Annotated in this window: 58 protein-coding genes and 5 pseudogenes (1 of these 63 cut by a window edge); 15 read left to right on the top strand and 48 right to left on the bottom strand. The window is 60.5% G+C overall.

What is annotated here, in order from left to right; translation table 11 throughout:
• Positions 1-14 precede the first annotated feature (14 nt).
• A pseudogene (locus WS49_RS26020) lies at positions 15-236 on the top strand (transposase); the annotation flags it as partial.
• Positions 237-518: 282 nt separating this feature from the next.
• Here the strand turns inward: WS49_RS26020 and WS49_RS26015 are convergent.
• The 3 genes from WS49_RS26015 to WS49_RS26005 form a co-directional block, all read right to left on the bottom strand.
• Positions 519-821 carry an H-NS histone family protein gene (locus tag WS49_RS26015; protein WP_059534690.1) on the bottom strand — a complete coding sequence of 101 codons (303 nt, stop codon included), beginning with the start codon at positions 819-821 and terminating at the stop codon, positions 519-521.
• Positions 822-1,143: 322 nt separating this feature from the next.
• Entirely contained in the window at positions 1,144-1,854 is a 711-nt protein-coding gene (locus WS49_RS36565; RefSeq protein ID WP_373557205.1) for a DUF1016 N-terminal domain-containing protein, read from the bottom strand.
• Positions 1,855-2,622: 768 nt separating this feature from the next.
• Positions 2,623-2,865, bottom strand: a complete 243-nt coding sequence (locus WS49_RS26005) for an H-NS histone family protein (RefSeq protein WP_059534785.1) — start codon at positions 2,863-2,865, stop codon at positions 2,623-2,625.
• A gap of 318 nt (positions 2,866-3,183) precedes the next feature.
• Between WS49_RS26005 and WS49_RS26000 the strand changes: the two genes are divergently transcribed.
• Positions 3,184-3,429: a helix-turn-helix domain-containing protein gene (locus WS49_RS26000; RefSeq protein ID WP_059534688.1), complete on the top strand. Its 246-nt coding sequence runs from the start codon at positions 3,184-3,186 to the stop codon at positions 3,427-3,429.
• A 272-nt stretch (positions 3,430-3,701) separates the two neighbouring features.
• Here the strand turns inward: WS49_RS26000 and WS49_RS25995 are convergent, their stop codons facing one another.
• Complete coding sequence (locus WS49_RS25995) at positions 3,702-4,307, bottom strand: recombinase family protein (protein WP_059534686.1); 606 nt, start codon at positions 4,305-4,307, stop codon at positions 3,702-3,704.
• A gap of 324 nt (positions 4,308-4,631) precedes the next feature.
• On the opposite strand from WS49_RS25995, the gene WS49_RS25990 reads away from it, so the two are divergent.
• The gene (locus WS49_RS25990; protein WP_059534684.1) at positions 4,632-6,902 is read left to right on the top strand and encodes an ATP-dependent nuclease; all 2,271 of its coding nucleotides are present in this window, start codon (positions 4,632-4,634) and stop codon (positions 6,900-6,902) included.
• On the top strand, positions 6,899-8,638 hold the full coding sequence (locus WS49_RS25985; RefSeq protein WP_059534682.1) for a UvrD-helicase domain-containing protein: 1,740 nt from the start codon (positions 6,899-6,901) through the stop codon (positions 8,636-8,638). The genes WS49_RS25990 and WS49_RS25985 overlap by 4 nt, the downstream gene beginning before the upstream one ends.
• Before the next feature lie 816 nt (positions 8,639-9,454).
• Here WS49_RS25985 and WS49_RS35330 read toward each other — a convergent pair.
• From WS49_RS35330 to WS49_RS25955, 11 genes are all read right to left on the bottom strand, one after another.
• Positions 9,455-9,745 carry a hypothetical protein gene (locus WS49_RS35330; RefSeq protein ID WP_156441456.1) on the bottom strand — a complete coding sequence of 97 codons (291 nt, stop codon included), beginning with the start codon at positions 9,743-9,745 and terminating at the stop codon, positions 9,455-9,457.
• 12 nt (positions 9,746-9,757) lie between these two features.
• Positions 9,758-10,411 (bottom strand): hypothetical protein, encoded by a 654-nt coding sequence (locus WS49_RS34210; RefSeq protein WP_082725582.1) that lies wholly within the window; start codon positions 10,409-10,411, stop codon positions 9,758-9,760.
• 53 nt (positions 10,412-10,464) lie between these two features.
• Positions 10,465-11,055 carry an H-NS histone family protein gene (locus WS49_RS36445; RefSeq protein ID WP_306453915.1) on the bottom strand — a complete coding sequence of 197 codons (591 nt, stop codon included), beginning with the start codon at positions 11,053-11,055 and terminating at the stop codon, positions 10,465-10,467.
• A 71-nt stretch (positions 11,056-11,126) separates the two neighbouring features.
• Positions 11,127-11,498, bottom strand: a complete 372-nt coding sequence (locus WS49_RS25975) for a hypothetical protein (RefSeq protein ID WP_059534680.1) — start codon at positions 11,496-11,498, stop codon at positions 11,127-11,129.
• A gap of 12 nt (positions 11,499-11,510) precedes the next feature.
• Entirely contained in the window at positions 11,511-11,915 is a 405-nt protein-coding gene (locus tag WS49_RS25970; RefSeq protein ID WP_156441455.1) for a hypothetical protein, read from the bottom strand.
• A gap of 7 nt (positions 11,916-11,922) precedes the next feature.
• Positions 11,923-12,165 (bottom strand): hypothetical protein, encoded by a 243-nt coding sequence (locus tag WS49_RS34205; RefSeq protein ID WP_059689152.1) that lies wholly within the window; start codon positions 12,163-12,165, stop codon positions 11,923-11,925.
• A gap of 41 nt (positions 12,166-12,206) precedes the next feature.
• Positions 12,207-12,458 (bottom strand): hypothetical protein, encoded by a 252-nt coding sequence (locus tag WS49_RS35325; RefSeq protein ID WP_156441454.1) that lies wholly within the window; start codon positions 12,456-12,458, stop codon positions 12,207-12,209.
• A 14-nt stretch (positions 12,459-12,472) separates the two neighbouring features.
• Entirely contained in the window at positions 12,473-12,607 is a 135-nt protein-coding gene (locus WS49_RS36220) for a hypothetical protein (RefSeq protein ID WP_257127705.1), read from the bottom strand.
• Between the two features lie 154 nt (positions 12,608-12,761).
• Complete coding sequence (locus WS49_RS36215) at positions 12,762-12,848, bottom strand: hypothetical protein (RefSeq protein WP_257127712.1); 87 nt, start codon at positions 12,846-12,848, stop codon at positions 12,762-12,764.
• 56 nt (positions 12,849-12,904) lie between these two features.
• Positions 12,905-13,258, bottom strand: a complete 354-nt coding sequence (locus WS49_RS25960) for a nucleotidyltransferase family protein (RefSeq protein WP_244139218.1) — start codon at positions 13,256-13,258, stop codon at positions 12,905-12,907.
• A gap of 288 nt (positions 13,259-13,546) precedes the next feature.
• Positions 13,547-14,332, bottom strand: coding sequence for a site-specific integrase (locus tag WS49_RS25955; protein ID WP_244139217.1), 786 nt, complete (start codon positions 14,330-14,332; stop codon positions 13,547-13,549).
• 232 nt (positions 14,333-14,564) lie between these two features.
• Here WS49_RS25955 and WS49_RS25950 point away from each other — a divergent pair, with 232 nt between their 5' ends.
• The 6 genes and pseudogenes from WS49_RS25950 to WS49_RS25930 all read left to right on the top strand — a co-directional run bounded on the left by WS49_RS25950 (position 14,565) and on the right by WS49_RS25930 (position 18,138).
• Entirely contained in the window at positions 14,565-14,885 is a 321-nt protein-coding gene (locus tag WS49_RS25950; RefSeq protein WP_059534675.1) for an H-NS histone family protein, read from the top strand.
• Between the two features lie 9 nt (positions 14,886-14,894).
• Positions 14,895-15,590 (top strand): annotated as a pseudogene (locus tag WS49_RS36440) (helix-hairpin-helix domain-containing protein); the annotation flags it as partial.
• Positions 15,591-15,673: 83 nt separating this feature from the next.
• Positions 15,674-16,015, top strand: coding sequence for an H-NS histone family protein (locus WS49_RS34190; RefSeq protein WP_244139215.1), 342 nt, complete (start codon positions 15,674-15,676; stop codon positions 16,013-16,015).
• A 100-nt stretch (positions 16,016-16,115) separates the two neighbouring features.
• Entirely contained in the window at positions 16,116-16,508 is a 393-nt protein-coding gene (locus WS49_RS25940) for a DUF2471 family protein (RefSeq protein ID WP_059534672.1), read from the top strand.
• Positions 16,509-16,657: 149 nt separating this feature from the next.
• Complete coding sequence (locus tag WS49_RS25935; protein WP_059534670.1) at positions 16,658-17,587, top strand: tyrosine-type recombinase/integrase; 930 nt, start codon at positions 16,658-16,660, stop codon at positions 17,585-17,587.
• A 71-nt stretch (positions 17,588-17,658) separates the two neighbouring features.
• Positions 17,659-18,138: a hypothetical protein gene (locus WS49_RS25930; RefSeq protein WP_059534668.1), complete on the top strand. Its 480-nt coding sequence runs from the start codon at positions 17,659-17,661 to the stop codon at positions 18,136-18,138.
• A gap of 289 nt (positions 18,139-18,427) precedes the next feature.
• Here WS49_RS25930 and WS49_RS25925 read toward each other — a convergent pair.
• From WS49_RS25925 to WS49_RS25910, 4 genes and pseudogenes are all read right to left on the bottom strand, one after another.
• Positions 18,428-19,228, bottom strand: a pseudogene (locus tag WS49_RS25925) (bile acid:sodium symporter family protein); the annotation flags it as partial.
• A gap of 142 nt (positions 19,229-19,370) precedes the next feature.
• Positions 19,371-20,645, bottom strand: coding sequence for an oxalate/formate MFS antiporter (gene oxlT / locus WS49_RS25920; protein WP_059534666.1), 1,275 nt, complete (start codon positions 20,643-20,645; stop codon positions 19,371-19,373).
• Between the two features lie 113 nt (positions 20,646-20,758).
• Positions 20,759-22,369 carry a gamma-glutamyltransferase family protein gene (locus WS49_RS25915; protein ID WP_059534665.1) on the bottom strand — a complete coding sequence of 537 codons (1,611 nt, stop codon included), beginning with the start codon at positions 22,367-22,369 and terminating at the stop codon, positions 20,759-20,761.
• A 130-nt stretch (positions 22,370-22,499) separates the two neighbouring features.
• Positions 22,500-23,246 carry a GntR family transcriptional regulator gene (locus WS49_RS25910; RefSeq protein WP_059534663.1) on the bottom strand — a complete coding sequence of 249 codons (747 nt, stop codon included), beginning with the start codon at positions 23,244-23,246 and terminating at the stop codon, positions 22,500-22,502.
• A gap of 182 nt (positions 23,247-23,428) precedes the next feature.
• Here WS49_RS25910 and WS49_RS35320 point away from each other — a divergent pair.
• A pseudogene (locus WS49_RS35320) lies at positions 23,429-23,588 on the top strand (IS3 family transposase); the annotation flags it as partial.
• Between the two features lie 450 nt (positions 23,589-24,038).
• On the opposite strand, the gene WS49_RS25905 reads toward WS49_RS35320, so the two are convergent.
• The 10 genes and pseudogenes from WS49_RS25905 to WS49_RS25870 form a co-directional block, all read right to left on the bottom strand.
• Entirely contained in the window at positions 24,039-24,236 is a 198-nt protein-coding gene (locus WS49_RS25905; protein WP_059534661.1) for a hypothetical protein, read from the bottom strand.
• A 21-nt stretch (positions 24,237-24,257) separates the two neighbouring features.
• A complete protein-coding gene (locus WS49_RS35735; protein ID WP_175981574.1) occupies positions 24,258-24,434 on the bottom strand; it encodes a hypothetical protein in 177 nt (58 codons plus the stop codon).
• Positions 24,435-24,513: 79 nt separating this feature from the next.
• The gene (locus tag WS49_RS25900) at positions 24,514-26,835 is read right to left on the bottom strand and encodes a nuclease SbcCD subunit C (protein WP_059534659.1); all 2,322 of its coding nucleotides are present in this window, start codon (positions 26,833-26,835) and stop codon (positions 24,514-24,516) included.
• Positions 26,823-27,344 (bottom strand): hypothetical protein, encoded by a 522-nt coding sequence (locus WS49_RS25895; protein ID WP_059534657.1) that lies wholly within the window; start codon positions 27,342-27,344, stop codon positions 26,823-26,825. Before WS49_RS25895 ends, WS49_RS25900 begins: the two co-directional genes overlap by 13 nt.
• A gap of 194 nt (positions 27,345-27,538) precedes the next feature.
• The gene (locus WS49_RS25890) at positions 27,539-28,216 is read right to left on the bottom strand and encodes a hypothetical protein (protein WP_244139214.1); all 678 of its coding nucleotides are present in this window, start codon (positions 28,214-28,216) and stop codon (positions 27,539-27,541) included.
• Between the two features lie 68 nt (positions 28,217-28,284).
• Positions 28,285-29,991 carry a group II intron reverse transcriptase/maturase gene (gene ltrA, locus WS49_RS34185; RefSeq protein ID WP_082725242.1) on the bottom strand — a complete coding sequence of 569 codons (1,707 nt, stop codon included), beginning with the start codon at positions 29,989-29,991 and terminating at the stop codon, positions 28,285-28,287.
• A gap of 615 nt (positions 29,992-30,606) precedes the next feature.
• Positions 30,607-31,311, bottom strand: a pseudogene (locus tag WS49_RS25885) (metallophosphoesterase family protein); the annotation flags it as partial.
• A gap of 80 nt (positions 31,312-31,391) precedes the next feature.
• On the bottom strand, positions 31,392-31,877 hold the full coding sequence (locus WS49_RS25880) for an NADAR family protein (RefSeq protein ID WP_059534655.1): 486 nt from the start codon (positions 31,875-31,877) through the stop codon (positions 31,392-31,394).
• A 169-nt stretch (positions 31,878-32,046) separates the two neighbouring features.
• Positions 32,047-33,321: a recombination directionality factor gene (locus WS49_RS25875; RefSeq protein WP_059534653.1), complete on the bottom strand. Its 1,275-nt coding sequence runs from the start codon at positions 33,319-33,321 to the stop codon at positions 32,047-32,049.
• Positions 33,318-33,671: a DUF7696 family protein gene (locus WS49_RS25870; RefSeq protein WP_244139213.1), complete on the bottom strand. Its 354-nt coding sequence runs from the start codon at positions 33,669-33,671 to the stop codon at positions 33,318-33,320. Before WS49_RS25870 ends, WS49_RS25875 begins: the two co-directional genes overlap by 4 nt.
• A 530-nt stretch (positions 33,672-34,201) precedes the next feature.
• Between WS49_RS25870 and WS49_RS25865 the strand changes: the two genes are divergently transcribed.
• From WS49_RS25865 to WS49_RS36560, 3 genes are all read left to right on the top strand, one after another.
• Entirely contained in the window at positions 34,202-34,810 is a 609-nt protein-coding gene (locus WS49_RS25865; protein WP_059534649.1) for an AcaB family transcriptional regulator, read from the top strand.
• A gap of 946 nt (positions 34,811-35,756) precedes the next feature.
• Positions 35,757-36,164, top strand: coding sequence for a bactofilin family protein (locus WS49_RS25860; protein WP_059534647.1), 408 nt, complete (start codon positions 35,757-35,759; stop codon positions 36,162-36,164).
• A gap of 43 nt (positions 36,165-36,207) precedes the next feature.
• Complete coding sequence (locus WS49_RS36560) at positions 36,208-36,552, top strand: GNAT family N-acetyltransferase (protein ID WP_347880051.1); 345 nt, start codon at positions 36,208-36,210, stop codon at positions 36,550-36,552.
• Positions 36,553-36,585: 33 nt separating this feature from the next.
• Here WS49_RS36560 and WS49_RS25855 read toward each other — a convergent pair whose 3' ends face one another.
• From WS49_RS25855 to WS49_RS36555, 5 genes are all read right to left on the bottom strand, one after another.
• A complete protein-coding gene (locus WS49_RS25855) occupies positions 36,586-37,542 on the bottom strand; it encodes a nucleotidyl transferase AbiEii/AbiGii toxin family protein (protein ID WP_059534645.1) in 957 nt (318 codons plus the stop codon).
• Positions 37,539-38,270, bottom strand: a complete 732-nt coding sequence (locus WS49_RS25850) for a type IV toxin-antitoxin system AbiEi family antitoxin domain-containing protein (RefSeq protein WP_059534643.1) — start codon at positions 38,268-38,270, stop codon at positions 37,539-37,541. Before WS49_RS25850 ends, WS49_RS25855 begins: the two co-directional genes overlap by 4 nt.
• A gap of 311 nt (positions 38,271-38,581) precedes the next feature.
• Positions 38,582-40,288: an ATP-dependent helicase gene (locus tag WS49_RS25845; RefSeq protein ID WP_059534641.1), complete on the bottom strand. Its 1,707-nt coding sequence runs from the start codon at positions 40,286-40,288 to the stop codon at positions 38,582-38,584.
• Between the two features lie 17 nt (positions 40,289-40,305).
• On the bottom strand, positions 40,306-41,199 hold the full coding sequence (locus tag WS49_RS25840; RefSeq protein WP_059534639.1) for a hypothetical protein: 894 nt from the start codon (positions 41,197-41,199) through the stop codon (positions 40,306-40,308).
• 245 nt (positions 41,200-41,444) lie between these two features.
• A complete protein-coding gene (locus tag WS49_RS36555; protein ID WP_373557204.1) occupies positions 41,445-41,744 on the bottom strand; it encodes a transposase in 300 nt (99 codons plus the stop codon).
• On the opposite strand from WS49_RS36555, the gene WS49_RS25835 reads away from it, so the two are divergent.
• Entirely contained in the window at positions 41,680-42,525 is an 846-nt protein-coding gene (locus WS49_RS25835; protein WP_244139212.1) for an RNA-guided endonuclease InsQ/TnpB family protein, read from the top strand. The genes WS49_RS36555 and WS49_RS25835 overlap by 65 nt on opposite strands.
• Before the next feature lie 205 nt (positions 42,526-42,730).
• Here the strand turns inward: WS49_RS25835 and WS49_RS25830 are convergent, their stop codons facing one another.
• The 14 genes from WS49_RS25830 to WS49_RS25760 all read right to left on the bottom strand — a co-directional run.
• Positions 42,731-43,336, bottom strand: a complete 606-nt coding sequence (locus WS49_RS25830; RefSeq protein WP_059534637.1) for a DUF4400 domain-containing protein — start codon at positions 43,334-43,336, stop codon at positions 42,731-42,733.
• Positions 43,337-43,545: 209 nt separating this feature from the next.
• Positions 43,546-44,061, bottom strand: coding sequence for a hypothetical protein (locus tag WS49_RS25820; protein WP_059534634.1), 516 nt, complete (start codon positions 44,059-44,061; stop codon positions 43,546-43,548).
• Positions 44,062-44,071: 10 nt separating this feature from the next.
• Complete coding sequence (gene traD / locus WS49_RS25815) at positions 44,072-45,940, bottom strand: conjugative transfer system coupling protein TraD (RefSeq protein WP_059534631.1); 1,869 nt, start codon at positions 45,938-45,940, stop codon at positions 44,072-44,074.
• Positions 45,937-47,268 (bottom strand): TraI domain-containing protein, encoded by a 1,332-nt coding sequence (locus tag WS49_RS25810; protein WP_059534779.1) that lies wholly within the window; start codon positions 47,266-47,268, stop codon positions 45,937-45,939. Before WS49_RS25810 ends, traD begins: the two co-directional genes overlap by 4 nt.
• Positions 47,268-48,278, bottom strand: a complete 1,011-nt coding sequence (locus WS49_RS25805) for a type IV secretion system protein (protein WP_059534629.1) — start codon at positions 48,276-48,278, stop codon at positions 47,268-47,270. The genes WS49_RS25810 and WS49_RS25805 overlap by 1 nt, the downstream gene beginning before the upstream one ends.
• Positions 48,275-49,018 carry a type VI secretion protein gene (locus tag WS49_RS25800; RefSeq protein WP_059534627.1) on the bottom strand — a complete coding sequence of 248 codons (744 nt, stop codon included), beginning with the start codon at positions 49,016-49,018 and terminating at the stop codon, positions 48,275-48,277. Before WS49_RS25800 ends, WS49_RS25805 begins: the two co-directional genes overlap by 4 nt.
• Before the next feature lie 11 nt (positions 49,019-49,029).
• Positions 49,030-49,242 (bottom strand): hypothetical protein, encoded by a 213-nt coding sequence (locus WS49_RS25795; protein ID WP_059534625.1) that lies wholly within the window; start codon positions 49,240-49,242, stop codon positions 49,030-49,032.
• A gap of 10 nt (positions 49,243-49,252) precedes the next feature.
• Positions 49,253-51,730, bottom strand: coding sequence for a VirB4 family type IV secretion system protein (locus WS49_RS25790; RefSeq protein WP_059534623.1), 2,478 nt, complete (start codon positions 51,728-51,730; stop codon positions 49,253-49,255).
• Complete coding sequence (locus WS49_RS25785; RefSeq protein WP_082725241.1) at positions 51,727-52,038, bottom strand: VirB3 family type IV secretion system protein; 312 nt, start codon at positions 52,036-52,038, stop codon at positions 51,727-51,729. Before WS49_RS25785 ends, WS49_RS25790 begins: the two co-directional genes overlap by 4 nt.
• Positions 52,031-52,411 (bottom strand): TrbC/VirB2 family protein, encoded by a 381-nt coding sequence (locus tag WS49_RS25780; protein ID WP_059534619.1) that lies wholly within the window; start codon positions 52,409-52,411, stop codon positions 52,031-52,033. Before WS49_RS25780 ends, WS49_RS25785 begins: the two co-directional genes overlap by 8 nt.
• 17 nt (positions 52,412-52,428) lie before the next feature.
• Positions 52,429-53,475, bottom strand: a complete 1,047-nt coding sequence (locus WS49_RS25775) for a CpaF family protein (RefSeq protein WP_059534617.1) — start codon at positions 53,473-53,475, stop codon at positions 52,429-52,431.
• 275 nt (positions 53,476-53,750) lie between these two features.
• Positions 53,751-54,959, bottom strand: a complete 1,209-nt coding sequence (locus tag WS49_RS25770) for a vWA domain-containing protein (RefSeq protein ID WP_059534615.1) — start codon at positions 54,957-54,959, stop codon at positions 53,751-53,753.
• A 7-nt stretch (positions 54,960-54,966) separates the two neighbouring features.
• Positions 54,967-55,896 (bottom strand): hypothetical protein, encoded by a 930-nt coding sequence (locus WS49_RS25765; protein WP_059534613.1) that lies wholly within the window; start codon positions 55,894-55,896, stop codon positions 54,967-54,969.
• A gap of 100 nt (positions 55,897-55,996) precedes the next feature.
• Positions 55,997-56,565, bottom strand: partial view of an ATP-binding protein gene (locus WS49_RS25760; protein WP_059534611.1) — the 3' portion only. It continues 457 nt past the right edge of the window; 569 of the gene's 1,026 nt are visible here — the last part of the coding sequence; its start codon lies off the right edge, out of view — the gene reads right to left on this strand; the stop codon is at positions 55,997-55,999.

Here is a 56,565-nt window from a genome sequence, read left to right as displayed (position 1 = left end):
GAGGCACCGGCTATATCATGCCGGTTACGAACGCCATCGAGAACATCAACTCGCAGCTGCGCAAGATCATCAAGACCCGAGGACACTTCCCGACCGACGAGGCTGCCACCAAGCTCATCTGGCTGGCACTGCGCAACATCACTGCCGATTGGGGGCGCGCAGCTCATGATTGGAAGACGGCGATGAACCAGTTCGCTATCCTCTACGAGGATCGATTCGTTCGACCATCCGTGTGAATCTCAACCCGCCTTGAACACGGAAATTCTGACACCACCCGACAAGCTCATGCCTCGCCCTCACCCGCTAATGCGCCGTCCAAACACCTGGACGATGAATCGTCTCTACTGGGGTGCTCGATAAGGACGCCCGCAGCACATTTCCGCTCAAGCTAAACCTCGAGCTTGACCACTACAGTGTGCGTGGCGTGCCATGTCTCTTCGATTCCCGTTTTCCTCTACGCGGACAGTAGGATTGCTGGTAACACACCCCAAGAAAAAGGGAGCCGCAGCTCCCTTTATTCATGCGATCAGGAAGCGATCGCGATTCTTCGCGTCCTTGATCCATGCAGGGGCACGACCGCGCCCGCTCCACGTCTCGCCAGTCTTGGGGTTCTGATACTTAGCAGCAACCGGTGCAGAAACCACCTTGCCCTTGCTTGAGCGTTGACGACCAAAGATTTGCTCAACCGTGATGCCATACTCAGCCACTTTTACACGAATGTCAGCAACCACCGCATCCAATTCAGCGATACGTGCCGCCTCGGTTTCCTCTTGCAGCTTCGCAAGCTGGTCCTTCAGGTCCTTGTAGTTTTTCGTTGCCATAGATGGATCTCCCTTACTCGTTGACCGCGAAGTGCGGTACGCCGAATTATGCCATCTATTGAGGTGTACAGAATCAATGGGTTTTCCTAGTCCCCGCTCGTGCGGGATGGAGCGGTCGATCCGGTCCCATGGCACGGCTTACACGCGACGAAGCCGGCAAGTTCGGGCCATCCTCCAGCTCCGCCACACAACGAGCATTCGGTGTCGGCTCCTGCAAAGCCCTCGGCTTGCTTCAACCTCGCCTGCCATTCCGCTTCGCTGATCGTTGTCATCGGCCTTTCCCCCTTATGTTTTCCTTGGCACCGGCCGGGCCAGCGTTTTCTTATTGCTGGTCCGCAATTCCACCCGACAAACATCCACGATGAAACAACTTCCCGAACCCATTGAGCCGAATAAACAGGAGTTGGCAGTTGGGAATGCCGCACTTAACCATCCCCGGGGACCGCACCCATTGATGCTCATTCGTATATGAAACCAAGCCCAGGCTGACGAGATGCCCGATGTACGTATGAAGCAGGTCCGGTTGGCCAAACTCCTCCGCTCGCACAAAAGTTGATAGTGTCTGCATCTTCGATTCCGTCGAAAGCTCTGTGTTTTCAAGCCCCTGCTCGATGTCGCGCTCCTGAGCATCTTCGGTCAAGCCTAGGGAGTCGAAAATGTACGGATCTTTTAGCACTTCGCGCGCCAGATCAGATTGATGCGGCGGCAATCGTGCATCAAAATTGGTTACGGCCGCGCCCGCCCACGCATGTGCTTGCGTGTCAATTTGCATCGCGAGAACGTTGCGGGGCCAACCGTGCTCAGGCGCCTTGCTCGCGTACAAATCGCGGACCGCCGGATCCTTTGCTCTGTCGAGCAAGGTGCATAGATGAAACCACGGCAATTGTGCAGCAGGTTGCTGCGCATATTCCGACGATGGCCATGCTTGTGCCAGGGCACGCATGTGTTTCAGGTTACGCGGAGAGAATCCCCACATGTCGGAGAATGCAGCCTTCAAGTCCTGCGCTAGCCGATCGATGACTTTCGCACCCACCCTTGTCATTCCTGACGTTCGAGAATGTCGCTACCGATCTGCCAGTACAGTGTCACCAGCTAGCGATTCACGCTTGCGGCGGCGCGTGCACGGGCAAGCTCGACCCACTGCTTGAGCTCCGTGAGCCAGCGGCGATAGTCTTCGTCACCCTGCAGGGCAAGGGAATTTGTCATCCAGCCTTTTGCTTGCAATGCGTCAGAAAAAAGAGTTTGGACATTATCCTGCTGCACCCGGTATGAGGCAATGCCTTGCCTGACTAGGGGGAGAGTCGATCGAGCCCTATAACTGCCACGTCAATTGCAGAACGCAACGAGCTCGCCAACGACCGTCGATTCCCTTGCCGGTCAGACGCCCGAATCTCAGCAGAGGAAGCCAGTGGCCGATAGTTCGCTCCGGAACGGTCAACTCCTTTGACTAGACGTTGCAACTCCCGAGGGCGATCGGCCACTCCCGACGGAGCCATCTGAGCGCGAAATGCGCGACGCAGCGGACCGCTTGTCTTTCGGAGCAATAAGGCCGGTGGCGGGCGGGTCAACGACCCGGACCTCGTCTTTGAGCGGTGTCATGCACCCCGTTTCAGGTACGGCAAATTTTTTTGTTGGCTTTGTGCTGAACGGTCCAAGAGCGCCGGGATCAGGACCAGTAGGCTGCCCGTGATTGCCCGAGGATGTCGCTGATGCAGCATCCCCCGAACAAACCAAGAGTTGGATCATGGGTTGCTGCACCTACGGTCAGCGCGGCGATACGTCGCGATGGCGGCCAAAAAGACTATTGAGCACCAGTGATGAGGAAGTCGTCGCGGTTGCGGCCCGCGATCCATCGCGGCGCTCTCCCCCGCCCGCTCCATGTCGCCCCCGATAACGGATCGCGGTATTTCTGGGTAGCGGGACTTCTTGGCAAGCGCCGGACTTGCTTGGCGCGTGCGCCGAATATATCGTCGGGCGTAATGCCGAATTCAAGAACAGCGGCGCGTAGCTTGGTAATGACCACGCTTGCTTCTTCCCTCCGCATCGCCTCCGCCTCCTGCTGCAATTGCCGGATCTGGTTTTGTAGCTCTTGCAAAGTCGTCACTGTTGGTCCTCGACAATAGATACCTCGATTGAGAGAGGCACGGCTACGCCGCAAACCGACGTGACCATTCTCGTCTAGGACTGCCGAACCGGCTCCTGCGTCATCGCGAACACCGAACAGAACTAGAAACGAATGGCCAATGGCAGTCGGAAATCAGAGCAACCTTTAGCTCAGCATGGCAGCCAAGCGGCATGACGAACTAAAAATGGGTCGTAAATACCGTGTCCTTGAATGCATCATAGCGCGACGATTCAAGCCATGGCAAGAGTCTCGGGAAAACTTGATAAGGACGGAAACCTTGTGTCGCTCGGCGCGGCAATTCGCGCTCGCCGCAAGGAACTGGAGATGTCACAAGAGGCACTGGCCGATTTTGCAGAAATCGACCGGTCGCACATGGGCAAGATCGAGCGCGGAGAGCGAAACGTCACCTTCATGAACATCGTTCGCATTGCGCGAGCGATACAAGTCCTTCCCTCTGAGCTACTGCGCGACGCCGGTTTGTAGGCGCGGGCAGGCGAGAAGAACTAGTCGTGCTGGCAAGACCATAGCGCCGCGCCGCCGCCTTCGGGCGGCTTTGCATTATCTGGCCAGGGGTAATCTCGATGCCGCAAGGTTCAGTCAATGGGCCGACAGACGGGCCTTGCTAACGCGGAGCCCGTGGTCATTCCAAAGTGGCTGAACGTATCGGCGGTTGCTCGGCCGGCCGCTTTAATAACGTCGGCAGCGGCAGTGCGGTGGCAGCAGCTTGCGCTGCGTTCATGTGGTTCTCTTCTAGATTACTCGTCGGTTGGGTTTGCCGAGTTCAGTGCGCGGGAGACGGTGGCGACCCCCACACCAAAGTGCTCGGCCAGGGCTCGCACGGAGCCCCCGTGTTCTGCGTGATATGCACGAACTTCCGCGTAATCGACGGCGTGCTTACGGCCCCTGTACTTCCCAGCCTCCTTGGCGACGGCGATTCCTCTGGCCTGCATTTCGCGACGGTTCCGGTAATCGGCTTCACCCTGAGTGGCCATGAATGCCAGAATTCCGTCCCGGACGGCCTTGCGGGTTGGGTCAGTCTCTTGCCCGTCGAACACCATGCCGTTGAGCGTGCATTCCACGCGGACGCCCTTCGTTATCAAGCGCTGCATCGTCGCGTGGAGTTCGTCATAGCGGCGAGAGATACGATCAAACCAGCGAACCACTAGGACGCCGCCCTTACGTAGGTCGCGCTCTACGTGTTGCCACTGTTGCCTCTCGGACGGAGGCACGTGATACCCGCTCACGCCCTCATCAATGAACACATCGTCGGGATCAATGCCTTGCTCGGCGGCGTCGGCGTATTGGCTCGCGGCTGTCTGCCCATCAAGGGTTGATACCCGCCCGTAATAGATTCGTCGCATTCGGAGTTCACGTTGTTCCGTTGATATATCGTTCCGAATTATAAATTGTTCCGGAATTCTGTCAACTCTATCGGAACGGAAATTCTGCGGAATTACCTGTTCGCCACAGGTATACCCAAATGGAACAAAGCAATGCTCACCTAGCAAACCGACGCAGCGATTTGTTCTTGGAGTTGCCCCGGCAATATTGGAAACAGCATCGCGCTAAGGATTGTTGAATCCATTGAGCGCGAGGGCTGCTCCGGCCTCTTCCAGTCCGTACTACCGCTAGCCGCATCCTGAGTGTAAATTAGTCACACTGAATCTTTCAGGTGGGACGACTACGTGAATATAAAGACAATAAAAATAAAGAACTTCCGCTTGCTGCATGATATTTCTCTGCAGCTCGAAGACGAGACCACAGTCGTGGTTGGACGCAACAACTGCGGGAAGACCTCGCTCTCAGACATCATCCGCAAATTCCTGTCTGAACGGAGCACGTTCGAGATCGAGGACTTCTCGAGCGCCTGCTACGACAAATTCTGCGCGGCGCACCGAGCATACCTAAAAGGTGCTGGCGTCGAAGAGGTTCGGGCGCTCGTGCCGTCAATCGATTTGCGACTTCATGTGGGCTTCGACCCGACTGTTCCTGAGTTCGGCCCGCTTCGCGAGTTCGTTATAGATACCGACGACAGTTGCACCGAGGCCGTCATCGTGTGCTCGCGGAGCCTCGCCGATGGCCGGATTGCAGACCTATTCGAGGGGCACGAGGAAACCATCCTACACGGGCCCGACGAATCGCACTCTGATGGGGATCGCCTGGCGCTCTTCCGCAGCTTGACCGACCGCGTGCCGACGCTCTTCACGACGCGGATGTGGGCCGAGGACCCGCAGGACCCGACGAATACGCGTGACGTGACGCCCAAGGCTGTCACAAACCTGCTGTCGCTCGGCTTTGTGAACGCCCAGCGTGCACTCGACGGCACGGGTGCCCGTAGCACTGACGTGCTGGCAAAGGTGCTGGAGAGCCTGTTCCAAAGCGCCTCCGTCTCGACGGCGGACGGCTCCCAAAAGAATATCGCGGACGGGCTCAAGAAGGCCGTTGAGGAAATCCAGTCGGGGATGGACACGGATTTCAAGAAAGAGCTCGCGAAACTCATGCCTGCGATTGAGTATTTCGGGTATCCGGGCTTGGACAACGTGCCACTGCAGCCGGAGACGAAGCTCGAAGTCGGCAAGCTTCTGTCCGACTTCACAAAAATTCAGTACGCCAGCTACAGCGGCGTGCAGCTACCAGAGTCCTACAACGGGCTCGGGTATCGCAACCTCCTCTATATCCTGCTCAAGATCGTCGGCTTCTTCCGCGAGTACCGGGCGCATGCGAACGCGCCTGGCGTGCAGCTCATCGTGATCGAAGAACCCGAAGCCCATCTACATCCCCAGATGCAGGAGGTCTTCATTCGGCAGTTGCCGGAGATCGTTAAAAAGCTCTGCGCTTTGGAGGGCGAGAACGTCTCATGGCCGGTGCAATTCATCGTCTCGACGCACTCCCCGCACGTCGCGAATGAAGCCCGCTTCGACACGATCCGCTATTTCGCCGTGACGTCGACGGATCTGCCGGTTGGTGTTCGCTGTACTCAGGTCAAGGACCTCAGCAGCGACCTCGCCGGATTGAAAGGCCCTGCGTCTGACTTCCTGCATCAGTACCTCACGCTGACGCGCTGCGATCTCTTCTTCGCGGATAAGGCAGTGCTGATTGAAGGAACGACGGAGCGGCTAATGTTGCCGCAAGTAATGCGCGCCCTCGATTCTGTCGATCCCTCCCTGAAGCTTGGCAGCCAATACATTACGATCATGGAGGTCGGCGGGGCCTATGCGCAACTCTTCATTCCGCTTCTCAAATTCCTGGGCCTGCGCAGTCTGATCATTACTGATCTCGACGCCGTCAAACGTAACTCGAAGAAGAAGCTCGAAGCTTGTCTCGTCCACGAGGGGGAGACCACGAGCAATTCCTGCATCAAACACTGGTTCAACACGGTCGAAGCTCCGGCCCCGGTGCCCGAAACGCCTGCTGATAAACAGACGACAACACGTGATCCCATGCCGCAAGCGGCTTCGATGGCCGCAGCTTCGGCGACGGCAGAGGTAGCCGTCGCCGAGACTGCTGACGACGACGAGGAAGAAGTAGCGGATGGGGCGACATTGTTCCCTCTGTCAACGGCATTGGCGGCAGACAACGCTGCCAAGACTCGCGGCAGTCTGCGCCTCGCATATCAGGTGCCGGAAGCGTCAAACGGGCCGTGTGGTCGGACGTTCGAAGACGCGTTCATTCTTGCGAACCAGACCCTTTTCGGCATTACTGGCGCGACGAATGACGCACTCGCGAAAGCTGCCCAGGACAAGGCCGCGAAGCAGAAGAAGTCAAAGTTCGCACTGACCTACGCGATTGAGAGAACCGACTGGGTCACGCCGCGATATATTGAAGAGGGCATGCGCTGGCTCGCCGCGAGTAATGTTGCCGTCGCCAATCCTAGCGTGGCACTCGCCGCCGAGGCACAGGCCATCGATGCGATCAATGTACTCACCGACACGCCACTTTCAGGTGAAGCCATATGAGCGGGGTCACTCACCCCAATCCAGCTGAAGCCGCTGCCGCCGCCGCTTGGGAAGCGCTGAAAGACTGCCTCAACGACGGGTCGAGCTTCGTGTTCGAGGCGGGCGCTGGCGCCGGTAAGACCTACTCGCTGATCGCTGCGCTTCGCTACATCCTGAAGGACCAATCGCGGGAGCTTCAACGCACGCACCGGCAAGTCGCGTGCGTCACCTACACCAATGTCGCGCGGGATACGATCATCGCGCAGACTGATGGCGATCCGGCGATCTACTGTGACACGACCCACGCATTTGCGTGGATGCTTGTCAGCCCGTTTCAGAAACGGCTTCGCGAGCTTGTCCGCACGCTGCCGGGCTGGGTGGATCGCGTCGAAGAACTCGACGCCGCGAACATCACGGCAGTTGGGTACGCGCTCGGTCGGCGCTCCATCGAAGATGGCACGGCGAACTTGCACCACGATGACATCTTTCCGGTGTTTATCAAGCTCATGCAGTTCGCGAAGTTCCGCAACGCGATGGCGTCGCGCTTCCCGCTCATCCTCGTGGACGAGTACCAGGACACGAACGTCGAACTCGTTGAATGCATCAAGGACCATTTCATCGGCAAGCCGCACGCGCCGCAATTCGGCTTCTTCGGTGACCATTGGCAGAAGATTTATGGCGATGGCTGCGGTTCGATCGCACACGACGCGCTGAAGCGCATCGACAAGAAGGCGAACTTCCGCAGCGCGAAGCCAATCGTCGACAGCTTGAACTTGATCCGCCCGGAGCTCGCCCAGGCGGTGAAAGACCCGGCTGCGCCGGGCGAAGTTCACGTTTACCACACCAACGGATGGGGCGGGCGACGGCTCACGGCGAACCACTGGCAGGGCAGCCTCCCCGCTGCCGAAGCCACGCGAGCGCTTAGCAATGTCCGCTCCGAGCTGGAGAGCGTTGGCTGGGATTTTGCCGGCGACACGAAGGTCCTTATGCTAACCCACCGGGCGCTCGCGACAGAGATGGGCTACAACTCGATGCGGGCCGTCTTCGCGTTCAACGATTCCTTTACGCGTAAGGCCAACGAGGTCATCGCATACTTCCACGAACATCTTGAACCGGCGGCGCGGGCCTACCGCACCAAGCGGTTCGGCAAGATGTTCGAAGCGATTGACGCTGAGCGTCCGGTGATGAACGGGCCGGCCGACAAGGCTAGGTGGACGGACACCATGAGGCGGCTCTGCGAACTTCGCAACACGGGCACGGTCGGCGACGTGCTCGCATATCTGTCCTCCACCGGACTGCCGATCCTCTCAGACTCGGTCGTGCGCCAGGAGAAGGCGCTTGCGGACGCGCTTGCGGGCGGCGAACCGCTGACGGGACGCATCAAAGAGCTCCATGCGCTTCACGCAGTGTCCTACCAAGAGATCATCGCGCTCTGCAAATATCTCGACGGTCACTCGCCTTTTGAAACCAAGCATGGGGTGAAGGGCGATCAGTTCGAAAATGTCCTCGTCGTGTTCGGGCGCGGCTGGAACGATTACGACTTCAACCTCTATCTTAAGATGGCCGGGAACCCTGGCCTGATCGGTACTCGAACGGCGGACTACGAGCGTTATCGCAACCTGTTCTATGTCGCGGTCTCGCGGCCGAAGAGGCGCTTGGCACTGCTCTTCACGCATCTGCTTGAGCCCGGCGCGATGGCGACTCTGTCGGGATGGTTCGCGGACCACCCGATCCGGGATATCGGCCCGGCACTATAACGACTCCCTCTGGGCAGAGCTGTGTCACCGCGCGGCGAACCTGCGGATCGCGTTTGACCTCAGAGCGCGCCACGGGACGACGCTCAGCGCCGTCGCTGCCGATGAGCCACGTGTCACCAACCGGACAGTCATCGTAAGTGTCGTCAACAGGCTCGTCACTCTTTGCAGGCGCAACCGCGAGCTTGGCCAAATCAATAACACCGGGCCAGCTCCACAGTACGTCCGCGACCTCATGACCATGCGCGTTACGATCGTCCTGAAGCCAGATTGTAGGGCTAGTGCCGTTCATGGCGTGGTTCTTCGACATCCTCCCGAGCAGGCCCTTGGCGATCAAGCCGGCACTTACATCACGCTGGCCTCGCCAAATCGGCGCAAGTTCCTCCCGGGGAATTAGCGTGGCGTAAGCGATGTCCATGCCGTCGCGCTGAACAAAGAGATGATGTGTATTTCCCTCAGCCCGGTCACGCCCGACTACGAAAGCGAGCGTGTCATCCCAGCTATCATTGATCAATCGAGCGCGCAGTTGCACCGCTGCGATTTTTCCCTGGTTCGCACGTTCGTAGGTGCGGCGCCAGCACAATCGAACTCGCATCTGCAGTGTCTGACCATCGGGTGCCTGTACACGCAAAAACTGCTCGATTGCGGTACCGGTCTGCGTACGGCTGTCGCGCAGAACCGAGTAGCCGCGCGCCGTTAGAAACGGCCCAATGGCATCGCGTCACCGCTTCTTCGGCGAGACTTTCTGTGTTGCGAAAGGTGCGTTTGTACTCGGTCAAAAAATTCCTTCACTCCGCAACGGGGCTGTTTTCCGGCCTTTCAATTACGTGTTTCGAACAGCGAAGCAGACCGCGCTGCATACGAAACGCTATCCAGTCTCATGACCAAAGGCGCGAGTGTCTGCGCAACATTTGCTGGCCAGCCAGCGCGAACTACTTCCGCTTCGCTTGCAGCAACGATGAAGTCTTTGATAACGGCCCGATCCGGTAACGTACAAGCAAGCATGAACGCTGCGTGACGCTTTTCGTCAGTCAGGTCCGTGAATGTGAACTTACCGAGTGTGTGCGCTAGATATTCGCTCGCTTCGGCTTCGATTTGGTCCATGTTCATTTGCCTGGTTTCCTAGGTGCCGACCAGGTCGGCATTAGCCTCACAATCGTCCCAGTACCGTAACGGATCCAGATGTTGCGGATAGCGTAAACTGAGCCACCCTGAAAGTCGAGCCCAATCCGGGTGGTTGCTGCCTGTCAGTGACGACCAGATCGAGGAACGTTCGAGAATCCGCCCAGTGGCGCGATCACGTACCAGCAAGCTGCCCATCCCGCTCGAACTGTTCGACTGTGTCTCGACCAGATAGCGTGGCAACAACCGCAGTTCGGCATCCTCCGCCCAGCCATACACTGCTCGCACCACGTTCGACGGATCTCGCAGTTCAATGGGGCCAGTGGCCGGGCGAACGGCTTTCCATCCTTCAGGAAACTCGGCAACAACCTCGTGGCCAGCTTCTCTCACCCATCTCACCCGCAAAATGCGCGATATCGCCTCGCACAAGTGGGACAGCGACGCGTAGCCGGCGGGCAAAGCAATCGCGCTCGGTAGCGTGATCAGATTGTCTTTCCAGAGCCGGGGTTCGTCATCGGCGCGCTGGGCCGTATCGAACGCGCTGGCTTCGAATGGATTCACCGGCCGGCCCGACATGCTCGTGTTCCCGCTTGGTAATCCCGTAAAGAGACGCTCCGCGTCCTGACGGGTAAGTTTTGGTTTCCCGCGTTTCATGAGATCTTTGTACAGTTCCTTTCCTATCAATGGTCGAAGGGCGGCTACCCTACTCAGATGGCGAGCAGGTCGGGCTGAATTAGGAACGCTGCAGGATCGTTACCGAGCCATGCTGGCTGTCGGCCCCTGCCAGACCAGGTTTTACCTGTAGCAGGGTCACGGTACTTCGGAACGGTCGACATGCGCCTCGAGTTGCGCTTATGCCCTTTCTCTTGCAGATCCAGAATGCTGAGATCGAACTCCTTCATCAGGGCCTTGATCTGTCCGATCGCCGCTTCACGTTCGGCTTCGCGAGCGGCGTTGATTTGCGCATCCAGTGCCTCTCGTTGCGCAATTAGAGCTAGGTAGCCCGTCGGTTTCGACTTCATGTTCTCTCTTTTCCTTGCGCCGGCATGGCCGGCGTTTTCCTGGTTGCTGTTACCGAGCATGGAGCCCGCAGTCCCGAGCGCGTCCTTCATGCGCTCCTCGGCCGCGAGTTCCTCCTCCTCGGCGGTTATCGCGACCCACTGGTAACCGCAAGTACGGTCGACATGATAGAAGTCGCCGGACAGCTTGTCGTTGTAGCCCATTGGACGATCGACTGCCGCGCATTCCTTGCAGGTCACTCGATCCCAGCAAAGGTAGCTGCCGGACGGGAGCGTCATGGCTTTTCCTTCCTATAGTTGGCGAACGTTCACCAGAGCGGAGCGATCATTGGTTCGACATCGCTGTATCGTTACGTAACGACGTTTCCATCAGCACCGTACAACTCGCAGTCATCGCCCTGCACCCGAGCCCCGAGCTTCTGGGTTATCGCCCACATTTTGACGAGTATCTCAGCATCCGGATTCTTGACGACAACGTCACCTCTGCCGAAGTCAAACCACGCCATGTTCCCATTGGCTGCATGGCCCGAATACGCTACCCATACGGCCAGCCCTTCGCTTTCCATGCGAGGGACTGCTCCGCTGCCAACCTTGGCTTCGGCGTATCCGTCGAGGCGCATTTCTTCGTCCGACGCTACAAGAACTCGCCACTCGTAAATGTCGATCTGCGGTTCGTCGTCGAACCAATTCGTTTTGCGCGTGATGTGAACGTCGTATCCCATGGGCTCGCTTTCCTACATCAAGACAAGCTTGTGGTCGCTATCTCGCTGAAGATCGCGAATCATTCGAAGGACTCGTTCGCCCCCGGCCTGACGGTCGATCACCTGCCCGCGCAATACGCAGTTCTGGACTCGCGCAAAATAGATCTTTTCTTCGGGTCGGGTCAGGTTGGTTCGATACCCCGAGAGCAGTTCCGCCATTTCGGCTGCGGACACATCGAGCTCTTCCAATTCCGTGAAACGGTTAAAGCGAGTTAATGGCTCGATCAAAGCTACCGTTTCATTAACCGCCCTCAGTTGCAGCAGGAAGTCCCTCTGAGATTGCGGCGTCTCAGCCACACGGTATGCAACGAGCAATCTTCGGATTAAGGCCGATACAGCCGACCGGGCATTGCTCGCAATCTCAATGGTGTTGTCCATAGTTTTCCTAACCGCGTCGGCTTGGCGCACCATACACGAAGTTATTGTCGATCCATCGCTTGGCCCACTCGATACCGCGTTCGTAGGCTTGCGCTCGATACACGCGGTTGCCGAGGTCAGTGAAAATGAAGCGCTCGTCGCCTCGTGAAACGATGACGCCTGAAACGAAGAGCCGCTGATTCGCAAGAATGGTCGGTGATGCCTCGATCTTCCAGCCCCCGTACTCCGAAAACCGCTTCACTCGCTTCATGGCAGCCTCCAGACGCAACTTCGTCAACGTTTTCCTTGGGTTTAGCGCCCGCGCCCATTGGGGCTATCGAACATTTCTACAGCGCGGCCCCGCGGGAAAGTCCCTTGCAGCCAGTCCTGCCAGTCCCATGCATACGCACATTCACCTTCGCCGTCGAGCGCCGGGCAGGCGGAGCCGCGCAATGCAATGAGAAAACGGTCTAGCCACGGCTGCGGAATATCGCTCAAGCGTACGGCGAATGCCCGACCTGCGCGTTCGACGAGTGGCACGGTGGGCACTAACTCGATGCTCATGAAACCGCTCCCGTTCAAATATCGATGCCGGGCGTCGATGGCGGTTCCGGATCTTCCAACTTCTGGGTCAGATCGCGAGCGAGCAGCTGGCGCACCATGCCGATGAAGTCCTCTGCCTGCCCAACCGCCCAGAGGGCCTTGTCGGCCACGATCGATTCGACTCCATAGTCTGCGATTCCGCGCAAGCTCTCAACCTCGCTCAGAGCCCTACCGAACTCCGGTTGAATAAGCCCGCTCCTCACCAACTTCAAACCGAATGCGGCGATTAGCCCGCTATGTGTCTCTGGCGACTTCTCCACACCACTACCCAACAGCGCCGCGTGCGGCATCAAACATCGCGTAGTACGCACGATTACACGCGCCCTCGTAGCCTCCGGCTTTGAGTAGCATACGCGCCTCTTCGAGTACGCGGCCCGCCTTCGCCATGTAGTCCTTGTGCGTCTTGCTCACAGCGGAATACCCTCACGACGAATGTTTTCAATCAGTACCGGATTGCTGAACAGCTCCATCTCATCCTCCCAAAGCGGCAATGCTCCGACTAGAACACCGGTTTCGAGCAGCACGTCGAAGGACGTGCCTGCCATATCGAGTGCAATATCGGTGCTCTCCCCATGCTCGCCACGAAGAATGACGGCGATGTCTGCATCGCTCTCGTCGGTGTTGTCGTGTCGAGCATGACTGCCAAAAAGAATGGCTCGGCTTACCGAATAGCGGACCGCGATGCGCTTCAGAAAAACATCTGCCGCGCGGGCCGTTAACGGGTCAACAGACGAATTCATCAGGGAAATCTCCGGGGTCATGCCTCTCATGTTTGGTGTACATGTACACCATTTCGACTCGCTTTATTCAGTTTCTTCAATGCCTTCTCGAGCGCTTCAACAGCCCAGTCGTGACAGGTCCGTGCGCGCGACGTATCCGGATCGCAAGTCCACGACTTCACGGCATTCACGCTGCACGGGCGGCTGGTTTGCTTCGCAATGAGCCTGGCAGCTTCACCCTGCGATCCAGCGAGCGTGCACAGTTCGCGCATGCGGGCACGGTTGCCCATCGTTATTGGTAGCGATAACGTGTTCATGTACACCAATATATCATTGGATTTCCGGTCCGGCACACGTCCTGTGTTTCCAGTATTCGCCGTCGGTACTTGAGCCAGTACCGCGAAGTTCCTCGTCAGTCCGAAAACGGCCCGCCAAGTTCCGCCATTGCTTCGCGACGCGCCAATCTGGAAACCTCAAGATAGGGCGCGACGTGATCGAGGTGGACATGGCCGAGCAGTAACTGCACCGTTTCAATCGAGTGGCCCTGTACAACACGCCGACTCGCGAAGGTCCGGCGACCTGAGAGGCTTGAAAACCCCGACCGAAACCAGCGGCACAGTACAACCCGGTCACATAGTTCTGAAGGCTGTTTGCCGCGAGATATTCGACCGTTTCGCCGTCGTAGTTGACGCGACGCTTCACGCTCAGTTCGTAGCGTGTGCCCTTGTGCGTCAAGATGAGCAGCACATTAGGCATAAGTCCCTGCCACTTGCTCCGGTCGAGCGCCGTCACCGTACCGCGCTTCCAGCGCCATTCGATGTAACGCCCCAGGGCAGCGACGGTTTTGGGATGACTCAGATAGACGCAACGGGCCTTCGAGCCTTTGGTAATCGCGCCTCGAAGGCTCACTTCCTCGCAGAGACGGCCGGACGGCAACAGCACGTCGGCCACCTCGAGTTGGGCGATCTCGGACACACGCATGCCGCATGTGAATCCGAGCAACAGCACGAGCGTGTCGCGCTCAGAATGCCGGCTCGTCGCGTCAGTGACGCGCAGCAGGTGCCGGATCTGTGAGGGGGAGGGTCTTTGGACGCTTCGGTTCCATCGTTTCTCCATCTCGGAATATGCTCGGTTTCGAGCCTGTTACGAGAGAGACGGTGTGGCGCTCCTTTTCAGTGTAACCCGCGCCGTACCTCGCGTCCTCGGAAAAAGCCGGCAGAACCCCTCGCCAACCTTTTCGACTGAACGCCAAATCCGCAAAGTGCTGTCCTCCTGTCTAGCCAGCGTTTCAGTGATGTAGCTTTCTCGGCTACCATCCTGCGGATTTCCAACAAACTCCAGAACGAATATGTTGACTGATATCGAGGCCCTTCAGGCTCAGTTGCGTGAATTGAACAACCGCCTCGTCGATGCGAAGCGTGAGGAGAAGCGTGCCGCATTGGACGCAATTCGCGACCAGGTTGCACTGTACGGCATCACGGAGGAGGAGCTTTTGTCGGCCACGGGATTCCGCAAGCCACGCAAACGCCGTGCTGCTGCGAAATACTACGACCCATCCTCGGGTAAGGAATGGTCGGGGTTCGGGCCCCGTCCGAAATGGCTGGAGGGCAAGAACCTCGACGACTACCTAGTCAACCGAACGGGGAAGACATGGTGGCCGGGCGAGTAACCTGACGGGGACGCGAAACGTCGCGGCGCCCAGATACTGCCTGTCGACGTAAACGTGAGCACATGGGATTGCGCTATCGAAGGGGGGGCGACGTCGGCGCCGGTGCACCTGGGCTTCTCACGCCTAAACAGCATGGGCGAAGACACGGCCATTCGCGTCGAGCTCGCGCGAATGGCCTTCGTTCGCTCACCAACAGCAATCGACGCGCGGCGCTATAGCTGGCCGCCGCCAGCGTGCCCGGGCGGGGTCTGCTGCACGGCACCGAACGTGACGACGTAGTGCCGGCGGTGCCTCAAACGACCGAGGGTGCGGGAATCGTGACGGACTTTCGACCGATGGGTTTCACTCTTGGCCGGCATCCGCTGGCGCGGCTGCACGATCGCCTGAAGCCGGCCAAACCAACTGGCAACGCTGCGCAGCGGATAGGTTGCGCGCGCGTGCGGCCTGGTCACGGTTCGACAGCGGCCGGGTACCGCCAACGGTGTCCGATTCATGACGCGTGAGGATGAGACGGGTCAGGTGAACGTAATCCTCCGACCTACGCTGCTAGAGACGTATCGAAGGGAAGCACTCGGCGCCATAGTACTCGCCGTCTACGGCGTTTGGCAGACGGACGGCAAGGTGCGGCATCTGATCGCCCGCAAGCTCGTCGACCGGACCGAGCTACGCAGGGCGCTGCTGACGACCGTGAGAGAGTTCTGCTGAATGATTCGGGTACCGGCCGACGCGCTCGCGTGGAAGGTTCAACGTACATCGAGACCGGAACTTGACTTCCTGACTCCCTCGCTATGCTGGTCGATATTGATTCACCAACCACGATCGGAGAGATTATGTCGACCTACCAGGAACTTCTCGCGAAACGGGCCGCGCTCGAAGCAGAAATCGACGCTGCCAAAGACGCGGCACGGACAACACCCCTGTCCGACGTACGCCAACTCGTTAGTGAATTCGGAATCAGTTCGCGCGAGATCTACGGTACACATCGGAAGCACCCGCGTCGCCGTCCCGATGCCAAGTACCGCGATCCCGAAACCAGCGCAACATGGAATGGCCGAGGCCGCCCGCCAGCGTGGATCGATGGCAAAGACCGCGTGCTCTTCAAAATTGATCAGCGCGGCGCCCGGTCTTGAACTTCTACGGAACGCTGGTTACATTCACAGTGCATTCCGGCCGCCTGCGGCGCCAGGCATTCGCGTGGCAGGCCGCTGCACCCTCTCATCGTCGACCGCTATGAATCTTGCCCCAACCGATGGTCGCCCCGGTTCGGAATTCGACCCAGTCTGGTACGAGCACGCGCTCGAACTTGCCTCGGACGATCTGCGACGCATCGCGACCTTGCTCGCGGAACACTACATCAACGCCGGCCTCGCACACGCCTTGAGCTGGACACTATTGCTTGAGCTCGAAGAGCAAGCGTTTTCCGATTTGGCCTTTCTGAGCCGCAATGACTCAGTGGTCGTCGATGCTCTACCGCGCATCGGACCGGCTACGATGCCGGGCGTTGATTTCAATGGCCTCATCGACTGGAGTAAGTCGGATCCGTCGCTGCCGATTGTCTATCGGTGCGTCCGAGAGCTTCTGGTGGGTACGCCCACATCCGGGAACGGGAAGGACGCGGCGTGAACGACGCGTTCTGTGCGCTCAACAGGGTGCGTACCAGCGTCCATGTGCAAGCGCGGGTGGACGGTTGCCCCTCCTTTTTGCAGACAGGTGACGCGAATCGTAGATTCGCGTTATGCTTGAGGTAGGCAATATTCAGTATATAAGATCGCATGGACGAACCGACTCTCTGGCTATCGGGACCAACCGAGGCCTATCGGCAATGGCAACGCACGGAAGCCGCCGGCGCCAATCGCCGCGCGTTCTCGCCGCGGTCGATCGTCCAGCACGAAGCCATGTTCGAACGCTTCATGCGCCACCTCGCCGCCGCGCAGCGGTCGCTGACCACCTTCGGTCCGGACCACCTTGAATCGTTCTTTGCTGACCTCAATCGTCGGTGCAAGCCAGGCACCACGACACGTCTGCGGTACCAGAAGCTCCTCGACAGGCTCGGCCGACATCTTGTCGACGTCGGCGTGCGCGAGACCAATCCAGCGGCCGCCTATACGCTGACGCAGGCCTGGCCAGAGGATGAACCCGTCCCGGTGTACCTTCTCGAGGCCGATGACCATCGACTGCAGGCGTCGGTCCGAGCCGTCGACGGGCTCGACGATCGCGCGTTGCGTAATCGCGCCATCGTTGGTCTATTGCTCTCAACCGGCATAACCGCGCAGGAAATCCGGCAGGCGGCCGCCGTCGACCTCGACCTGTCGCCGGCGCGGCCACACCTCCGTATACCGAAGCGCGGCCCGCGCGAAGCACGCCGGGTCAACGTTGACGAATTCGCGGAACCCGCGCTCGCGCGATGGCAGAACCTGTCCGCCGCCGCCGACAGCCCACTACTGTTCCCGTCACCCCGTGCAGGCGGGCCAATGACCGACGAGATGCTCGGCCGCATCGTTCGAGACGAGCTCCTCACGATCAACGTTCGGCTCCCCGATATGAGCCCGCGCACCCTGCGGAACACGTTCGCCAGGCGCCTGCTGCTCGCCGGCAGAAGCAACGACGACGTCATGCATCTGTTGGGCCTCACGAGCCAGCGGACCGTGATCCGCATTCGGGCGACGATCCCGTGCGGGCCTCAAGCTGCACCCCAGACTTGACTTCCTCTGCGCCTCGATAGCCTGAAAAAGCCAGCACATTCGCTGGCTTTTTCGCTATTGGAGCATTCACTATGGACTACGTAACGCGCTACACTGACCTCGCCTACTTCGCGAGCGGTAGCATCGCCGTCTGCTGCTACCGACTGTTTACACTCTCATCGGATCCGACGCAGGTCATCATTCAGATCGACAATTGCGGCGCCCCAAAGGACGTCCTGATCACCGATCACATCGTCCGCGACGGAATCCTCAACCGGATCGCCGATCGCGACCTGACGGGCATCCCGTGCGACATGCTTTGCGTCGCGTTGACCGAGGCAGGCCAACATCACATCGCCTTCGTCGAAGCCGATCTCGAGGACTACATTCATCGCGGTTATCCGTATGAGCGATCGGCTCAGCCCGCCGCACGTGGCCGACATATTGACCGCATCTCGATCAATTCGCGTGACCTGGTGGTCGGGCGGGCCCGCCTGCAAACCGCGCGTGCAACCCCAACGCCCGCAGCAGACCGTCTCGCGGCCATCCTCGACCGGCCACCGACCGCGTAAGCTCCAAATATGCGGACGGACAGCTCGGTAAGACCATGACGATGGGTTGAATCGTTGAGAACATCGCGCTCGCGTTGGTCCCGCCATGACGTACCCAGTCCGATAGGCAATAGCAAAGGAGGCAGCAGGCAGAAAAAACCCGGCGCAATACGCACCGGGTTTGGTTCCAGAGGGTCTAGGCTTCACGCCGCTTGCGAAACAGGTCAACGGGCGCCAGGTTCAGCATCGTGAGGTGCTTCGTATTCGAGATCGCATGGTGGACCAGATGTCGGTCGAGTTCGACCGGCGTAAGGTTGAGCCGGTCCGCGCGGGTGAATCCCAACCATTTGCCGGCACAGGCCGTGGCAAGGAGTGCGAGAGCGAGCAGCGCGGCATTGGCGACGATCAGTCCACAAAGCGCTTGCCCGGAAACGGTGTGCCAGATGCCTTCGTTGACCGCTTCGCTGAAAGCGACACAAACAACCATCAGGATCGAGCCTTGATCGACAAACTTCAGCATCTCGCGGTGCGTGTCGATCAGTCGGTCTACGAGGGGTCTCGACATCTGTCCGGCGACAAACGGCACGAGCAGTTGCAGCACAATCTTGCCGACCGTATCCCATGCAGAGCCCGCGTGGCCACCGCCATCCGCCACCAGTATGCCGACGAGCGCGAGCGTGATGAAGATGCCGAGCAGGCTCGATACCAAAGCCGCACACACGGCCGCCGGTACATTGCCTTTGGCCATTGAAGTGAATGCAATGGACGACTGCACCGTGGACGACAGCATGCAGAGGAACCGTATGCCTGTATAGAGCGAGGGCGTGACGAACGGTGCGAGGATGGGTTTCAGCGCCAGGCCCAACAACGGAAACAGCGCGAACGTACTGAGCAGGACCGCGGCGTGAAGACGCCAATGCGTCATGCCGGCTACGATTGCTTCGCGCGAGAGCTTGGCGCCATGCAGGAAGAACAGCAGCCCGATCGCGAAGGTCGTCAAGCCATTGAAACCAATCGCGACTATGCCGCGGCATGGCAGCAGACTGGCGATGACCACCGTTCCGATGAGCGCCAAGGTGAAGTTGTCGGGCAGAAAATTGGAGCGGGTCATCGATTTTCACAGGCTTGGAAAAGGACTCGGAGGTGTTGAGTGCTCGCATTCGAGCATCTCGCGGCGTGCGCCCCGAACGCTCGGTAGCCGAAGCTTTCACTCGTGCGGGGTCCGACGCGTTTGGGCGCTAAAAGCACTGATTTCAGGGAGTCAGGAAGTGTGCACGCATCGGCTTAAGAACCGCGATCGCAAGCAGTGCCGTGGCGATGTCGAGTGCGATGGCCGACGCGAATACCGGGACCCAACTGCCGGTGTGCTGGTGCATGAGCGCGGCAAGCGGACCGCCGAAGATCGAACCGATGCCTTGCGAGATATAGAGCCAGCCGTAGTTTTCCGTGGCGTGACGCGGGCCGAAGGTATCCGTCAGCGTCGAAGGAAACAGGGAAAAAATCTCCCCCCAACCAAAGAACACCAAGCCGGAGAACAGCACGAACAGCACCGCGTTGTCGCGCGTGAGCAGCCACAGGGTCATCGCGACACCCTCGAGGCCGAATGCGACGAACATCGTGTTTTCCCGTCCGTAGCGGTCGGAAATCCAGCCGAAGAGTGGTCGGGTCAGGCCGTTCGTCAAGCGGTCGATTGTTAGCGCGAGCGGCAGCGCGGCCATGCCGAGCACGACGGCGGTGGTCATGCCGAAGTCGGTGGCGAAGAAGGCCATTTGCGACGTCACCATCAGGCCGGACGTCGACATCATCGTCATCATTGCGAACATCAGCCAGAAGACGGGCGTCTTGAACATTTGCGATGGGCTCAGATTTCTTGTCGACGATTGGGCCGTCAGTCCGGCCACGCCGTCCGCGGACGGTGCCACGCGCAGCCCTTGCGCCGCGAGGAAGCCGACGACGGCGAACCCGATGCCGAACATCCACAAGGTCGTGTCGACGCCATGTGCCTGCAGCGACGCGGAAATCGGGAACGTGGTGACGATCGCCCCCATCCCGTAGCCCGCGGCCACCGCGCCGGCGGCAAAGCCGCGACGCTCCGGGAACCAGCGGACCATCAGGCCGACGACACCGATATAGACGATTCCGGTGCCGAGGCCGCCCACGATGCCATAGGTGAGATACAGCGTCGACAGGCTGCTCGCGTGAGATGCGAATAACCAGCTGAGACCGGACAGGGCCGTGCCGATCGAAATCAGCGTCCGCGGCCCGAAGCGGTCGATGAGTTTGCCCTGGAATGGCGAAAAGAACGTCTGCAGCACGATCAGCAGCGAGAACGTCACCTGCAGTTCCGGCAACGCAACGCCGAGCTTGGCGGCCAGCGGCTTGGCCATCAGCGTCCAGACGTACTGGGGGCTCGAGATGGTCATCATGCAGACGATGCCGAGGGTGAGTTGAAGCCAGCGGCCGCGTGTCGTGGACGACGACGCGTTCGCAACGCGGGCAGCCGTCGTAGTTGGCAAAGGGGAAGTCATGTTGCTCTCCGTTTGGTGGATGCCTGCAACCGGGCAGGCGCGGACGTACGGCGTCCTCCGGGCCGGCAGGCCGGATACGCAACAACGTCGATTGAAAAAGGGCGTGCTGGCGCCTACCAGCCCGCGGCGGCTCCGTCGCTGCGCGGGTCGTAGCCGGCTTCGATCAGTCCGTTCGCATACCTGACGATTACGCCGGCGTGCCCCATCGCCTCGTCATACGGCTTCAGCACTTCAACCGCATGGCCGAACGCCTCGAGTGCCGCGATCGTCCAGGGCGGGAAACGCGCTTCGAGTTTGAGCGTGTCGGTCGACTGCCCCCACGTGCGGCCCAACAGCCAGCGAGGCGCATCGATCGCAGCCTGCGGGTTCCAGCCGAAATGCGCGATGCGCGAGAACACCGCACTTTGCGACTGCGGTTGCCCGTCGCCGCCCATGTTCCCGTACACCATGGTGCGACCGTCGCTTAGCCGCGCGAGGGCGGGATTGAGCGTATGGAACGGCCGGCGCGCGGGCGCGAGCGAATTGAGTGCGGTCGGGTCGAGCGAGAAACTGCAGCCGCGGTTCTGCCAGTTGATGCCCGTGCCAGGCAGGACCACGCCGCTGCCGAATTCGTGATAGATGCTCTGGATGAAGCTGACCGCGACGCCGTTGTCGTCAATCACACCGAGCCATACCGTGTCGCCTGGGCCGCGACCTGCGCCCCATGGGGCAGCATGGGTCGGGGACACCTGCCGGGCCATCTCGTCGAGGGCGGCCGGTTCGAGCAGCGTCGACGGGTCGATGCGCATGTAATCGGGATCGGTGAGATGGGCGTCGCGTACGCTGAATGCCAGCTTGGTGGCCTCGACGCACGCGTGCACGAACTCGGGGCCGAGTGGGTCCATGTCTGCCGGCGACAGGCGGTCGAGGATGCCGAGAATGAGCAGCGAAACGAGCCCCTGCGTCGGCGGCGGCATGTTGTAGAGCGTGCCGAGCGAGTGCTGGAATGCGAGCGGAACGCGCAGCCGTGCCTCGTGCCGCTCGAGATCGGCAAGCGCGACTGGCGAGCCGAGCGTCTGCAGGTCGGCTGCGATGCTGCGTGCGATGTCGCCACGGTAGAAGTCGTCAAGACCCGCGTTAGCTAGCTGCTCGAGCGTCGCGGCGAGTCGCGGTGCGGTAATCCGGTCGCCCGTGGCGGGACCCCGTCCGTCGCGCAGGAAGGTGTCGGCGAAGCCCGGGATCGGTGTGAGTTCAGCGAGCCGGCTTTCGATGCAGCGTGCGTGGCTCAGGGTCACGGGCATCCCGGCTTTCGCATAATGAATCGCGTCTTCGAGCAGGCGTTTGACGGGCAGCTTGCCGCCGAGTACGTCTCGGGACAATCGGTGCGCCTGATCCCAGCCCGACACGGTGCCGGCAACCGTGTTGGCTGCGAGTGGGCCGCGAGCGGGAATGGCGGCAAGACCGCGCGAGCGGTATGCATCGATGTGCGCGGCCAGCGCGGCCGCGCCGCACGCCTCGATGCCGATTGGCTCGGCCCCTGGTCGGGAAATCAGCCAGAAGCCATCGCCTCCGATGCTGTTCATATGCGGGTAGACCACCGCGATCGTTGCCGCGGCGGCAATCATGGCTTCGACGGCATTGCCGCCCTCACGAAGAATCGCCAATGCGCTTTGCGAGGCGAGTGCGTGCGGGGCGACGGCCATACCGCGCGTGCCGCGCGTCGGGTTCAGATAAGCGGAATACATGTTGGGCTCGATTTGCTTGTATACAAGAATATCAAGCAAACCATGTGCCAGCATGCCGCGATGCGACAAACCCTTGCTGCGCCTGGCGCGCGCTTGAACATTCGGGCGTCGATGCCCGGAGGCGGGGCGGTTACGCCGGTCCTCTTACCCTCGGTGGTGCATACGGCACGCTATCCGGCCTTTTCGCGGTGCGTGCATGTTTCAGGCGTTCGGCCGTCATCGTTCGAACGGCAACACGACTGCCTTCAATGTGTCGCGCGATCAGGGCAATGGCGCGGTCCTTGTCACCAGCGCGGATCGCGTCGAGGATGGCGATGTGTTCGTCGTAGGTTTCGTCGATGCAGTCGCCGCGTACGAGGTCGAGGCGCCGCACGACGCGAATGCGGTCAGTCACACGCTGCATCACGCTGGTGAGTTCCGCATTGTCGGCAGCCCAGACGAGCGCCTGGTGAAAGGCTTCGTCGAGCGCCACCATTTCTCGTCCGTTACGAAGCCGCTGAGCGGGCGGCACCGTCCAGACATGCTCAAGCCGCTCCAGCAAGGGCAAGACGTCAGGTTGTACGGCGCCGTCTTGGTCAAACAGCTTCGACACGGCAAACGTCTCGATCAGCTGACGCATTTCGTACAGATCGTCGAAGCGCTTGAAATCGATCGGCACGACTTCCCATCCGCCCCTGACGTAACCGCGCATGAGCCCGTCGCTCTGCAGGCGAAGCAACGCTTCGCGCGCGGGTGTGCGCGACACGCTGAACCGTTCTGCGATGCTGGCTTCCGTGACGCGATCACCGGGCAGTAGATGCATGTCGAAAATGTCCTCGCGGACGCTGACATAGACGAGGTCGGCGCGCGATGACGGCGTGGAGTCTGGGGCGTTCACGCGTTAGGTATAGACAAATAGGATGAAAGAAACGTGCATATCCGGTCCAGTCAGATTGGAGGATCTGGTGGCATCTTCGGCCGATGCGGAACCGATTTGATTGTCAACTGAGAAATTATGCCTGACTCGTGGCCCAGGCCCCAAGGAAGAGTCGTGGAATTCATCGGTAGCCCCATCCCCATCTGTACGATCCACGCTTCGCCACGCGCGAGCAGGCGCGGCACTCGATTAGCGAATACACAGAGATCTTCCACAACCGGCAACGTTCGCAGGCGAGCCTCAGATTACCAGTCACCGGTCGCATTCACACAGCGCTTCTATCTGAATCAGGTCGCTGCTTAACCCGTTGGCCTCCATTAATTCCGTCCGATCTCACCCGTGTCGACGAACTGCTGCCTTGGAATGTGGTCGACAGACTGACGTTGATCAGCTCGCATGGCACTGCCTGACTGCTTCATGGATCCAGATGGATCGTGCCCACGATCGTGGATCATGGGCACGATCTCACGTGATCCTCACGGAAACTCCCCAAGCTCTCACATCATGCCCCGCGCGCGCGCGAATATGGAACTGGTCGCGCCGAGCCGCTTACCAATCCCCAACGTCTTGAAGCGTTTAAGAATTCCTAGTAGTAATCTTTCGACAGTCTTTATTCCCCCTGCCTTTCGTCCGCGTGATTACTTCGACTCCGATCATGCCAGATCGCACCTTAGGTGCAGGGGAAGCAGAAAGGTTGTCGAAAATAAAAAATGGCCCCACTCTCTTACGAGAGCGGAGCCGTTGGTCAGGGGTTTAGATGCAGGGCTTGGGGTGCCCGGCCGGAAAGGTGTGGACTTGGCCATCCTTGCAGATGACCGCGTCCATTCTCATGGGTGGCCGCTCATTCACGGCGGCCTGCGAAGCCACCGCGTAGCGCAGGGCAGGCACCGACGGCTCCGAACCGCCGTGCATTGCAATCAACAGCATCACCATGTTCGTCATCCCGTTCATCGACCGATCCTCGTCGACGATTCAGAATGCCACGACAGCCGTAGCCGCCACCGTCACCCAGCGCCCGTTGATCAGCACGTCGCACAGCCGCGAGCCGTTCAGCTCGTAGACGTGTTCCGTACCCATGCGAATGGGCTTCGGGCGGATCGAAACCGCGAGGCTTCGAATCAGAGCAGCCGGATTGGACTTCAGTTTCATTGCGTTCCTCGAAAAGAAAAAAGGCGAGGAACGCCCCTGTGGGGAACGTTCCCCACCAGGGTTAAAAATGTGTGCTGCACTACCTCGCGAGTGCGGCCACGTCGATGACCGCATCGGCCTCTGCAATCAGGTCGGGCGTTTGCGAGATGAAAAACTCCCGCGCATACCCGCCCCGACGCAGCACCTCGCGCTTCATACGTATGAACTGCACCTTGCGATCGGGATCAAGCGGTCCATCCGACTCGTCGCTGAACAGCGTCTCGTACGGTTGTCCCGCGTTACCCGCGATATAAAGGGCGACGCCGCGTGTCAGGCATTCGTTGATCCACACCTTCTGACCACCGGACATCACGCCGACCGCTTTGCTGCTGTCGCTTTCGGCGTCGTGCACGAGGATTTCAAATCCCTCGCGCGTTTCACCGTTGGCCAACGTGCGCTGCGTCTGGATCTCGACCGTGAATCGCGTGCCGTAGCACGCGAGCAGCAGGTCGTTCACCGTCTGCGTCAGTGCCGGGCCAGCGTCGTCGATCGTCAGCGCGATCACGCCGTCATTGCCCAGCCCTTTCGCCAACAGGTTCCACTTCGCGATCTCGTCCGAGATGCGCTCTGCGAGTGCCTGCGTCGCCGAAAAACCCTCAAGCTCGCGCTCGAGCGTCACCAGCGTCGCTTCTCCCGTAGCCTGACTCCGGATCAATGCTTCGATCCTGGCGTCCAGCCCCGTACAGGTCTCGCGTCGAGCGGCCAACTGGCGATCGACATCCGCAATCGCTTGCGCAACATCGACCGAAGCCAGGCGCGACACCTCGGCCTCGACCTCCCGCAACAAGCCGTTGAGCCGCACCGTCTCGGTCTCCCGACGTTTCGACGCCTCGCCTCGCTCAACATCGAGCGATTCGAGTTCCGCGTGGCCCTGTCGCATCCCGTTTTCAGCTGCGTCGAGCAGCGGCTTTCGGGCAGCAAGTTCGGTCGCGCGTTGAAGCGCCTGCCGGGCAGCCGTGATTTCCGCATTGACGCGCTGCAGTTCCGCGCGCTTTGCAGACAACGCCGCGACAGCAGGTGCCAGTTGATCCAGTTCCGCCTTGTGGCCGCGGTAGCGGCCCCGAAGGTCATTCAACGAGATGGTCTGGACGTCCACCTGCTGTGCCGCGCTCCTCGCTTGCGCGAGCAACGGGCACGTCACGTGAATATCCATCCCCGCACACGGCACCGATCCGATGACTGCCGATTGCTCGGTCAGGGTCTTGATCAGATCGGCTTTGGTCGTGCCCTCCGATTGCAGGCTGGAGAGCGTCGACCCGACGGTTACTGCCCGCAGTCGCTTCGCGTCGAGCTCGTCGATCGCGCGCTGCAGGGGTTCGATCAGAGCCTCGGCCTTTCCAAGACGAAGCTGCACCTCGTCACGATCTACTGCGGCGCTAAGAATGGGCTCACGCTGCCGAACAACCGCTACGTGGCCGGCGATCGTGTTACGAATCGTCGTCGCACGCTGCAAGAGCCGTTGCTGCTCCGCTTGTCCGTCACGCTCCAATACACGAAGCGAGGTCTGCAGCTCGGTCCGACGCGCACCCAGTTCTCCGAGCCGCGCCGCCGCACCTGCGTTCTCGCCTTGCTTGGCAACCAGCACGGCGTGCTGTTGCATCAGCGTTACGATCTCTGCCTGGGCTGTCGTGCGCTTCTCGCGCGCGGCTGCGATCTCCGAAACGTCCTTCGCGATCGCCTTGCGCGTTTGATCGACCCGCTCACGCTTTCCAGAAAACGCCGCGAGATCCTGCTGCACCACACCGAGTTGCCGGGCCAGCACCTTTGCGACATCTGCCGCCTTCGTCGACAAAGCGCGGAGGTGATCGATTTTCAGCAGTTGAGCGAGCAACGCCTTGATCTCGCTCGCAGCGTACGACGCCAGCGGTCGGCGGTTCTGCGCCGAAAACACGCTCGTGAAGAACGATTCGAGCGAACCGCAGATCGCATCGACACATCGATCGTAGGTTTCACCTTTGCCGTCCGACACGGTTCCGTCCGGCAGCGATACCGGCCGCCACTCACCATCGGTCGAGTGATAGAACAGGAAGTAGTCCGCCTTGCCGGTCTTGCCAGGCTTGCGGAATGCGAAGGTTGATCGATAGCGCAAGCCATCGTGCTCCCATTCGAACTCCTTGCGCGCCTGCACCCCGCAGATGTGATCCCAGTACGAGAACGCATCGACCGAGAGCTTCGACACGCGCGACGGCATGATCCGGTACGGATGGATGTTGTCCATAATCGTCGTCTTGCCGGCGCCGTTCGGCCCCGTCAACGCGATCAATCCGTTGGGCAGTGACGCCAGGTCGAGTTCAACGCTGTCGCGTTTCATCCCGTCCCGCACGCCATGGAACCCTTCGAGCAACAGTTTCAGTGGTCGCATGACTGGATCTCCGCGAGCGTGATGGGCTGCAGATAGTCGTCAGGCAGGAATGGCACATCATCGTCGTCGATCGTCAGCGTCGGCTCGGGCCGGGAAGCGGGCTTGCCCAACGTGCCATCGACGGCGGCCCGCACTGTCCCACAGAGGCGACGGAACGCGTCCGACGTCTGCTTGAGCACCGAGTCCCAATCGGGACAACCCGTGAGGATCTGCAGCTCGCGACCTGACCATTGACTCGAGTACCCCGAGTCGAACGACCAGAGCAGGTTCTGCAGCTCGACGCCCGGCGTGACCACGATTTCGGCCTGGTCGGCTTCGATCACATGGGTCAGGACGAACAGGCCATCGCGTTGCGCGATGACGGCGCCGCGCTGAACACCGAACGGTTGATGAAAGAGGGCTGCAGTGCACCCGCCGTGGTCGACAAGGCGCTTCTGCAACGACTTGGCGTCGTTGGACGCAGTATAGGATTGCGCCCAACGGACGCCAGCAGGATAGAGACCAAACATGAGCACACTCCAGAATTGAGACGGTGTGCGCCCCTGACGGGGAACACGTCCCGTCCGGGTAGAAAGAAAATGGATGCAGCTGCTGCGTTCGATGCGCCAACGGACGCGCGGTGAACCTTGTTTCGATAGCCACACGGGCTATCGGAACACGGCTGTGTTCGAATGGACGGAAGACGCTCCGTCGTTGAGCGGCATTACGCCGCGAACAGATCGTCGTTGAGCCAGGCCGGCTCACCGGCGCCCGTCGCAGCATCCACCCCGTGCGCCACCGTGGTGGCCAGCGACAGATCCGACGCGACGCTTGGCGCGCTGAACTGATCACCGGTGGACTCAGCGGTGTCGGCTAAACGCGCCAGGATCGCTTGCGCGATCGCGTCCGGTTCGCCAGTCTCGAGCAACTGCAGCCGATCAACCAGCGAGACCGCATCGACGTCGGCCAGCTCACACCAACGGGTCAACTTCGCGTCGACCGTCGGCGCCGTGCTGATCCCTTCTGCCCGGCTGCGCATGACAGGCAATACGCGAGGCTCAAGCTTTACGCCGGCGGCCGTCGAGAACATCGCTTCGATCGCCTTGCGGTCGACCAGCTGCTTATGCTCTTCATCGATCTGCCAGCGAATACGCACGAATTTCCCGGCAGATGCGGCTGCGAGTGCTTCCAGCTCGTTCGTGTCAGGCGGCCCGTCAAAAGCAACGGAGACCATTTCGCGGGAAGGCGTCGGGATCAACGTGGCACTTGCTTTGGAAGCCGACACGTCCCACGCCAGATAGCCCTTGTCGCCGAGCTCGCCGTAGTGGAACCGCCCGACCGATCCGGGATAGCCGACGACGCGTCCCTCGCGCTCCCACGTCTGATAGTCGGGTAGAGACAAGACCTCTCGGCCTCATCCCCCCCTAAGAACCGTACGTGCGAGTTTCCCCGCATACGGCTCAAGCCTCATCAAAGCCCTGTTTGACCAGAGCCGGCAGCTTCCCGAGAATTTTGGCTGTGGATTTGCCTGTGGCAATTCGGGTGGAGAAGCGCAAGATTAGAGAAAGCGTCGTTTCCGCCATGAGCTTTCGGAAGGATATGGTGAACATGCCAGCCACTGTCCTTCGTAATTCGCTCATTGCAGTTGGAACACCTACCATCCTGCGCATACCAGAGCATCCGCAGACGATGCCGTCCCTGAAGACTTTCCTTCGTTGACAGACCGAGTCTGTCTTCGATGTACTGTTCCCCGCCAGGATCGTATGGATTCGCTTCTGCCCTGATCTTCACATGCCGTCGAATGGGCGTATCACTGGCTTTCACCAATGAAACGAACCGGTCCACGCCACGGTCATCAGTCACCGATGTGCCAAACACCCAGTCTCGTCCCTTGACACGATGAAAGTAACGACCTTTCACCCAGCCGAGAGATTTGTTGGGGTGCCTGCGGCAAGCCCACTGCCAAAGCTGTTTCCAAATGACGTGGTCCACCTTGTTAAAGGTGTCCTTCGACACTTGATGACGATGATAGTTGGCCCATCCCCGAACTACTGGATTCAGCCGGTTGATCACCTCCATCTGCGTTGCAGGGCGGCTTGATTTGATGATTCCTCGCGCCTTTCGCAGAAAAGCCTGCACGTTCTTGGTCGCTGGTTTAATCAGCAACTTCGTTCCGTACTTACGAAAGTTCCAACCAAGGAAGTCAAAACCCTCTTCGATATGCACAATCTTCGTCTTCTCGTCGGACAGCGTTAACCCTCTCTCCGTCAAGAACCCTTCGATTGAGATTTTTGCTTCTTCGAGCACCTCTTTCGACGCGCCCGTGATCACAAAGTCGTCTGCATACCGTATCAGATTCACCTTTTTGGGATTGTGTTCCCCGTTGACACCTTTGTACTGCTTGATACCAAAGTGTGCCGCGAGAGCTCGCTGCATCCCGTCCAAAGTGAGATTCGCCAATAGCGGAGAGATGATGCCTCCTTGCGGAGTCCCCGCTACCGTCGAAAATTTCTGACCCTGCCATACAACGCCGGATTTCAACCACTTTCTGAGAATGCCTTTGTCCATGGGGACATTGGCCAGTAACCAGTCGTGGTCGATATTGTCAAAGCATCCAGCAATGTCTGCATCCAAGACCCACTGAGGTGAAACGCGTTTGCCGAGCGAAATAAAACATTGCTCAGCAGCGTCTCGACTCGCCCGCCCCCGTCGGAAGCCGTACGAGTTAGGATCCGCAGTGGTTTCCGCGATAGGTTCAAGAGCAAGCGAATGCAACGCTTGCATCGCTCTGTCGGCCATCGTCGGAATACCCAACGGGCGCAACTTGCCATTTGCTTTCGGGATAAATACCCGTCTCAAGGGTTGAGGCTTGTAACCCCTCTGCTTCAGAGACAACACAGCTCTGACTTTCGCTTCAGGCGTATCCCATACCGCGCCGTCTACACCTGAAGTACGTTTTCCATTCTCGGCCACTCGCTTCACAGCTACTGCCCTGCCATAAAACGAGTGAGTCAGGAGCCGTTGCAAGGCTTGCACCTTACCCCAGCGCCCTTCTTTAACTGCCTTCGCAATACGCATTTGCAGCCGTCTTACTGTTTGATGCGCGTCGCTCCACTTTATAGCGTGCCACGCAACCTCGCAGTCGGAGGCTGCACCAACCATTTTCATGGTCGTCATCTGCTTTTCCTCCGTTAAGAAGGTTCGTCAAACTCTCTTGCAAAGAGAGACCAGCCGGAAGTCTGCTCCCTTTCGGGCAGGATGATGTCGAGTTGCCTCTCAATCCCTATTCGTACCATTACAGTCCGACTTTCGCTTTCTCCGGCATCCCATACCCGCAACTCCGACAGCGTTCCTTACGGTTCGCCTGCCCTCTCAGGCAGAGCTACGGGCTTACCGTGTTTCACATAAGTAACACTGGAAGGTTAGGCGTCGGCCTTTTCCCGGTAGATTCACGTCCTCGTCTGGTCACACAAGAAGACCAGAACCATCTACACACCGTTTTGGTTGAAGCCCAGCATCTTTGGCTCCTTCACACATGACGAGATTTATCACCGATTCACTTACGTTCACCATACTCCCAAGCCTAGCGCCCCACCGCGTGATGCTCGCAGTTCCGCATCCCTCTCGCGAGGTTCGCTTCATCCAACCGGAATGGGCTACGTTGTCCAGATGGCTTCACACGCGGCCGTTACCGTCCACGCATGCATCTGTAGGCTACAGCTGGAGGAACAGCTGGTTCTGTCACGCAGGACTGCCGTGCAGAACAATTACTTATGCAACCTCACGTCGCACCTTGTGGATGTGACCGAGCATGAACGCCGAGCACTCCGCACCAAACAGCGCACCGAGGCTGAACTCGTGATCGAATCCTGCCATCGTGACGCCGTGTTCCGTCTGACAACCGTTCACCGTGCCATGCGACACTCCGATCGTCGGGACGCCCGCCGCTCGGAACATTGCATTGATCCGGCCAGCAGCGGCGAGGAACCCCGCGAGGGTGTCCGCGAGATCAGTCGATGCCGCCAGCGACCCGACGCGCAGCGCCAGCTCTGCTTTGTTCATCGTCGGAAGACAGGTAAAGATCGCTTCGGGCTCGCTGTACAGATGGTGTTGCACCTCGTCTTCGTCGAAAACCGGACCACGCGAGAACCAGAAGTTTCCGTCGTAAAGCGCCACCTGACAGACGCGGTCCGCAATGGCCACCGGATACCGCGCGCCCATCAGCGCGAAGTTGTCCAGCGTCCCCGGCGGCTCGTGCGAGAACGTGCCCTGCAGCATCAACACCGGCATCGCTTGTACGAGTCGGTGTACCTGCGTGGCGAGTGCGTTCAGTGCCGGCGCGTGGGCGTCGAGGCGATGGTCTGTTGAGTCACCGCTGATCACCGCCACAACGGCCTCGCTCGCAATAGCGTCACCCACCGCATGCGAGAAGCACCGGTCCGCCTCGTCGAGGTTTTCAGGTGCGTAATGCAGGTCAGAAAAATGCGCGATCTTCATCAACGCCTCCAGAAAAAGAAATGACTACCCGGGGGCAGCCAGATATAGGTTCGCGCCAGCACGCAGCGCAAGAAGGGAAGTCACGATCGAGAAAGCACATCGCGCACACGCATGAGCGTGTTGCCAAGCAGGTTCAGTCCCAGCCAGGCAGACGGATCGGCGATGCGCGGATCGTGTTCGCAGAGCCCCACGCCCCAGATCCGGTCATACGCGCTCGCCTCGACCAGGACTGACGTTCCCGTTGCGCGCAGCGCAGCCGCAAAAGCCTCGTTCTGTCGAAACTTCTCGCGACAGCCGACAAACATGATGGACTCGCGAATCTGCACCCAACGTGCATCGTCGAAGCCGTTCACGAAACGACCGAGGCGCTTCTGCTCGCGCGGTGACGTCGATGCGAGAATCGCTGCGGCAGTTGCGTGATCGTCAAACAGCAACGCCTTCGCGTACATAATGAACTGCTCGCCGCAGTTGAACGTCACCTCGTGATACGTAAAGCGGCACGGGTGCCAATTGCTGAACACGTCGACGGCGCCGAAAAACGCCGTGATATTGCCGATCCGGCGCATGAGATCCTCCAGAGAGATGAGTCAAGAGATGGCCGCTTGCGCGGACGATTTCGATGCGTGAGCCACGCGGTCGAAAGCACTTGAGCAAATCGCTTTGCTGAAGGACTCTCCGATACGCGCCATTGAGAAAAGAACACCGGCCCCGGAGGGCCGGCGAAAGGGGTGTCAGTTACGCGTTGCGGAACAATTCGACCGCCTCATCGATTTCGCGATGCAGTGAGTCCCGATCCTCGAGCGCCGTCGTCAGCCGCGCGAGCATCTTGTCGACGTCAGCGGGCCGCTCCGTCCAGCCGCGTCCGAATCGGAAGTGGCCGTAGATGCGAAACGACTTGCGTTGCTCTTCTTCAACGAAGCGAAGACGTTGCAGCAGGTCCTGCATGCGGTGGCGCTTCTCCTCCATCGCCTCGGGCGGGCCGTCACCGGCTTCGACCTGATCAGTGCGGCCGGCAGTGCTTTCGCCGTCCGCGGGGTGAAGCTGAATCACGGTACCGCCGGGATCGCTCTGCGTGGCCGTTTCCGATTCTTCGATAGCCAACCGCGTGTCCTCAGCGCCGTCGAGCAGTGCACCGATATCGATATCGGCATCGAGCACGGTGAGCATCTGCGGTTGCCGGACCGATTCGCCCTGATCGTTGATCCGTGTGATATCGAATTCGCGCTTCGAGATCCAAAACCGGGTTCCAGTCAGCTTGCCGCGGGCCAGCTGGACCGTCTTCATCGCCGCATACGCTTTCTGCAGCACGTAAATCGAGTTGGTAGGGAGCTCGATCAAGCCCAGACCCTTGATGTCGGGAATCGCGAAGATGAAGTGCGCGCCCAGATTGCACTGCCGGCTCTGGTATTGCGGGCATTGCTCCGGGTTGCAGATTCCGTCGGGAATCGCGTCGTCCTGACGGAAGATCACGTCTCGACCGCCGAAGTGTCGAAATGCTCGTTGCGCGCGCGGGTCGCGCTCGACCTTTGCGTACGTCTTGCAGTATCGGAGCCCATCGTGCCCGTACTCCGAGAAGTACTTGCGACCGCTGGTGCCCCATGCCGCCATCTCGTTGGGGATGTTCTGCATCCAGTCGTTGAAGGCGAACAACACCGGAAAGCGGTAGAGCCTGACACCCTGCCCGCGATCCTCGCCGTAGAGTCGAAGGATTTCGTCAGCGACGTCAGGGTTGTTGAAATCCGACCGGCGGCAGGTAAAGTAATCGGTATTGCGCGGTGCCAGCGTATTCCTGAGCCGGTAACGGGACTCGATCGCCTTGCCGATCGTCTCGAAGGAGTCGCCGGCAGCCACCATCGCGTCGTATAGAGCAACTGCATCAGGATTGCCCCGGGCGGCCGACGTCAGGACCTTGATGCCGGGCCGGATCTTCCCTATCACCGGCGGACGCATGGCCCGCTCTTCGACGACGCTCCGTACGGGGCCGCCGACCAAACTGACAACTGCATTCATGAAAGTTTCCTCGCAATTTTGGAGATCGCCTGGGTGCGCAACGCGTCTGCCGATTGCTCGAGCGCGTTGGCGGCCGCCTCTCCGCGGCGGTGGGCGACACTGGACAGAAAAATCCGGCGGTCGGAGTCGGTGAACATGCCGACTTGCGCCACTTCGCAACGTTCCCACCAGGCGGGTGACGTCGTGTCGGTGGCGGACCTCTTCTCGGCGATCGTTTGACTGATCACGTCGGCAATCCGGGAATCGAGACGATTGGGAAGCACACGTACCTCCAGAACAGAAAAAAGGACGAAAAAAAGCGCGTTCCTCGGCAGAGGAACGCGCTTCGTGGATTCGGTGAAATGACCCAAGCACCACGTCCCTTCCGGGGACGTGGTGCTCAGGGAGCCGGTCGGCTCATAGAGAGAACGTTAGGTCGTCCTCGCACAGCATGGTCACGCTGTGCTACAGCCCATTTTCGGAAGTGCCATTCCGACGCAGGTTCACGGCTCAGTCGACTACAGTCGTTCTACCCAGACAGAGGCATGGAGAGAGACACCCGATGTCCGGGTTCGAAAGACGTCGCGGCGCAAATGAATGCGGCCAGCAACGAGTTTCATGACTGAAATGGGGAGCGCGGGCGAGGCGCTCATCAGAAAGGAATTCCACACTGGTTGCCAACCAGTCGGAGCATGCCCATTGGCACGGCTTGTACAAAAGATGGACTTCGGCCAGCGAAGTCAAGGTCGATGCGTCAGGGACGCGAGAAGTAGAGTCAGTATCGCGAGTATTTGCGCGCGCGTTCCCCGAAAAGCTCACGAAAACAGCCACGCTTTTGCCGGTACACGCATCGGGTACCTCGCTCAGAATCATCGATGAGAGAGACCACCCGAAAAAAATCATGTCTGCCGTTCTCGAACCATCGCACGAAGGGCGCGGGCAACTCGACACGCCCACGCAAAGCACCCCACCCGCCGACGAGCCGCCAGTGCGCCTCGCCACGTCGACTGGATTGAAGCCAATCCAACGACTGACGAGCGACCGCCGTATCGACAAGATCGTGCCGGACTCCGACGCCGTCACGATCCTGCACTACAGCTCTGTCTTCGCTCGCACGTTTATCCGAAGTGACTACAACTTCTGCGCCGCCAAGATCGCCGTCGCCCGTGGCGGCAAGGTTCGGGCGGTCGAGACTGCCCTGCGCGATACCGCCGACTGGATGCGCAAGGCCACCACATGGGTCGAGCGGCACAACGCGCGCTCGCTGACGTTTCCGTACGAGCAGATCGAATTGAAGGTGACGCGGCCGCTCGCAGGCTTGCTGGTCAGGTGCCTGACCCAGTACGACCGCCTGTTCGTCGCGTCGATGGAAGCCCAACTCGCGGAGAAGATCACGCCGCAGGACCGAGCCAACATCCTCAAGAACGCCGAAGGCCGGATCCTGCACGTGAGAACCGTGTGCATCCCGGACAACGACCGATACGACGCCGACGGCACCGCGCGCGACTGACGCGACAGCACCCACAGCACGCCCCCATCGGCTTGACATTGGAATCCGGTGAATAAGCTCGTCTTGAGCCTGCCGCGCCTTCAAACGCTGTCGCGCGGTATGCCGATCATCCACGGAGGAAATCTTGAACATTCGAGAGATCCAGGCGCTACACGCCCAATACTCGTCGCAACCCGTCGTCATCGACATCAAGAGCCACGTGCGGGCACTCCCTGCTCCTGACCGGCAGGAATCGGCGCGCGAGCGCGTCACCGCTCGACTGTCTTCTGCCGGTCGAAAACTCTGCCGGCCGGCCACCATCGTCCTTGCCGTGGTATCGGGGGCCGGACTCACAGGCGTCTGCGCAGCGAAGCTCTGGCACGTGCTCCATACGCCGCATGCCGTTGCACACGTTGAGCGGTCGACCGCACAAACCCCGATCGCTGCGCCGACGGCCGCCGCGGCCTCCACGCCACCCGGGTCCCAACGGCAGCTCACCAGTGCGGCCTTTACCGAGCCAACCGAACGCACACCGGCGGGCTTGTCCCGAGTCGACGCGCAAGCACTGTGGACCGGGGAGGCTGGTGGATCAGCGGCGCAGGCAAGTGCCACTGCGTCCGTGACCGATCCGGAAAAGGCTGCCACGTCACCGATCCGAGCCGCGCGCGCGGCTTCGAACCCAGCCGCTGGCCAGCAACAGGTCGCAGCCGCCCAAAAGGTGCCCCCACCGCCGCCCGCAACGACCGCAGCGCCCGTCGCAGCACAGCCCACCGTGCAGCCGACTGATCAGCCGAAACCCGCACCGCACCGGGTCCACCGCACACCCGCTCGGCAGCGTCAGGAGCCAGCCACCACCGAGGCGACTGCTTCTGCACCGCATAACGAAACTACGAAGACCGAACACACCTCGAAACCCTCGACGGCCGCCAAGACCGGCGACGTTCCACTGTTCTAAGGGAGGCACACCATGAAAGCGAAGCCGAACAACGTGACGGTCCTCATGCCCGGCCTGGTCGTCGAAGGCAACATGATCCTCGACCACGGCCTGAGTGTATTCGCCCTCGCGAACGGGGACATCATTTCCACCGAGGGCCTGCTGCACATCGGGGCCGGCGGCATCGTCAAGGGCAAGGTCCAGGGCGAAATCGTCCGGATCGATGGCCTCGTGGAAGGCGACGTCCACGCGCGCGACACGCTCGAAATCAACGGCCGTGTGCTCGGGAACGTGTTCTATTGCGGCACGATTCGCCTCGGCCAGCACGCCGCGCTCAACGGTCAGCTCAAGCGCGTGCCACGCGAATTGGTGATCGAGGCCGCTCCAACCCCACGCGAAGCGGCGCCCGAGTGCCTCGAAGCGAGTGCGGTGGCGCAATGAAAAACGCGCGTCAACTTCACCGCGTCACCTCATTCGCGGTTGCATGTTGCTGGACGATTCCGGTGCTCGTATTCGCCGGCTGCATCCTGTGGATGTCTGGTGCCATTCGTCCAAGACGATGTGGGCTCTCGAATCGTCGGGCGGTCGACGGCAAGGCATCGCCAAGATACTCTTGGCTCTTCTCGAGTCGAAGGCCACAGGTTTGGTTTGTAAGTTGCTCAAGCTCGAAACCGGACCGTACCAACATGGTGCGCTAGCTTTGTATGCGTCTGCCGGCTACGAGCACCGCGGACCGTCATCCCTGACCTCCCATGTTGGGTGTGTCCGTGCTACAGGCGCGCGGGCGCAATTGCCGCGGCGTTCGCTGCATTCCCCACCCACTTTTTGATCGGGTGTGCTCCCACACCCTAAAAAATCTCGGTCAGGTCTGCGCTGTCCCAATGTCCAGCTTGGCGAAGTGCTCGCGCAGCAAGGATTCCTGTTGCTCGAATAGCGCTGAATTCTTCTTTTTAAGCACCTCGAGATTCTGCAGCTTCCACCGAATGGCGGGCAATTCGCGCAGATGTTCATAGGTCATCAGGGACCAGTCGGGGTCGGCGCGGACCAACGATAGCAAAAACTGGCGGTGGTTCTCGGTGAGAGCAGCAGGCAGTTCCCGGTGCAGACGGTCTTGCGTTGCCTCGAGTTCTTCAAGGTCGACTCTCTCAAGAGTCATCCCAACGAAGTCGGTCTCATAGACTTCGACCATTGAATGTTTCGGGCCAAAGAGCACTTCGTGGATGGGCCTGTTGTGACCGGAGAGGTAGCCGACGAACGCGTCCACGATATCTTCGCGCAAGCCGAAAACATCGTACATGTGCTTCACATCGAACAGGTCGCGAGGATGCTGCCGGTCCAGGGCCGCTACGAGCTTGCTTCCATACAGCTCCGATTCATGAAGCGTGGGCACGACGATGCGAGTGCTGAACATTTCTTCTGCCGCACCGACGAGTGGGCGCTGGACCGGTTCGAGCAAGGTGCCCCTGAACACGTAGTTGACTTCCACCTTGACCGAGGTTTCGCCCGAGATCACGGTGAGTTTCACTTCATCGCCCTTGGCTCTCCCGGATGAGGTGGCTTTCGAGAACTTCGTCGCATGCCCTTCAGCCTCGATTTGTTCTCTCGCGCGCTCCAGTTCTGCGCTGATAACGGCGATTGCTTCATCGCGGGACAGCTTTCTGTCTGTGAGCACGACATCGATATCGACCGATAGGCGCGGCATATTCTGCAAGAACAGATTCAGTGCGGTCCCACCTTTCATGGCGAAGAGGGGAGTATCGAAGACGATCGGTGCGATGCCGAGCATCAGTCGGACGGTGTCTACATAGATCTCGTTCATCGTGGTTTGAGTGTCAGCCGGCCGTTCTTCGTTTTGTTCGACCATCTTTTCCCGGCACCAAGACGGTCAACATGCTTCTGAAGGTCTCTTGCCCATGAAAAATCGGCCTCCAGTCCGAGGTCGCGTACGAGCCGTACGACCTTCACCCGTTTGCAGTGGCTCAAAAACTCGTCCAGCACGTCGGGGCGCAAATTGCGCAAGCCGACCATCAGGTTGCTCGCTTCCTCCATCGATTGGCCCTTCCCGATGTCGCTGGCGAGCTCCAGAATAGCTCGCTCGGGCACGGAGACCAGTACCTCAGGGGCGCCGGCCGGAAGCGGCTTCAGGCCCTTCTCGTAGGGAAAATCGTCTTCAAAGAGGGTGGTAGTCTGGTACGAGTAGCTCAGGTGTTCCGCCACCCACGGAGGAATGCGGTACGACTTCTGTCCCCATAAGACGATTTTTTCCCGGAAGGCGATGTTGTGACGTACGCCCTGCCAGGAAAGGGCCGTTTTGCCGCCGACGTGAAGACCGGGTATGCATCGGCCCAGATAGGTGATCGAGCCGTCTCTCGATGGCGTGTCGCCGGTCAAAAGGTAGACCCCCTGTGAGAGACGCTGCAGCCAGCCGGACTTGACCATGTGCGCCGCGAGCGCGGCACTCACCCCCATGTCCCTGAGCATGCTGGAATCGATTGGGTGGCCGCGCCGGCTTTCTTGCAGGAGCCGCTGGACCGTCTTGTTGCTCATCTGGTAGAGGGCGTTTGCATTGTCTGGGTGCAGTATATACCGAGAATGTTTTATTATCTGCAATTTATTAACGCGATACCAAATCGCTGCCTTGTCAATGACTTTGCTGAGCGAGCGTTGTTTTCCCGCAGGAACCCTATCATACATTTTATTATTTGCGACTAAATAACGCAGACATTAAGGACGGATACATGTGGGCCGACGATGCGATGGACCTCGCCCGTACGCGCTTGGGTAACATGACTTGGCAGCTTCGTCTCCGGACGGACGCCAGGCTCCAAGACGCAATCGGCCGTCACGCGGCCATTTGTCTATTCAATCCCTGATTCGATCACAAATCGCGACACCGGATTCTTCTTGATCGACGAGATGGTGAGGCTGTCGCGAGCTCGCGTCATGGCGACATAGAAAAGACGCCGCTCCTCCGACTCTGGGCTCTTGTCGTCCGGCACCACGCCCTCCTCCGATCGGCTAATCCAGACGTGGTCGTACTCCAGCCCCTTCGAGCTGTGCATCGTCGTGAGCATCAGGACGCCGTCACCCGGCTTGTTGTTGTCCCGCTTCAAGAACTCGATGCGCTCGGTAAACGAACCGTTCAGGCGACTCACCACGTCGTATATGCTCTGAATCGCCCGGATCGCAACGTCGCCCTTGGCATACGTCATCATCCACTCGTAGACGCCTTCTAGCGCGAGCGAATGGAACGATCGCTGGCAAAGCGCCTGCCACTCACCCAGCCGCTTCATGAAGGCCCGGTACGCCGTCGCTGTCTCCTCGCGCAGCCCGAGGCCGACCAGTTCCTGCTTCTGCATCTGGACGAAGGCTGCGCCCATGCGCTTGTGCAACGCGCCGAGGTCATAGGAACTCATGCCCATGTAGCCCAAGACAGCGTCGATGCCATTCTGCTTATGGCCTTCGACCACCTGCAGCAGGTTGCACATCAGCGCGGCCTGCGGTTTGTTGAGCACCGATCCGCCCGACGCCCGGCAGTACGGCACGCCGTGTGATCGGCACACTGACTCGATCGGATCGAGAATTCGGTTCGTACGCGCGAGGATCGCGCATGTCGCGCCGGCAGCCAGTTTCGGTTGAAGCCCTTCAACAGCGGCAATCGCGTCGCCATACTCGTCGTCGAATCGACGCGCCACGACCGCGCCGCCGGCGCCACGCGCCGCATGGAGGACCTTCGGCATCCGATCGATGTTGTTCTGGATCACCCGGTCGGCAGCCGCCAGGATCTCCGCGCGACAGCGATAGTTGCTGCCGAGCACCACGCGTTGGGCCTCGAACGTGCTCGCGAAGCTCTCCATGCCACGAAAGCCGAGTGCGGCCCGGAACCCGTAGATGCTCTGGTCATCGTCACCCACGACCGTGACTTGCGTGCCCGCGCGAGCGTGCAGCTCGACCCACCGGAACTGCAGTGGATCGGTGTCCTGGAACTCGTCGACGAGCAGGTCAGTGAACCGATAGGGCTTGATGTCCCCGCTCTGCATCCGCTCCACCGCAAGGCGCAACATATCCTGGAAGTCGATCTTGCCGCTGCGTTCGAGCGCGTCTTGGTAAGCAGTGTAGAGCGTGGCCTCGGCCGAACCATCATCGGCTCGGCCGAAGTTCGTCTTGATCCGCTCGACGATCGGTACCGCCTCTTCAACCTTCCAGTCGTACCCGAGCTCGGCAAGCACGCGCCCAAGCATCCCGAGGCGATCGCCTTCCGATGCAATATCCGGCCGGCCGCGACCGGGCCGTTGAAGCTGCTTGTATGCGAGCGAGTGGAAGGTGCCGGCGATCAGCCGGCGCTTGGCATCAGGCGGCGCCAGCGCGAGAATGCGCTCGCGAAGCTCGACGGCCGCATCCTTGCTGAAAGTGACGGCGCCCACTACCGCCGTCGGATCCTGCAGCAAGAACGCGGCCTTCGTCGCGCTCATCTTGGTCTTGCCCGCGCCCGGGCACGCGATCGCGAGGCAGTGGCGGCGCAGAAGTGCCACCTCGCGCTGTTGGGGATTCAACTCGTCGAGCATGGCACCGGTCTTCCCGATCAGTTACCGCGAACGGTGTTCATCAGCTTCAGGTGGGTCGTGTAGCCGCGCAGGCCGACCGGGTGGAACTTGCGCAGGAAGCGCGCGGTCTCGTCGTCGACGTCGGACTGGTCACGAATCCCGTTCCAGACGAGGAAGTCGAAGTGATCCATCACCTGGTCGAACTTCAGGATCACGGAGAGCAGGCGCATCGAGAACCGCGAGTACGCCTCGACTTCAATATCGAGCGACGGCTTCGTCACGGTCGGCGCGAATACCGTCTCGCCGCGATCGCGCATGTCCGTTTCCGTCTTCTCGCGGAAACCCTGCGCTACGTCGAGCTGTTCGTTCACGTAGGCTTCGAGCTGATCGAGCTGCTTCTCAAACCACGTGCTGACGATTCCCTGCTCGTTCGCGCCGTACGTCGCGCGACCGAAGCGCTGCATGTTGATCGTCATCCGATTCAGGTACGGCCACCACTGCTCGAACAGCGGCCGAAGGCGCGTGTGTTTCATCGTGACCCGCGCGGTCACGACCGCGGCGCCCGACAGTTGCTTGTTCATCAGTTCACGGCCGATCTCGCGCCGGCGCTGGATGATTCGCGCGCGCTCTGCGGGCGACAGGTCGCGGAACAGCGTGCGGGTGCGCGCCACCTCCTCGAGCTTGAGCTTCGCTTCATCGCTGCTGATCAGCCCTTCACGCTGCAACACGTTGGCCGAATTCTCCATCTCGTCGAGTTCACGCTCGACTTCACCATCGTCCGCGCCGTCAGTCGTCTGCCGGGTGTCGCCCACAACCAGGCTACCCTTGACTGCGGGTGCATCGTCGCCCGCCGGCGGGAGTACGGCTACTTGGTCAGGTGCCACGTCCGCGGTATCGGTGCCGACGTGCGCTTCTTCGTTGATCGTGCTCATGTGGATCCTATCTGGTTGACTGACCGCACGTGCGGCTTGCGTCTATTCTTGCGGTCCTATGCTGCGGCAGACTTCCAAAACGTGAACGATTTCGCGCGGCTTTCGCAGCGGTCGGGCCGCGCCGGACGAAAAAAACCCTCCGTGGGAGAGGGGGTAAGGTTGAACATTCGTGAGCGCATTCCCCTTCTTGGTCCGGCCGGTTCGCTTGCGAACGTCTATCCGAAGCCGACCGGATCAGGAGGGGGTCAAGCGAGCGGTTTGGCTTTTGTCTTCTTGGCGGCCGACTGCCGGGCGTGCTCCTCAGTGCCTTGGGCATCGACGTAGGCTCGTACCGTCTCCAACGTCGCACCGCCGACACTCCCGACAAAGTATGCGCGGTTCCAAAACAAGGGCCTTCGGTAGAACGGCGCCAAGTGATCGGCAAACTGGTTGCGGGTGCGCCTAGCGCTCGCGGTCTTCAGGTTGTTAATCAGAACCGATATGTCTAGTGCTCGAGGCCGGCATCGTTTCGGCGACGGCGCGAAGCCCAACGATCTGACGATCACGCGCAAGAACGGCGAGTGGTTCGCGTCGGTCACGCTGCGCGTATCGGCACACACATGCGCCCGCGCACGTACCGGCGACGCTCATCGAGGCGTCGACTTCGGCCTCAACGACTGGGCGACGTTCGACGACGGTGAAACGATCGCTAATCCGCGATTCGTGCGAAATGAGATGCCACGCATGGCGGACCTGCAGCGGCAGCAGGCGCGCAAGAAGCGCGGATCGATCCGGTATAAGCAGCTGGGAAAGCAGGTTGCGAAGGTGCATGAGCGCATCGGTAATCTTCGCCGCGAGTTCCTGCACAAGACGACGTCGCGTCTGGTCGCGTCCTGCGCCGTCATCGCCACGGAAGAACTGCGCACCCAGAACATGAGTCGTTCGGCCAAGGGCACGCGGGACAAGCCGGGCCGGACGGTCAAGCAAAAGGCGGGGCTGAATCGCGAGATTCTGTCGGCCGGCTTGGGCATGGCGCACAACATGCTTGCGTACAAAGCGGTAGAGGCTGGTACGCGGCTGCACGTTTCGAACACGCGCCAGTTAAAGCCGTCGCAACGCTGCGCCACGTGCTGGGAGATCGTGCCCAAGACGCTGGCACAACGTGTGCATGTATGCCCGCACTGCGGACATACGGCGCAGCACGGCCAGAACGCAGCGTCGGTCGCCCTGATCGACGCGCACACGCCCGGAACGGGCGTGGCGGCGAGACCGAAACCGCTGGCGCGGCAACGCGCCAAGTCAAAGTCCGTGACCCGCGCCCCCGCTACCGCGTCGCAAGACGCTTAGCGGTGAGAGAGTTCATAGCTCTACGGGGAGTCGAGCTTTCTGAGGACCGTAGACCATGAGTCATTGTGACCCGCCTGGTGCGCCTGATCGGGTCGAAACGTCGACGATTTCGACAAGCTTTTTCAGGTAACGACGAGCGCGCCGCACGCAACCGGTTGTGGCCCATTCGGCAAAAAGCTATACGGAAACCTGGAGCTTTCCGGACCTACTGGTATGAAGACGCCGCTTTCCAGAGCAGCGCGCCGAGACATCCGGCGATCTCCAGCCAGTACGGTGCAAGAAGCGGCACCGGCGCGATCAGCACCGTGAACGTCACGCCGAATACGAGCAAGATCCCGTGCCCGGCGAGATGGAATGACAGAGGACTGACGTAGCCGGCCGCCGCCGCCCTCACCTTGCGCCGCACCGTCCCGTCGATGAACATCGCGATGCCGAACACGAGCGCGCCGAGCAGCCAGTACTTCATCACGGTGAGCCGATAGACCACCCGGTACACCAGACGCCAGAAATTGTGGACCCACCGACTGGCGAAGTTCGCCACCCCGCCGTCCTCGATCTGCGAATCGTTCGTGGCCTCCATGGAGTCCTGTACCAGACCTGTCTCGACGAAGTAGCGCTTGAACGCACGATTCGTCGCGTCGATCGCATCCGCTGTTCGCTCTTCTCCGAGGCTCGCCACAACCGATTCGGCTTCGGCATCCGGGATCGCGAACAGCGACGGATCGGGCAGCGCCGGCATGAGCGCAACCGAGAGCAGCGGCACAAAGAAGAACCACATCTTGATGTGCCCGACAAAGCTGCTACCGGCCATACAGCTCTCCCACGACCCCGCTGAGCAGATAGATCGGCAGGACGACCAGGCCGGACAGTCCTACGTAAAAGTGGACAGGCCTTCGACCAATAAACGTCGCGAGCGCGTATGCCATCGCATTCCTGCCCTGCCGAAATTCCGCCGGAGGCGGTGCAGCCGGCTCATCCTGCGCGGCCGCGGTGGAGATCACTCGGCTCACGGTATGGTCGTCAAGCCGCGTTAGCGTCCGAATCAGAAAATGTGTGAGCGACATCGTATTCCTCGAAGTACAGTCTGAAGGTCTCACCGGTCAGCGCGCGAGCGGCCAGCTGGAATGCAGCCGACTTCTGGCTGATGTTCTCCGGACACCGCTCGTCCACCATCTCCGGTGCCAGCTTGAACCGGGATTCGAACGCCGTTACCGGCTCGAACATCGGCGACCAGACATGGCAGCGCTCGCCATCGCGCACAACAAAGCGCCGCGCATACAGCATGTGTGCAGACCCGAACAGGCCTTGCATGAACGCGACATGCGGATCGCCGGTCTTGCGCACGCGCTTGAACGCAGCAAGGCCGTCCACGAACATCTCCTTGACGAGCGGCTCTGCCTTCCCGATGAAGTGCTCACCGACGAACTCCGCGACACGCGTGCACACAAGCTCCAGCTCAGGCGCAAGGGTGAACACCGGGGTCAGGTGGGCGGAAAGTTTGTGCTCGCGAATGATTTTTTTGAATACGGCAGACATGCTCGGTTGTTTAGCCTGTAAGAATTGGAATACGTCCCTGGTACACCGCGCCGCCAGAAATCCGCATGAAGTACTGCAAGTTCGGCAGGCTCTGGATCAGGCGAGTCGGGATCAACGGCACTGCCTCCAGTTGTTGCGACCGCGTCACCGAGCCGGTGAACTCACCGACATGGCCCTCGCTCGCCTTGCTCGTGCTGCTGGATACGATCAGGTTGCGGATCGCGGTATCCCCCACCTTTTTCGAGAACCACTCAGCCGTGTCGGTATCTTCCAAGCGTAAAATGATCTGGTTGTTCAGGTTCCCCAAAACCTGCAGCATTTTTGCGGCATTCCCCAACTTCGCCTCGAGGTCGGCGCGCGTCTGGAACGCCACGAACGCCTTGAACCCAGCGCCACGACCTTTGTTCAGGATCTGGATCACCTGTTCGTTGATCGCCTCGGCGATCTCGTCGATGATCAGCACCACCTCGGGCGGCTTGTCGTAGAAGTTGTAGATCGAGCCGCACACGGCTGACACGTCGGCCAGGATCATCGACGCGATTGCCTTCGCGACGATGCTGTTGGACAGCGAGTCGAGGCCGATGTGGAGCACCGCCTTCTGGCGAATGACCTTCTCGATCGTCCAGATCTCGCGTTCGTCCTCGAAGTCGTCGACCTTCGGAGCGAGCATCAGGCCGGTTTCCCCGGTCGCGAGCATCTGCAGCAGCGGCAGTGCCGACGCGATGATCCGCATGTAATGCTCGCGATCGTGCACGTGCGTCGCGATCAAACCATCGATCGCTTCGTGTCCGCGGTCGTTCGCACCGAATCGGGCCTGGTAGAGCGAGATCATCGCGTCGACGCGCGTGGAACCCGGCTTGTTCGCAATCTTGACCGTATCGGCCGTGACCAGCTCCTCCCAGTCGGTCAGTCCGCTTTCGATGAAGAAGCGCTTGAGCGCCTTCTCCAGAAGCGGGTCAATGCCGAGCTGCGCGTACTTCAGGATCGAGCGCAGGTTCGGCTTGTCGCCGATGTACAGTTCGCCGTTCACCGATCGGCTGATGAACAGGTACGCGAAGTCCCGGAACGGCCCCTCCTCCATCAGCTGCGCGATGCGGCTCGGAATTTCCGACGGCTGCGACCAGCTATCGAGCGGTTCGAGACGAATCGACTCGGATGGCTTGGCCTGATTGAAATAGAGGAACTTCCGGCCGGTCCGCTTCGCTTCGCGCTCGGCGCGCGCCTTCCATTCCTTGTCGTTCTTGGGATCGATGTCGATCAGCACGTCGCCGCAGTGGATGACCTGCGTCGAGATGACTTCATACGTCCGCGTCTTGCCGGAGCCCGTCGTCCCGCCCACCGCCGTATGGCCGCCCATCGCCTTGTAGTGGAACGGCACGTAGCCTTTCGCCGGCTCAAGACCGTGGATCCACGAGGCGCCCTGCGGCGTCCGGTCGCGGATACTGTCCTTCGGCGCAAAGAGCTTCTCGATCATTTCCTCGAACGCGCGCCCGGGCTTCGTCTTAGGCAACCACTTGGGCAGCCCCGGAATCTCCGTGGTCGGCATCCGCAGAATGTCGTGGGCCATCTGGCAGTGCTTTTGCGTCCATTCGAACCCCGTGCCGAGATACATTGCATTTACTTCGGCCCGCATGCGCGCCTGAATCGCGAGCAACGCGGGCACTGCAAGCGTCGTCAGCCATTTCGTCGACAGCCCCATCCGGAACCTGAGCGCGCGCCACATCTGCCCCGAGCGGAAAGCGAACAACGCGAGCGCGAACAGGGCGAAGGCCCAGCCGTACGGCATGCCCGAAAGCGGCAAGGCTAGGAGCGCAATCAGCCAACCGAATGCCGCGCGAACTTCGTAGATCGGCCGAAAGTGGTTGCTGTAGCCCCTCATGCACCGCGCTCCTGGATCAGTTCGCCGATACGCGGCGCCAGCGTGACCTCCGCAGGATCGTTGGCGAGAAGCAGGTTGCGTCGGCGCATATGTTCGATCAGAGTGTCGCTCGCGACGCCATAACCGCCAATCGTGCGCTTCGACACCACCAGACCCTTTTCGGCCCACCGCACCTTGGCCTTTCCGCCGGCGACGTCCTGCTGCAGGGCTGCGAAGAAGTCCGAGATCATCCGCGGAGCGCCCCTCAGGATTTCGTCAAAGCGGTCCTCCTCCAACGTGGCCGCGGCCGCGACCGGTTCTCGTCGAATCTCGGCGGGATTTACTGCCGCTGCTGGCGGCGGAAGCTCGAGCGCCATCTGCCGTTCATCCAGTCCCTTCGGTGCCACCTGAACTGCCGGCGCCGGCACCGCACGGGAAGTCGGGCCGTCCGAGTCAGCCGCCGGTGGCAACGCCGGGCCGGTCGGTGCACTACCTTCGGCAGCTGCGGTCGCCGGCGACGAATCGACAGTCACCGGTTGCACCGGTGCCGGTGCCGGCGCAGGCGTGGCCACCGACGGCGCCGCCTCGACCTTCGGCTCCAGTTCAGCGGCCACATGGATCGCCGACGGCACCGCAAACGTCACGGGCTCGAAAACCGCCCGTTGCGCCTTCCTGTCGAAATCGGCGGCCGTCGCGATGGCCTGGCGTACGACCTTGTGGGTCAAGCTTTCCACGCCCATTGGGCTCTGTGTGGGATTGATCGCGCCGAAGATCTCGGCCTGCACCTCAGCGTCGAGCCCGGACAGCAATTCCGTGCCGACGAGCGCAAGCGCCAACATGCCCGTACGCATACGTTCCACCGGTAGCGGAGTTGCCCGCCGCGCCACGCGGTAGCTCGCGTCGGCGAGCCACGGCCCGACCGCGCCGTGGACGGAAGGGTTCCAGACCTGGCGGTCCGACGCCCGCTCCACGTCGAAATGACGGTACGGCTCGTCCAGTCCGGAACAGATTGCCGCGAGGAAAACACCATAGCTGTACTGGGGCTCGATGCGGCGGCGCCGCTCCGATGGAAGGTTCGTGCCGAACTTCAGTCCACCCGAGAGCCGCATCGCATAGAAGGCCGTTTCGACCGTCCATCGAAACGCACCGGCGGGCTCTCGGTACAGCTCCGGGCTGAACGGAACGGAAGAGAACCACTCCGCACAGCGCCGGATCAGCACCATCCACTTCCGATCGAACTCCGTGCGCGACGACTCGTTCGCGCATTGTGCGATCAGCTCGATACGGCGTTCGTTGCGGGTCACCAGCTCGCCAGCGTCGACCGGCGCAAAAAGTCGGGCGTCGATCATCAAACCATACCCTTCGTTGCAAGCTTAGTCAGGCTCTTGAACGCCGCACCGCTTGCGTTGGCGCCGCCACCGAACATCGACGCGAACTTCGGAATTTCGAAGGCGAGGATCAGCACGAAGATCGAAAGGTCAAGCGTCAGCGAGCCGGAATACGGTGTCGTCAACCCCTTCGAAATCGTGTTCCCGAACGTAGTCGCAAGCGTGGTGGTCATCAGCCGCTGGAGAATCGCGGCAACAACCATATACATGCCCGCGCCGATCGTGAAATCGAGCCAGCTCTTGAACCATCCCCGCGTAAACTCCGACATGCCGAGCGCGAATGCGATTTTCCCCATCACGATCGCGACAGCCATCTGGATCGTGCCAAGCGAGATGTAGAACAGAAACACCAGCGACGCGACCATCAGAATGAACCACGCTGCCAGTAGCGGAATGAGATTGATCACCAAGGCGACGTAGTTCCACCAATGCTCGGCCTTCAGCGCTTCGTTGATCGCATCGAATATCGCCCCCGCCGACTTCACCATCGCCATCGGCAGAGATTGTGCGTCGGTCCCTGACACCGCAACCGCCATGTCGTTGAACCACTTGTAGAAGCCGGGTGCCCACGTACCGTAGGCAAGATAGACGGACGCGAAGATCCCTAGGATGGCAAGGTCTTCAAACACGCTCTGCCAGGCCGCGACGGGGTCCTTCGTTGCCGCGAATCGGAGAAACGCAACGACAATGGTGATGACTGCAAGGCCTCCCGCCATCTTGTCCGAATCTTTGTCGAGCGACTTGCTGAGCGTCACTGCGAGATCGATCAGATCCTTCATCAGCTTCGTGATCTCTTCGATCGCCGCCATCGCACCCTTTGCCACCTCGCCAACCACGTAGCTCGAGCTCCAGCCGGTCGTCCCCAGTTGGGTAAGGCTATCCTGCAGCGCGGCACGCGCTACCGTCGGCAGCACGAGCGCGGCAAACAGCAGACCACCCATTAGCCACCGATGCATCATGCTGGGCTTCATTGCGTCGTGATCCCATAGGAGGCCCGCTCGGCCTGTTGCTTGGAGATGAACTTCTCAGCGTCGGCGGCCTTTTCCTTGTCGTCTTCCGCCTGTTGCGCGTCCTTCTGAGCGTCCTTCTGTGCCTTGGCTGCGTTCAACTGAAGGATGTCCGCATTCTGGCTCGTCACGATATCGAGGTAGTGCGTCGTGATCTCGGCCGTTGCCTGTTGAGTTGGCGACATCGACAGCTCGGATTGCAGTTCCTGCCGACGCTGCGCCATCTCATTCGTGTGCTGCATGATGTTCGAGCCCATCTGGAACAGGTTCCGCGCGACCTTGTCGTTCTGTTGGACCAACGTGTTTATGTCCGCGAACCACTGCGCGTTCGACTTGCCAGAACGAGTGACCAACCCCTGAACCTGGGTGACCCATTCGCCACCCTTCTTGAGGTCGCCGTAGAGCCCTTGAAGCGTGCCCACCAGCCCCTTCACCTTGTTGATATCGCCCGTGATCTGGTCATACGCAGTTTTCCACGCAGCCGGATTCAGGTTTTTCGCCTGCATTAGATCGTTCACCATCATCTGGTACTGGTAGAGGATGTTGGTGTTCTGGTAGATCTCGCCCCTGACGGCCTTAGCCGCAGTGATAACGTTCTGCGCAAAGTTCGCCGGGTCGAACACAGTCAGCTGCGCGGCCGCGTGCTGGGCGACGAACATGGAAACCGCAAAGGCTGCGGCGCGAAGAGTCGGCATGAGTTTCATCGTGGGGCCCTTCAGTCGAGGATTCGAACTGCCGTACGAGCAGCGCACGGCGTCGTGGATGCGTCCTGTCGCGGCTCCGATAACGAGCCGTCCGAACCGCTCGGATTCGCCTGCAAACGGACGCGTACAGGTGCCCCAATGGCGATCCTGTCGATTTCGTTCGCGGTGACGTCGAAGATGTCGCGGTACAGCGCCTGCTGGGTAGAGGTCGAGGTGAGCTTCATCGGGTTCCTGTCAGTCGACGGTGGCCATTTCCTGCAGATAGTCTTCACGCCAGGTCGGCGAGCCGGTCGCAAGATGCTTGTCGAGCGTGCGCTGAGCCGCGCCATCCGCGCGCAAGATCGCGAGTGCTTCTTTCGGGAACTTCGCCTGAAGCATGCGCGAGTGATCCGGCGTCACCCATAGGTAGTCACGGTTGGGAACACCTTCGCTGATCATGTCGATCTGGTCATCGGTCAGCCCGAACACGTCGCGATAGAGACGCTTGTTGTTGCGCGCATCGCGGTTTGGCAGAAAGAAGAAGTTCTGGATGTTTTCCTTCAAGATCTCGAAGTTCGGGACTCGCTCGAGTTGGCTCAGCGACTGAGTCGCCATGACGAGCGTGCCGTTCAGCCCGCGAATCGTGACGGCCCACATTTCCAGCCGCGCATAGAAGCGCGGGTACCGGAAGAAGAAACCACATTCCTCGACCTCGATGATCGTGACGCGCTTGCCATCCAGCCATTGCGAGATGCGATAGAAGGCGTAATCCATGAACAGCGCGGCGGCGACCGGATAGCTCTCGAACAGTTCGCCCATCTCGATCGCCAAGTCGTCAGAGAGCGAGAACGCATCTCCGACGTGATCGAAGAACCGACCGTTCTTCTCGCCTTTCGTCCAGATCTGAAGGCGCTCGCGCAGCTCAAGTGGCAACAGCGTGGTCAGGAACGACAGCGTCCAGTACTCCGGGCCATAGCCCTGCGCGAGCGTGACGACGCGTTCGTAGATCGTCCGCTGCTGCTGCGGGGTGCAACGGAAATCCTCGCCATCGCCCTCGATTGCCATCTGGACCCAGTCCGACACATAGGTGTAGTGCCGTGGGTCAACCAACAGCGAAAGCGGATTGACCTGCGTCGCCGCCGCGAACTTGCCGGTTGCATCGACGAACTTGCCGTCTGCGAACACGGTAGGGATGCGTGTCGAGCGATTCTTGTCGAACTTGATGCGCCGCGGAGCGAAGCGTCCGGTTTGCGAAACGAGAAAGTTGAGAAAGATCGTTTTGCCCGCGCCGATCGGGCCCACGATCAGCGTGTGAGACTTCCCGCTCGGATCGTGCAAGGTGATACGCTGCAACGTCCGGTGGCGAGTCGGGAGCAGCGTGAGCGGGCCGACCTTCTGTCCGAGCTGCTGTGTAAGCCATTGGTTGACGTCACTGCCTTCCGCGACACCACGCACCGGCGCAATGTCCGAGACCACGGGTGTCTCGACGAATTGCAACCGCTTCTGCTGATCCCACCGGCCGGGCAACGTCGAGGCCCAGGCTGCGGCGAGATTTCGCTTCTCGACCAGCACGCCGAAGCCAGCGTTGCCGATTCGGCCGACGATCTCGCGCGCGTTGTCGTCGCACTCTTCGATCGTGTCCCCGTAAACGACTACCGAGATGTTCGCGAATCCGTATTGCTGACCGTCCGCGATCAGGCGAGCGAGCGCGTTTTCTGCCTCTTCGGCCAGGATCTCGCGCCCTTTCTCGTTTTCCATGTTCTCCTTCTTCTCGTCCTTCGAGAAAAAGCTCTTCAAGATCTTCATCGGGCTAAACGCTGCGACCTTGTAGAACGCGCGCATTTTCTCGATGTACGCCTGTGCCTTGCTGGTCGACAGGAATCGAAACATGACGCACACGTCGAACTCGGCGTCGACGTCGGCGAGCACGTCGAGCGCGGCCTCCTGGAAGCCCATCCACTCTTTCACCGCGATGATCTTCGCGTACCGTGTCCCATAGGCGGACTCGAACATGATGTGTTCTGCACCGTATGTCACGAAGCTTTCCGTCAGATGCGTGTCCAGCATCGTCACGGGGTAGCGTACGCGCCGCGGTGGAACCGACGGATTGGCGGTCTGGTGGAGGAATGCCAGCGCGTTTTGCAGCTGGAGCCGCGTCATCTTGAGGCGCGCGACGCCACCCTTGAACGCGTCCAGGATGCCTTCGAAGCGCTTGATGTCCGACGCAATGCGCTCCATGTCGAACACGAATGCACTTCGCGCGAACACCATATCCTTGACGGTCTCGAGCAATGCAATCGGAACCGACTTGCCACCGACCGTGATGTGATACGCGATCTTCTCGAAGAGCTTGTTGATCCCCGTCTCGGGCGTATACGCAAGCGCGAGCGAGTGGGTGTTGCGGAAGTACTTCCCGCTGCCCACACTCTTCTGGTTGATCTCGTCAACGCGCTGATCCATCTCCGACGCGAAGCGTCCGCCGATCTCGCCCCGAACACGGCGATGCGACATGCGCCACCATGCGGTGATCCGGTGATCGAAGTTCTTGCACGCGTGGTCGAGGTTGTCGCGGGCCGCCGAGATTTCATCGGCGTTCGGACTATCCGCATCTACTCCTTCGAACGTGTACAGCGTCAACAGTGACCCGTCCTTGTCGAGAATGACTTCGGGGGTCACCATCGTCGCCCACGGGGCGATCTCCTGAATCGCCCGACGCTTCGGGTTCGCGCTCACAGCGGGAGCTCCTGATCAAAGCCGTATGGCCGTTTGAATCGCACCGCGACCCGTGCCGTAGGCAGCGGCTCGTGCACATCGGGATACCGGTTGTAGACGACCAGCACGTCTTTCCACCACGGATCGTTCGATGACAACCAACGAAGCACCCAATGCACCACGATGCCGACGACTAGATAGATCGGCGTCATGCTGCTGTAGCAAAGTAGTGCCGTTAGCGTCCCGTTCGCGATCGCGAGGCCGCGATCGGCGCCGCCCATTTGGCGCGGCAGCGAAAGCGACCGGCTAACTTTCTTCGGTTCACGCACAGGTGTAGTTGATCTTCAGCTGGTTCTTCACGAGCGGAAGCGCGCAGGAAGCGATACCGAGGCCGACGATCACGGACGAAATCATCTTCCCGATATTGCTTTCCGAGTTCGCAATGGCCACTGCACCGACGATGATCAGCACGATGCCAAGGCCGAACAGGACCGGGCCACTGACGTAGGCCTGGATCAGGCAGATGAAGTTGGCCGCGTTGCCAAGGTCCCCGAGATCGACCGCCTTCGCGGCCGGCGCGGCCAACGTCAGGAGTAGTGCGATCAGAGTCGAGAGGCGGTTGCCACGTCCGAACAAGTATTGGCTGGTATCCAGCACCTTTTTCGAGCCCAGCGAATACAACGTTTGAATGTGCTTCTTCATCGGCAAACCCCGTGTGGTTAAAAAACGCGTTCGAGGACGTAGTCCCCGTCTTTGAACCCTTTGATCGCCAGCACTTCCGACACATGGCGCAGCTCGCCAGAGCGGCGCAGGTGGACGACGTAATGGAAGCAGTCGGCGATTGCCTTGCGCATGTCGGTGAGCTCCCAGCGGCTGCCGGGCGGGATGCCCAACATCGCGAGACTCTCGAGGCGGCTCAGGCCGCCGCGCGCATCGTTCGAGTGAATCGAACCCATTCCGCCGTCGTGACCGGTGCTGAGTGCCTGGATGAAGTCGTACGCTTCCCCGCCGCGCACTTCGCCGACGATGATCCGATCGGGACGAAAGCGCAGGCAGAGCGCCACCAGAACTTGGGTCGTGACGCCCTTGTCGGGGTTCGACAGCAGGCGAACCCGGTTCGGAAGGTCGACCTTCAATTCCATCGTGTCCTCGATCGTGATGACACGCTCCTCCCGGGGAATCAGCGCGTTCAACGCATTCAGGAACGTTGTCTTCCCGGTCGACGTACCGCCGGCGACGAGAACATTGGCGCGCTGTTGGACCATCGCGGTGAATGCCTCGGCGAGCGCTTCGTCAGCGACGTCCGGTGGGAATATCGGTCGGTCGGTATCTCGCTTCGCGTGAACCCGCGAGAACGCGCCCATCCGCGCATAGTCCTTGATCGACAGATTGGTCTCGCGGTGCCGGCGAATCGCGAGTGCGTCTCCGTCGATCGCCGTCGGCTTCATCACCGTCGCGATCCGGAGGTTCTTGTGGCCGCCGTTGATAATCCCCTGGGCCGTGCCGGCTTGCGCCGACTTCTCAACCGAGGCTGCGAGCGAATGGATCGCACCCATCAGCGTCGCTGGATTGAACTCGACGTCGAGGCGACGCATCACCCCCCGCTCCTCAACCCAGATGTTGTTCGCCGAATTGATCATCACTTCGGCGACGTTCTGGTGATCGAGGTACGGTTTGATGAGCTTCAGCGATTCGAAGAACAGCTGCACAGCGTTCTCTTCGAGTCGCGCGACCTTCAGAAAGGGATTTTCGGCAATTTCAGACATGCAGCTATTGTTGAGGCTGGCACATCCGCCGATCACGCGAAAGAATGGCTAATTTGAACAGCTTTCACGGCCTCGACGAAGCGCATGGCCACGCCGTCGGCGCGCCGACTTCCACGCAACTGGTTGTGTGGGCAAACTCGAAATGCTCCAGAAAAACGTATAGCTTTCTCCCGTCTCGGACCTGTCGACTCGTGGCATGCGTTTGCAACCGACGAAAAAAAACCCGGTCACAAGGACCGGGCGTGTTTCAGGAAATAGCGAGCCATTGCAGTCGCTCAGCACACAACTTCGATTGTCTCGCCGAACGGGGCGCGCCGAGCGCGCTTGAGCGGTGTCGTCGACGCCCAAAGCACTGGGTAAGCCGGCTCTTCGGACGGAAACGTACCGACCATATCAGTCAAGTACACGAGAAACGCGGGGTCCATACCCTCGCTCTTGATCCGTCGAAACGGATCGATGAACGAGGTACCGCCACCACCTTTCAGCGGCGCCAGCTCGACCGGGTCGCCCCGCTCGAACACCTGAACCTGCGTTACGCGCTCGTCGCAATCCATCACGATCAAGCGACGCGGGCGAACCGCATCGGCAACGGCCAGGATCTCGGCCGCGAACTGCGCCTGCGTTTCATCCCAGACCGAGCCGCTGGCGTCGCGCACAAACACCGCGTCGCCCACCGCCGGCTCGTTCAGTGACGGCAGATACATCCCGAGGTGCACGTAGCGACGATTCGGCTGCGCCCACGTATAGTCGGTCGGCGCAGCGTCCTGCGCAAAGCGATGCAGAAGCGAACGCCAGTCGACGACCGCGGCGACGGATTGCTCGACAGCGGCCTGTAATCCGCCGCCGAGCTTGCCGCAGGCCTGCGCAGCCTTGGCCGCCTGCAGCACGGCCACCTTCCACTCCGCCGCTTTCGCCGCCTTGTCAGGCCCGGCATACTGCCGGACTTCACCGCACGACGCTGCCGGGCCACCCGCCTTGTCGTCGGAGGGTCCCGGCGGCTGCGAGCCGGGCGAACCTGTCGGCGTGCCCGCCTTACCTCCCGACGGCGGATCGCTTGCCTGCTTGCCACCAGGCTGCTTCGCCACTTGGCGTTTCTCATGCGAGAGGACACCGTACACCTCTTCGGCCGACATCCCCTTGAAGCGGTGATCAACGAGCGCGCCCGACGGAAGCTGCATCCCAGCAGCCTCCACCATCAGATTGACGACGTAATCGCACGCCTCGTTCCAGCCGTCGGGGTCGCGATCACCTTGTCGCCAACAGTGCCCGCCGGCGACGTGCCATACCTCATGGGCGAGCACGCCACGGACCTCCAGGTCGTTCAGGCGCTCGGCATAGGTCGGGTTGTAGCCCAGCGTCTCTCCGTCCGTCCAGAACGTCTTGCAGCTCAGGTCCTCGCGGACTTTGAGCCGTAGCGCCAAGGCGCCGATGAACGGATGGTCGAGCACCAGCGCCGTGCGCTGCTTCGCGATGCGTGAGTCCATGACGACCTCATGCAGCGGCGAGGAACGACAGGCCCGTCGCCGACTGAACCGGGATCTGGTCAGTCAGCGGCGCCGCCGGCGCGCCGCCCATGAAGGCAGCCATCAAGCCTTCGATCTCGGTCGCCTTGCTGGCAACCTGCGACCGGAGCACTCGCGACTCCTTGAGATCCGCTCCGTTGTGCGCTGCGAGATGCTGCTTCGCCTCCGTGAGTATGCGCGCGAGCTTCGGGTCGTCGCTGAAGTTCAGCTTCGGCAGCAAGTCGCACAACTCGCGCACATGGTTCGCGACGTCGAGACGGACGTTGCCGGTCGCGTACAGGCGAGACGCCATCGTCGAAACGGCCTCGTACAACCGCCCGACCAAGTCGTTATTCGCGGTCTGGATCGATGCCATCGCGTGCTCGTCGATCTCCGTGCGCAACGTCGTCAGGACATCGCTCGGCAAGTCAACGCCGAACTGGCTGGCGTCCGGGAATGGCAGCACGGACAGCTTGACGCCGAACTTGCCCTTCAGCTCGGCCAAACTCGGGTAGTCCGCCTCGTTGTACAGGGTGTTCATCTCCGCCCTAGCCTGCTCCTTCAGGTCGAGGTAGTTCGTCATGAAGATCGACACGGCGAGATCGAACTCGTCTTTCATCGCGCGCAACCGCTCGGCCAGCTCCATATAGACCATGGTCGGCAGCAGCCGCACGCCTAGCTGGTCGTACTTCAGCGTCCGGCTGTAGTAGTGCGAGCGGATCCGATTGCCGATCGACACCACTTCGGCGTAGCTCGGCGCGTACTCCGGCAGCAGGCGCTTGTTGAAGCGCCCGATGCCGCGCGCGTGATGGCTTTTCTCGACCTCTTCGGTGACCTTCCCGTCATAGCGACGGGCAACCCACGTGGAAATCGTGACGGACGACAGCATGACCTTGGATTGCAGATCGGTAATGTTCATGAATAGCTCCAGATAAACAGAAAATGGCGAGACGAAAAAAAAGCCACGGACCGGAATCGGCCGTGGCAACAGGGAAAGGCACTACAGGGTTTGAAGGCGGCTATTCGCCGCGGATGATCTTGCCGATCTCACCGCCCTGCGCACGGATGAACGCATGATGGTTCTGCAGATCGGGCGTGCGCGCGATCGAGTCACGGACCAGCACCGCCGTGAACTCGCGTTTCCCCGTATCGGCGAGCCGGTCTGCATACTGCAGAACTCGCTCGAAGTTGCCATCGCTCGCTTTGTGCGAAAGCGCAGCAGTGAGGGCGTACAGGATGCTCGGCTCGTCCGGGATGACGCCCCGACTCGGGTCCAACAGGATCGCGTCGACCGACGGCAGAGCGCGGTAGATCGAAAGAAAGCTGATCAGCTCGGCACCGGCACCTTCGCCGACCGTCGCGCAAATTGCGTCAGGCAGCAAATCAGCCGAGACAGCCGGCATCGTTTTCGCGAGAAATCCCCACTTCCGGGGACTTGCCGACGCAACGATGTCGCGGCCACTGCGCGCCTCCCATAGCAGGTCCGGTCGGAAGCGAAGGAACGCGATCAGCTCCGGCGGAACGTTCTCCCGAACCGCCCAAGCCGTCCAGTCGTCGACCGTGGCTTCGAGTTCGACGACCGCTGCAA

Origin of the sequence: Burkholderia sp. RF7-non_BP4 (assembly GCF_001521935.1) — a bacterium.
GTDB lineage: Bacteria > Pseudomonadota > Gammaproteobacteria > Burkholderiales > Burkholderiaceae > Burkholderia > Burkholderia diffusa.
The sequence above is the reverse complement of the archived record's forward strand: the minus strand, read 5'-3'. Positions and strand labels throughout refer to the sequence as shown.

Coding starts and splice junctions, on each gene's coding strand:
- WS49_RS25985 (WP_059534682.1), top strand. CDS start 6,899: ATGAGCGGGGTCACTCACCCCAATCCAGCTGAAGCCGCTGCCGCCGCC.
- WS49_RS26015 (WP_059534690.1), bottom strand. CDS start 821: ATGGCAACGAAAAACTACAAGGACCTGAAGGACCAGCTTGCGAAGCTG.
- oxlT (WP_059534666.1), bottom strand. CDS start 20,645: ATGACTTCCCCTTTGCCAACTACGACGGCTGCCCGCGTTGCGAACGCG.
- WS49_RS34210 (WP_082725582.1), bottom strand. CDS start 10,411: ATGAAACGCGGGAAACCAAAACTTACCCGTCAGGACGCGGAGCGTCTC.
- WS49_RS36560 (WP_347880051.1), top strand. CDS start 36,208: ATGTTGCTGGACGATTCCGGTGCTCGTATTCGCCGGCTGCATCCTGTG.
- WS49_RS25875 (WP_059534653.1), bottom strand. CDS start 33,321: ATGAATGCAGTTGTCAGTTTGGTCGGCGGCCCCGTACGGAGCGTCGTC.
- WS49_RS25880 (WP_059534655.1), bottom strand. CDS start 31,877: ATGCGCCGGATCGGCAATATCACGGCGTTTTTCGGCGCCGTCGACGTG.
- WS49_RS25940 (WP_059534672.1), top strand. CDS start 16,116: ATGAATCTTGCCCCAACCGATGGTCGCCCCGGTTCGGAATTCGACCCA.
- WS49_RS25805 (WP_059534629.1), bottom strand. CDS start 48,278: ATGAAGCCCAGCATGATGCATCGGTGGCTAATGGGTGGTCTGCTGTTT.
- WS49_RS25900 (WP_059534659.1), bottom strand. CDS start 26,835: ATGCGACCACTGAAACTGTTGCTCGAAGGGTTCCATGGCGTGCGGGAC.
- WS49_RS25820 (WP_059534634.1), bottom strand. CDS start 44,061: ATGTCTGCCGTATTCAAAAAAATCATTCGCGAGCACAAACTTTCCGCC.
- WS49_RS25955 (WP_244139217.1), bottom strand. CDS start 14,332: ATGGAGAAACGATGGAACCGAAGCGTCCAAAGACCCTCCCCCTCACAG.
- WS49_RS26005 (WP_059534785.1), bottom strand. CDS start 2,865: ATGCGGAGGGAAGAAGCAAGCGTGGTCATTACCAAGCTACGCGCCGCT.
- WS49_RS25810 (WP_059534779.1), bottom strand. CDS start 47,268: ATGATCGACGCCCGACTTTTTGCGCCGGTCGACGCTGGCGAGCTGGTG.
- traD (WP_059534631.1), bottom strand. CDS start 45,940: ATGAGGGGCTACAGCAACCACTTTCGGCCGATCTACGAAGTTCGCGCG.
- WS49_RS25835 (WP_244139212.1), top strand. CDS start 41,680: ATGTCTAGTGCTCGAGGCCGGCATCGTTTCGGCGACGGCGCGAAGCCC.
- WS49_RS25950 (WP_059534675.1), top strand. CDS start 14,565: ATGTTGACTGATATCGAGGCCCTTCAGGCTCAGTTGCGTGAATTGAAC.
- WS49_RS25830 (WP_059534637.1), bottom strand. CDS start 43,336: ATGGCCGGTAGCAGCTTTGTCGGGCACATCAAGATGTGGTTCTTCTTT.
- WS49_RS25840 (WP_059534639.1), bottom strand. CDS start 41,199: ATGAGCACGATCAACGAAGAAGCGCACGTCGGCACCGATACCGCGGAC.
- WS49_RS25995 (WP_059534686.1), bottom strand. CDS start 4,307: ATGCGACGAATCTATTACGGGCGGGTATCAACCCTTGATGGGCAGACA.
- WS49_RS25930 (WP_059534668.1), top strand. CDS start 17,659: ATGGACTACGTAACGCGCTACACTGACCTCGCCTACTTCGCGAGCGGT.
- ltrA (WP_082725242.1), bottom strand. CDS start 29,991: ATGACGACCATGAAAATGGTTGGTGCAGCCTCCGACTGCGAGGTTGCG.
- WS49_RS26000 (WP_059534688.1), top strand. CDS start 3,184: ATGGCAAGAGTCTCGGGAAAACTTGATAAGGACGGAAACCTTGTGTCG.
- WS49_RS25800 (WP_059534627.1), bottom strand. CDS start 49,018: ATGAAACTCATGCCGACTCTTCGCGCCGCAGCCTTTGCGGTTTCCATG.
- WS49_RS35330 (WP_156441456.1), bottom strand. CDS start 9,745: ATGAACATGGACCAAATCGAAGCCGAAGCGAGCGAATATCTAGCGCAC.
- WS49_RS34205 (WP_059689152.1), bottom strand. CDS start 12,165: ATGAAGCGAGTGAAGCGGTTTTCGGAGTACGGGGGCTGGAAGATCGAG.
- WS49_RS25770 (WP_059534615.1), bottom strand. CDS start 54,959: ATGGACTCACGCATCGCGAAGCAGCGCACGGCGCTGGTGCTCGACCAT.
- WS49_RS36445 (WP_306453915.1), bottom strand. CDS start 11,055: ATGACGCTCCCGTCCGGCAGCTACCTTTGCTGGGATCGAGTGACCTGC.
- WS49_RS25765 (WP_059534613.1), bottom strand. CDS start 55,896: ATGAACATTACCGATCTGCAATCCAAGGTCATGCTGTCGTCCGTCACG.
- WS49_RS25845 (WP_059534641.1), bottom strand. CDS start 40,288: ATGCTCGACGAGTTGAATCCCCAACAGCGCGAGGTGGCACTTCTGCGC.
- WS49_RS25935 (WP_059534670.1), top strand. CDS start 16,658: ATGGACGAACCGACTCTCTGGCTATCGGGACCAACCGAGGCCTATCGG.
- WS49_RS25975 (WP_059534680.1), bottom strand. CDS start 11,498: ATGGGATACGACGTTCACATCACGCGCAAAACGAATTGGTTCGACGAC.
- WS49_RS25780 (WP_059534619.1), bottom strand. CDS start 52,411: ATGAAGAAGCACATTCAAACGTTGTATTCGCTGGGCTCGAAAAAGGTG.
- WS49_RS25795 (WP_059534625.1), bottom strand. CDS start 49,242: ATGAAGCTCACCTCGACCTCTACCCAGCAGGCGCTGTACCGCGACATC.
- WS49_RS25915 (WP_059534665.1), bottom strand. CDS start 22,369: ATGTATTCCGCTTATCTGAACCCGACGCGCGGCACGCGCGGTATGGCC.
- WS49_RS25970 (WP_156441455.1), bottom strand. CDS start 11,915: ATGGACAACACCATTGAGATTGCGAGCAATGCCCGGTCGGCTGTATCG.
- WS49_RS25865 (WP_059534649.1), top strand. CDS start 34,202: ATGTCTGCCGTTCTCGAACCATCGCACGAAGGGCGCGGGCAACTCGAC.
- WS49_RS36215 (WP_257127712.1), bottom strand. CDS start 12,848: ATGCTACTCAAAGCCGGAGGCTACGAGGGCGCGTGTAATCGTGCGTAC.
- WS49_RS25775 (WP_059534617.1), bottom strand. CDS start 53,475: ATGTCTGAAATTGCCGAAAATCCCTTTCTGAAGGTCGCGCGACTCGAA.
- WS49_RS25855 (WP_059534645.1), bottom strand. CDS start 37,542: ATGAACGAGATCTATGTAGACACCGTCCGACTGATGCTCGGCATCGCA.
- WS49_RS35325 (WP_156441454.1), bottom strand. CDS start 12,458: ATGAGCATCGAGTTAGTGCCCACCGTGCCACTCGTCGAACGCGCAGGT.
- WS49_RS25895 (WP_059534657.1), bottom strand. CDS start 27,344: ATGTTTGGTCTCTATCCTGCTGGCGTCCGTTGGGCGCAATCCTATACT.
- WS49_RS25960 (WP_244139218.1), bottom strand. CDS start 13,258: ATGACCCCGGAGATTTCCCTGATGAATTCGTCTGTTGACCCGTTAACG.
- WS49_RS25850 (WP_059534643.1), bottom strand. CDS start 38,270: ATGAGCAACAAGACGGTCCAGCGGCTCCTGCAAGAAAGCCGGCGCGGC.
- WS49_RS34190 (WP_244139215.1), top strand. CDS start 15,674: ATGCTGGTCGATATTGATTCACCAACCACGATCGGAGAGATTATGTCG.
- WS49_RS25905 (WP_059534661.1), bottom strand. CDS start 24,236: ATGAACGGGATGACGAACATGGTGATGCTGTTGATTGCAATGCACGGC.
- WS49_RS25860 (WP_059534647.1), top strand. CDS start 35,757: ATGAAAGCGAAGCCGAACAACGTGACGGTCCTCATGCCCGGCCTGGTC.
- WS49_RS35735 (WP_175981574.1), bottom strand. CDS start 24,434: ATGAAACTGAAGTCCAATCCGGCTGCTCTGATTCGAAGCCTCGCGGTT.